This is a genomic window from Bradyrhizobium sp. Y36, assembly GCF_002531575.1.
Classification (GTDB): Bacteria; Pseudomonadota; Alphaproteobacteria; order Rhizobiales; family Xanthobacteraceae; genus Bradyrhizobium.
In genome coordinates, this window is sequence record NZ_NWTI01000021.1 from 1 (window position 1) to 54,866 (window position 54,866).

At 65.0% G+C, this 54,866-nt stretch carries 54 protein-coding genes and 1 tRNA gene (1 of these 55 running past the window's edge); 31 read left to right on the plus strand and 24 right to left on the minus strand.

What is annotated here, in order from left to right:
* Positions 1-165 precede the first annotated feature (165 nt).
* The gene (locus tag CO669_RS27895; protein WP_245444540.1) at positions 166-1,386 is read right to left on the minus strand and encodes an acyltransferase family protein; all 1,221 of its coding nucleotides are present in this window, start codon (positions 1,384-1,386) and stop codon (positions 166-168) included.
* A gap of 347 nt (positions 1,387-1,733) precedes the next feature.
* Here CO669_RS27895 and CO669_RS27900 point away from each other — a divergent pair, with 347 nt between their 5' ends.
* Complete coding sequence (locus CO669_RS27900) at positions 1,734-2,294, plus strand: cytochrome P460 family protein (RefSeq protein WP_097663163.1); 561 nt, start codon at positions 1,734-1,736, stop codon at positions 2,292-2,294.
* 162 nt (positions 2,295-2,456) lie between these two features.
* Here CO669_RS27900 and CO669_RS27905 read toward each other — a convergent pair whose 3' ends face one another.
* From CO669_RS27905 to CO669_RS27915, 3 genes are all read right to left on the minus strand, one after another.
* A complete protein-coding gene (locus CO669_RS27905; protein ID WP_198964299.1) occupies positions 2,457-3,011 on the minus strand; it encodes a hypothetical protein in 555 nt (184 codons plus the stop codon).
* A 386-nt stretch (positions 3,012-3,397) separates the two neighbouring features.
* Entirely contained in the window at positions 3,398-3,565 is a 168-nt protein-coding gene (gene rpmG, locus CO669_RS27910) for a 50S ribosomal protein L33 (protein ID WP_007603295.1), read from the minus strand.
* A gap of 124 nt (positions 3,566-3,689) precedes the next feature.
* Entirely contained in the window at positions 3,690-5,015 is a 1,326-nt protein-coding gene (locus tag CO669_RS27915; RefSeq protein WP_097663164.1) for an LLM class flavin-dependent oxidoreductase, read from the minus strand.
* A gap of 167 nt (positions 5,016-5,182) precedes the next feature.
* Between CO669_RS27915 and CO669_RS36565 the strand changes: the two genes are divergently transcribed.
* The gene (locus CO669_RS36565) at positions 5,183-5,314 is read left to right on the plus strand and encodes a hypothetical protein (protein ID WP_283806825.1); all 132 of its coding nucleotides are present in this window, start codon (positions 5,183-5,185) and stop codon (positions 5,312-5,314) included.
* Here the strand turns inward: CO669_RS36565 and CO669_RS27920 are convergent, their stop codons facing one another.
* Genes CO669_RS27920 through topA form a run of 4 tightly spaced genes read right to left on the minus strand, consistent with a single transcriptional unit; the run spans position 5,315 to position 11,639 of the window.
* Positions 5,315-6,064 carry an NUDIX hydrolase gene (locus tag CO669_RS27920; RefSeq protein ID WP_097663165.1) on the minus strand — a complete coding sequence of 250 codons (750 nt, stop codon included), beginning with the start codon at positions 6,062-6,064 and terminating at the stop codon, positions 5,315-5,317.
* 30 nt (positions 6,065-6,094) lie between these two features.
* A complete protein-coding gene (locus CO669_RS27925) occupies positions 6,095-6,535 on the minus strand; it encodes a DUF983 domain-containing protein (RefSeq protein ID WP_097663166.1) in 441 nt (146 codons plus the stop codon).
* The gene (rnr, locus tag CO669_RS27930) at positions 6,529-8,880 is read right to left on the minus strand and encodes a ribonuclease R (RefSeq protein WP_097663167.1); all 2,352 of its coding nucleotides are present in this window, start codon (positions 8,878-8,880) and stop codon (positions 6,529-6,531) included. The genes CO669_RS27925 and rnr overlap by 7 nt, the downstream gene beginning before the upstream one ends.
* Before the next feature lie 20 nt (positions 8,881-8,900).
* Positions 8,901-11,639, minus strand: coding sequence for a type I DNA topoisomerase (gene topA / locus CO669_RS27935; RefSeq protein WP_097663168.1), 2,739 nt, complete (start codon positions 11,637-11,639; stop codon positions 8,901-8,903).
* Between the two features lie 226 nt (positions 11,640-11,865).
* Between topA and CO669_RS27940 the strand changes: the two genes are divergently transcribed.
* Positions 11,866-12,105, plus strand: a complete 240-nt coding sequence (locus tag CO669_RS27940) for a hypothetical protein (RefSeq protein ID WP_097663169.1) — start codon at positions 11,866-11,868, stop codon at positions 12,103-12,105.
* A gap of 69 nt (positions 12,106-12,174) precedes the next feature.
* Here CO669_RS27940 and CO669_RS27945 read toward each other — a convergent pair whose 3' ends face one another.
* Together CO669_RS27945 and CO669_RS27950 are read right to left on the minus strand one after the other, a co-directional pair.
* A complete protein-coding gene (locus CO669_RS27945; protein WP_097663170.1) occupies positions 12,175-12,723 on the minus strand; it encodes a flavodoxin family protein in 549 nt (182 codons plus the stop codon).
* A gap of 105 nt (positions 12,724-12,828) precedes the next feature.
* Positions 12,829-13,296: a winged helix-turn-helix transcriptional regulator gene (locus tag CO669_RS27950; RefSeq protein ID WP_097663285.1), complete on the minus strand. Its 468-nt coding sequence runs from the start codon at positions 13,294-13,296 to the stop codon at positions 12,829-12,831.
* Between the two features lie 123 nt (positions 13,297-13,419).
* On the opposite strand from CO669_RS27950, the gene CO669_RS27955 reads away from it, so the two are divergent.
* Both CO669_RS27955 and CO669_RS27960 read left to right on the plus strand, forming a co-directional pair.
* Positions 13,420-14,193 (plus strand): SDR family oxidoreductase, encoded by a 774-nt coding sequence (locus tag CO669_RS27955; protein ID WP_198964300.1) that lies wholly within the window; start codon positions 13,420-13,422, stop codon positions 14,191-14,193.
* A 175-nt stretch (positions 14,194-14,368) separates the two neighbouring features.
* A complete protein-coding gene (locus CO669_RS27960) occupies positions 14,369-14,551 on the plus strand; it encodes a hypothetical protein (protein WP_097663172.1) in 183 nt (60 codons plus the stop codon).
* 58 nt (positions 14,552-14,609) lie between these two features.
* Here the strand turns inward: CO669_RS27960 and CO669_RS27965 are convergent, their stop codons facing one another.
* The gene (locus CO669_RS27965) at positions 14,610-15,218 is read right to left on the minus strand and encodes an FMN-dependent NADH-azoreductase (protein WP_097663173.1); all 609 of its coding nucleotides are present in this window, start codon (positions 15,216-15,218) and stop codon (positions 14,610-14,612) included.
* A gap of 83 nt (positions 15,219-15,301) precedes the next feature.
* Between CO669_RS27965 and CO669_RS27970 the strand changes: the two genes are divergently transcribed.
* A complete protein-coding gene (locus tag CO669_RS27970) occupies positions 15,302-15,736 on the plus strand; it encodes a winged helix-turn-helix transcriptional regulator (RefSeq protein ID WP_097663174.1) in 435 nt (144 codons plus the stop codon).
* Here the strand turns inward: CO669_RS27970 and dprA are convergent.
* Positions 15,733-16,875 carry a DNA-processing protein DprA gene (dprA, locus tag CO669_RS27975; RefSeq protein ID WP_097663175.1) on the minus strand — a complete coding sequence of 381 codons (1,143 nt, stop codon included), beginning with the start codon at positions 16,873-16,875 and terminating at the stop codon, positions 15,733-15,735. The two genes, CO669_RS27970 and dprA, sit on opposite strands and share 4 nt — an antisense overlap.
* Positions 16,876-16,966: 91 nt before the next feature.
* On the opposite strand from dprA, the gene CO669_RS27980 reads away from it, so the two are divergent.
* Positions 16,967-18,211 carry an amidase gene (locus CO669_RS27980; RefSeq protein ID WP_097663176.1) on the plus strand — a complete coding sequence of 415 codons (1,245 nt, stop codon included), beginning with the start codon at positions 16,967-16,969 and terminating at the stop codon, positions 18,209-18,211.
* On the opposite strand, the gene CO669_RS27985 is transcribed toward CO669_RS27980, so the two are convergent.
* The 4 genes from CO669_RS27985 to CO669_RS28000 form a co-directional block, all read right to left on the minus strand.
* Positions 18,203-19,390, minus strand: coding sequence for a patatin-like phospholipase family protein (locus CO669_RS27985; RefSeq protein WP_198964301.1), 1,188 nt, complete (start codon positions 19,388-19,390; stop codon positions 18,203-18,205). The genes CO669_RS27980 and CO669_RS27985 overlap by 9 nt on opposite strands.
* Positions 19,391-19,573: 183 nt before the next feature.
* Positions 19,574-20,170 (minus strand): glycerol-3-phosphate 1-O-acyltransferase PlsY, encoded by a 597-nt coding sequence (gene plsY / locus CO669_RS27990; RefSeq protein ID WP_097663178.1) that lies wholly within the window; start codon positions 20,168-20,170, stop codon positions 19,574-19,576.
* 29 nt (positions 20,171-20,199) lie between these two features.
* Positions 20,200-21,501, minus strand: coding sequence for a dihydroorotase (locus CO669_RS27995; RefSeq protein WP_198964308.1), 1,302 nt, complete (start codon positions 21,499-21,501; stop codon positions 20,200-20,202).
* A 5-nt stretch (positions 21,502-21,506) separates the two neighbouring features.
* Entirely contained in the window at positions 21,507-22,454 is a 948-nt protein-coding gene (locus CO669_RS28000) for an aspartate carbamoyltransferase catalytic subunit (protein WP_097663180.1), read from the minus strand.
* 188 nt (positions 22,455-22,642) lie between these two features.
* Between CO669_RS28000 and CO669_RS28005 the strand changes: the two genes are divergently transcribed.
* The 3 genes from CO669_RS28005 (at position 22,643) to CO669_RS28015 (ending at position 26,006) form a co-directional block, all read left to right on the plus strand.
* Entirely contained in the window at positions 22,643-23,392 is a 750-nt protein-coding gene (locus CO669_RS28005) for a M15 family metallopeptidase (RefSeq protein ID WP_502694523.1), read from the plus strand.
* 20 nt (positions 23,393-23,412) lie between these two features.
* Positions 23,413-25,056: an isovaleryl-CoA dehydrogenase gene (locus CO669_RS28010; protein WP_097663181.1), complete on the plus strand. Its 1,644-nt coding sequence runs from the start codon at positions 23,413-23,415 to the stop codon at positions 25,054-25,056.
* 185 nt (positions 25,057-25,241) lie between these two features.
* On the plus strand, positions 25,242-26,006 hold the full coding sequence (locus CO669_RS28015; protein ID WP_097663182.1) for a CPBP family intramembrane glutamic endopeptidase: 765 nt from the start codon (positions 25,242-25,244) through the stop codon (positions 26,004-26,006).
* Here CO669_RS28015 and CO669_RS28020 read toward each other — a convergent pair.
* Together CO669_RS28020 and ruvX are read right to left on the minus strand one after the other, a co-directional pair.
* Complete coding sequence (locus CO669_RS28020) at positions 26,003-26,926, minus strand: AEC family transporter (RefSeq protein ID WP_097663183.1); 924 nt, start codon at positions 26,924-26,926, stop codon at positions 26,003-26,005. The genes CO669_RS28015 and CO669_RS28020 overlap by 4 nt on opposite strands.
* Before the next feature lie 3 nt (positions 26,927-26,929).
* Positions 26,930-27,415: a Holliday junction resolvase RuvX gene (ruvX, locus tag CO669_RS28025; RefSeq protein ID WP_097663184.1), complete on the minus strand. Its 486-nt coding sequence runs from the start codon at positions 27,413-27,415 to the stop codon at positions 26,930-26,932.
* A 46-nt stretch (positions 27,416-27,461) separates the two neighbouring features.
* Between ruvX and CO669_RS28030 the strand changes: the two genes are divergently transcribed.
* Positions 27,462-27,674: a hypothetical protein gene (locus tag CO669_RS28030; protein WP_097663185.1), complete on the plus strand. Its 213-nt coding sequence runs from the start codon at positions 27,462-27,464 to the stop codon at positions 27,672-27,674.
* 391 nt (positions 27,675-28,065) lie between these two features.
* On the plus strand, positions 28,066-30,183 hold the full coding sequence (locus tag CO669_RS28035; protein WP_158228803.1) for a DNA/RNA non-specific endonuclease: 2,118 nt from the start codon (positions 28,066-28,068) through the stop codon (positions 30,181-30,183).
* Between the two features lie 35 nt (positions 30,184-30,218).
* Here the strand turns inward: CO669_RS28035 and CO669_RS28040 are convergent, their stop codons facing one another.
* The gene (locus CO669_RS28040) at positions 30,219-31,109 is read right to left on the minus strand and encodes a LysR family transcriptional regulator (protein WP_097663187.1); all 891 of its coding nucleotides are present in this window, start codon (positions 31,107-31,109) and stop codon (positions 30,219-30,221) included.
* A 95-nt stretch (positions 31,110-31,204) separates the two neighbouring features.
* On the opposite strand from CO669_RS28040, the gene CO669_RS28045 reads away from it, so the two are divergent.
* The 8 genes from CO669_RS28045 to CO669_RS28085 all read left to right on the plus strand — a co-directional run bounded on the left by CO669_RS28045 (position 31,205) and on the right by CO669_RS28085 (position 38,963).
* Positions 31,205-32,182, plus strand: coding sequence for an NAD(P)H-dependent flavin oxidoreductase (locus CO669_RS28045; RefSeq protein ID WP_097663188.1), 978 nt, complete (start codon positions 31,205-31,207; stop codon positions 32,180-32,182).
* Positions 32,183-32,199: 17 nt separating this feature from the next.
* Positions 32,200-33,276: an NAD(P)H-dependent flavin oxidoreductase gene (locus tag CO669_RS28050; protein WP_097663189.1), complete on the plus strand. Its 1,077-nt coding sequence runs from the start codon at positions 32,200-32,202 to the stop codon at positions 33,274-33,276.
* A 77-nt stretch (positions 33,277-33,353) separates the two neighbouring features.
* A complete protein-coding gene (gene gatC, locus CO669_RS28055; protein WP_097663190.1) occupies positions 33,354-33,641 on the plus strand; it encodes an Asp-tRNA(Asn)/Glu-tRNA(Gln) amidotransferase subunit GatC in 288 nt (95 codons plus the stop codon).
* A gap of 18 nt (positions 33,642-33,659) precedes the next feature.
* Positions 33,660-33,872 carry a hypothetical protein gene (locus CO669_RS28060; RefSeq protein WP_018321091.1) on the plus strand — a complete coding sequence of 71 codons (213 nt, stop codon included), beginning with the start codon at positions 33,660-33,662 and terminating at the stop codon, positions 33,870-33,872.
* Positions 33,869-35,344, plus strand: coding sequence for an Asp-tRNA(Asn)/Glu-tRNA(Gln) amidotransferase subunit GatA (gene gatA / locus CO669_RS28065; protein ID WP_097663191.1), 1,476 nt, complete (start codon positions 33,869-33,871; stop codon positions 35,342-35,344). Before CO669_RS28060 ends, gatA begins: the two co-directional genes overlap by 4 nt.
* Positions 35,335-35,637: a hypothetical protein gene (locus CO669_RS28070; protein ID WP_097663192.1), complete on the plus strand. Its 303-nt coding sequence runs from the start codon at positions 35,335-35,337 to the stop codon at positions 35,635-35,637. Before gatA ends, CO669_RS28070 begins: the two co-directional genes overlap by 10 nt.
* On the plus strand, positions 35,634-37,112 hold the full coding sequence (gene gatB, locus CO669_RS28075; protein WP_097663193.1) for an Asp-tRNA(Asn)/Glu-tRNA(Gln) amidotransferase subunit GatB: 1,479 nt from the start codon (positions 35,634-35,636) through the stop codon (positions 37,110-37,112). The genes CO669_RS28070 and gatB overlap by 4 nt, the downstream gene beginning before the upstream one ends.
* A gap of 1,584 nt (positions 37,113-38,696) precedes the next feature.
* Entirely contained in the window at positions 38,697-38,963 is a 267-nt protein-coding gene (locus CO669_RS28085) for a hypothetical protein (protein ID WP_097663195.1), read from the plus strand.
* Between the two features lie 435 nt (positions 38,964-39,398).
* Here the strand turns inward: CO669_RS28085 and CO669_RS28095 are convergent.
* Positions 39,399-39,491 (minus strand) — tRNA-Ser (locus CO669_RS28095).
* A 654-nt stretch (positions 39,492-40,145) separates the two neighbouring features.
* Between CO669_RS28095 and CO669_RS28105 the strand changes: the two genes are divergently transcribed.
* On the plus strand, positions 40,146-41,717 hold the full coding sequence (locus tag CO669_RS28105) for a porin (RefSeq protein ID WP_097663197.1): 1,572 nt from the start codon (positions 40,146-40,148) through the stop codon (positions 41,715-41,717).
* Positions 41,718-41,886: 169 nt separating this feature from the next.
* Here CO669_RS28105 and CO669_RS28110 read toward each other — a convergent pair whose 3' ends face one another.
* On the minus strand, positions 41,887-42,153 hold the full coding sequence (locus CO669_RS28110; RefSeq protein WP_143278752.1) for a hypothetical protein: 267 nt from the start codon (positions 42,151-42,153) through the stop codon (positions 41,887-41,889).
* Between the two features lie 191 nt (positions 42,154-42,344).
* Entirely contained in the window at positions 42,345-44,765 is a 2,421-nt protein-coding gene (locus CO669_RS28115) for a lytic transglycosylase domain-containing protein (RefSeq protein WP_198964309.1), read from the minus strand.
* A gap of 278 nt (positions 44,766-45,043) precedes the next feature.
* Between CO669_RS28115 and dapA the strand changes: the two genes are divergently transcribed.
* The 4 genes from dapA to CO669_RS28135 are packed head-to-tail and all read left to right on the plus strand — an operon-like array spanning position 45,044 to position 47,517.
* Positions 45,044-45,934 carry a 4-hydroxy-tetrahydrodipicolinate synthase gene (dapA, locus tag CO669_RS28120; protein WP_097663200.1) on the plus strand — a complete coding sequence of 297 codons (891 nt, stop codon included), beginning with the start codon at positions 45,044-45,046 and terminating at the stop codon, positions 45,932-45,934.
* A 50-nt stretch (positions 45,935-45,984) separates the two neighbouring features.
* A complete protein-coding gene (mscL, locus tag CO669_RS28125; RefSeq protein WP_198964310.1) occupies positions 45,985-46,398 on the plus strand; it encodes a large conductance mechanosensitive channel protein MscL in 414 nt (137 codons plus the stop codon).
* Between the two features lie 59 nt (positions 46,399-46,457).
* Positions 46,458-46,931: an SsrA-binding protein SmpB gene (gene smpB, locus CO669_RS28130; protein WP_018644570.1), complete on the plus strand. Its 474-nt coding sequence runs from the start codon at positions 46,458-46,460 to the stop codon at positions 46,929-46,931.
* A gap of 4 nt (positions 46,932-46,935) precedes the next feature.
* Positions 46,936-47,517: a peroxiredoxin gene (locus CO669_RS28135; RefSeq protein WP_097663202.1), complete on the plus strand. Its 582-nt coding sequence runs from the start codon at positions 46,936-46,938 to the stop codon at positions 47,515-47,517.
* Here CO669_RS28135 and CO669_RS28140 read toward each other — a convergent pair.
* Both CO669_RS28140 and CO669_RS28145 read right to left on the minus strand, forming a co-directional pair.
* A complete protein-coding gene (locus CO669_RS28140) occupies positions 47,514-48,188 on the minus strand; it encodes a uracil-DNA glycosylase (RefSeq protein ID WP_097663203.1) in 675 nt (224 codons plus the stop codon). The two genes, CO669_RS28135 and CO669_RS28140, sit on opposite strands and share 4 nt — an antisense overlap.
* Positions 48,169-48,816: a LabA-like NYN domain-containing protein gene (locus CO669_RS28145; protein WP_008133019.1), complete on the minus strand. Its 648-nt coding sequence runs from the start codon at positions 48,814-48,816 to the stop codon at positions 48,169-48,171. The genes CO669_RS28140 and CO669_RS28145 overlap by 20 nt, the downstream gene beginning before the upstream one ends.
* A gap of 329 nt (positions 48,817-49,145) precedes the next feature.
* On the opposite strand from CO669_RS28145, the gene rpoZ reads away from it, so the two are divergent.
* The 6 genes from rpoZ to rnc all read left to right on the plus strand — a co-directional run.
* On the plus strand, positions 49,146-49,538 hold the full coding sequence (gene rpoZ, locus CO669_RS28150; RefSeq protein WP_008133017.1) for a DNA-directed RNA polymerase subunit omega: 393 nt from the start codon (positions 49,146-49,148) through the stop codon (positions 49,536-49,538).
* 206 nt (positions 49,539-49,744) lie between these two features.
* The gene (locus tag CO669_RS28155) at positions 49,745-52,030 is read left to right on the plus strand and encodes a RelA/SpoT family protein (RefSeq protein ID WP_097663204.1); all 2,286 of its coding nucleotides are present in this window, start codon (positions 49,745-49,747) and stop codon (positions 52,028-52,030) included.
* A gap of 45 nt (positions 52,031-52,075) precedes the next feature.
* Positions 52,076-52,828 carry a pyridoxine 5'-phosphate synthase gene (locus CO669_RS28160; RefSeq protein WP_097663205.1) on the plus strand — a complete coding sequence of 251 codons (753 nt, stop codon included), beginning with the start codon at positions 52,076-52,078 and terminating at the stop codon, positions 52,826-52,828.
* Positions 52,825-53,244, plus strand: coding sequence for a holo-ACP synthase (gene acpS, locus CO669_RS28165; protein ID WP_080137036.1), 420 nt, complete (start codon positions 52,825-52,827; stop codon positions 53,242-53,244). Before CO669_RS28160 ends, acpS begins: the two co-directional genes overlap by 4 nt.
* Before the next feature lie 250 nt (positions 53,245-53,494).
* Entirely contained in the window at positions 53,495-54,259 is a 765-nt protein-coding gene (lepB, locus tag CO669_RS28170; RefSeq protein WP_097663206.1) for a signal peptidase I, read from the plus strand.
* Positions 54,256-54,866, plus strand: partial view of a ribonuclease III gene (rnc, locus tag CO669_RS28175; RefSeq protein ID WP_097663207.1) — the 5' portion only. 205 nt of this gene lie beyond the right edge of the window; only the first 611 of its 816 coding nucleotides appear in the window; the start codon lies at positions 54,256-54,258; its stop codon lies off the right edge, out of view. The genes lepB and rnc overlap by 4 nt, the downstream gene beginning before the upstream one ends.

Here is a 54,866-nt window from a genome sequence, read left to right on the forward strand (position 1 = left end):
AACTTCCTCGCAGCCGTTCTGCTCGCCGCCACCCGTCTATGGGCTAGGTTTGAGTCCACTACCTAGAGCATTTACGGTTCTGATTGAATCAGAACCGTAGCTCTAGATTCTTGTTTTGACGCGTTTTCTTCACGCGAACCGGTGTCCACTTCGCTCGAAAACGCTCTAGGACGCCGCGGCGGTCAGCTTGACAGGGACGGGCCGCGGAAGGCGCAGCCCGCGGGCCAGCACTGAGCGGCGCGGTGCCGGCAGCCTCTTCGGCAGCTTGCCGAAATGCGCGAGCGCTCGCGTCAGCGCGGACCTGACGGCCGGCTCGATCCTGGCGCAGATGAACCAGCAGACCAGCACCAGCAGGACCAGCGCGATCCAGAGGGCCGAGGTGGCATCGAACCCGGCCTCGACCAGCGCACGAATGATTGCCGCGCCAATGACGTTGTGGGTGAGATAGAGTGGATAGGTGATGAGCCCCAGGATTCTCAGATAAGCGGGCGCTTCGGGAGAGGCGGTCCCCGCAGCGTGCCTGTTTCGCCTCGCGGCGAGGGCGATCAGCAGCACCGCGGCCGCCCAGACCATGATCGGCACGAAAGCCGATTGATCCGCGATGGCGGGGATCGAGGTCAGGAAGAACGACGCGAAGAAGTAGATCTCCGCCGCGCCCGAGATGCCGGCGACGGCCAAGGCGATCTTCTCGCGCGCCGTCAACTCCCTGTTCGCGGAGATGAACAGCCAGATCCCCAGCGCGAAGAAGCAGCCATGGCTGAGCAGGAAGGCCGCGCACGGCACCCGGAACATCAGGACGACGAGATAGGGCAGGTCGGACGACGTCGTGCACGACAGCACCAGCAGGGCGATCGCGTTGAAGATGGTGCTGTAGATGGTGAGGCCAAACGCCAGCTGCCGCAGGGTGATCCTCCGCGTCAGCATCGCGCAAAACACGAGGCCATAAAACGCCGTCTCGGCGGCCAGCGTCCAGTAGACCTCGTCAAGCCACTGACCCGTGACGCCCTTGGGCACCATCAGCATGGCGTGAATGTAAGGCAAGATGAGCTCGGAGGCCGGGCCGCTGCCGAACAGCAGCAGGACGAGCAAGGTCGCGGTGGCGCAGACCCAGACCGCCGGATAGAGCCTGAGCGCGCGGCCGAGGAGAAACGCGCCCGGCGAAGAAGTGCTCGCCGAATTGGCGATGACGAAACCGGAGATGACGAAGAAGATCTCGACCCCGACCCAGCCGAACCAGGTGAAGGGCGCGGCGGAGGGGTAGAGAACATCGGCGGCGACGGTGCGCTCGAAGCCCGGGACGCCGATCGAGGTCCAGGCCCAGGACCAGAACATTTGATGAAAGATCGCAACGCCAAGCGCGGCGGCGAAGCGCAACGGATCCAGCAACGGCAAATGGCTCTTCACGGCAATGGACCAGATTCATGCAACGATCCCGCTGGAGATAGCGAAGCCGTTCACGGCGCTCTGCGATGTCGGTCACACTCGCGTTGCTGAAGCCGAAGTGCGCCGGTCCCAGCGTGGGTTAGCCGTAGCGCAATGAGCGCGGCCCCGGCAGGTCTCGGCGGAGAGCGTGCATCGCAAACGCGGGCGCGGTCAGCGAGATGGGGCCAGCCAGCCCACGATTGTCGGCGAATTGATTCGATATTCGTGCCTCATGCGCGCATCCTGCCGTCTCGTGCATTTTCGACATGCTCCGACAAGCGGCTCTTCATTGAATGGCGCAGGGGTGATCCATGAAGAAAATCCGGATGATGGCTGTTGCGTTCGCTGTGATCGTTCTCACCGTCCTGGGCGGTCTGGCCGTCGCGCAGCAGGACAGATACGCGCTGAAGGTGCCCGGCGGGCTCGCATTCTCGGAGTTCAGGGGTTACGAAGGCTGGCAGGTGGTCGCCACCAGCCAGAGCCCGGCGTTGAAGCTCGTCGCTGTGATCCTCGCCAATCCCGAAATGATTGAGGCTTACAAGGCGGGCATTCCCGACAACGGCAAGCCGTTCCCCGACGGGGCCAAGATGGCAAAGATCCATTGGACGCCGAAGATGAACCCGCACTTCACCGATACGACGGTGCCGGGCACACTCCACGACGTCGACTTCATGGTGAAGGACAGCAAGAGGTTCGCAGACAGCGGCGGATGGGGATGGGCCGTGTTCAAGTACGACGCCGCGTCCGACACATTCGCGCCGGGGACCGAGGCGGACAAGCCGCCGCAGGCGCATGACGCGAAATGCGGGTTCTCATGTCACACGGTGGTGAAGGCGAAGGACTACGTCTTCACCGAATATGGGAAGCGATGACGCCAAGCGACGTGTTGCTGCGCGCGCCGATGATACGACCACCCATAATTTCTCGTGTGCGGGGCGTAGCGCCACGGCGTGTCGAGACGCGCGTGAACGCGCTTGTGGCGCTACACCGCGTCCGCGACACGACGGGACTTGAGCTCAACCCAGCAGAAGGAATTAACGCGGACGTCCCGACCGCTTGAGATCGGCGACCTTGAACCGGTTGCCGGCAGCCAGGCTGCTGCAGAACCAGTGGGCGCGGTTTCGATTCTCGCCCAGAAACACCTTCGTCTCGACGCAATTGTCGTAGGACGCATGGGTGATGGTGTCCCGGCACGTCGGCGAGAAGGGTCCGTAGTTCAGACCGCCACCCGACTCGCTGCATCCAATCCACGGCTCGTTGCCGTGCCGGAAGCTCGACGCACAGCCGCCGTTGCAGCTGCTGGCGACCTTCTCCAGGCTGGCAAGCCGCGCCATGGGCGAGCCCGGCGCATAGGACGGCGTGCGCGCGGTTACCGTTCGATTGGTTGGCGCGGTCCGGCGCGGCGCCGTTGTGTTTGCGCCACGCTCCGACACCTGCGGTTTTGTCACCTGCTTGGGCGCATCGACCGTGACAGGCGGAATCGTGGAGGCTGCACCAGTCGGGATCTGCGACGCGGCCGGGGCGCACAGCAAGACAATCGACAGGGCAGCGACGGTTGAAGGCACGACAAGGCTTGATGACAATCTCATGACCATGTCCTTCCAATGCCGGACGGCAATTCCGCACCGGTCATTGCACGGTAACATACAATCCCGAACGGGCAACTGAAGGTTGAGGAGGCGTGTGCCCAATGATTGGCCACGTCATGACGGTCAAGAGAAAGCAGAGTGCGTCACTGTCAGTCTCGCGCGCGGCGCGGCGCAGCGGCACTTTGACGATGTGCTCGAGAGCCGGCCCATGTCTCGGTAGGGTGCCGTGTTGCGTTTTGCATTCCGGCTCTGCGGCGCATCGCCATTGCGTGTCGAAGACGCGCATGAACGCGCTCATGGCGCTGCACCGCGTCCCGGATACGTGGGAGGCAAAACAAAACGGGGCCCGAAAGGGCCCCGTAAAAACTCAGTCGCTTGTCCGCGTCTTACTTGATCTTGGCTTCGCGGAATTCGACGTGCTTGCGCGCCACGGGATCGTACTTCTTCTTGACCAGCTTGTCGGTCATGGTGCGCGAATTCTTCTTGGCGACGTAGTAGAAGCCGGTGTCGGCCGAGGACACGAGCTTGACCTTGATGGTGACCGCTTTGGCCATGTTCAGAACCTCAGGAATGAAGGGAATCTGGAGCCGGCCAAACGGCCCGCGTTGGCCGGCAACCTAGCCAGAAACGGCTGGAAGTCAAGGATTTCGGCCCGGAAAACCACCCAAATCGGGCCAATTAGGCCTCGAAGAAGCGGTTTTTGGGCCGCGGCAGGCCCAGATTCTCCCTCAAAGTGGGCCCTTCATACTCTTTGCGGAAAATCCCGCGCCGCTGCAGTTCCGGGACGACCTTGTCGACGAAATCGTCGAGGCCGGCGGGCAGGAACGGGAACATGATGTTGAAGCCGTCGGAGCCGCGCCCGACCAGCCATTCCTCCATCTGGTCGGCAATGGTCTTCGCCGTGCCGACGAAGGAGAGCCCGCCATAGCCGCCGACGCGCTGGGCGAGCTGGCGCACGGTGAGCTTGTCGCGGGCGGCGAGATCGACCATGCGCTGGCGGCCGCTCTTGCTGGCATTGGTCTCGGGAATGTCGGGGAGGGGGCCATCGGGATCGAAGCCGGAGGCATCGGTGCCGAGGATGACCGAGAGCGAGGCGATGGCACTGTCGTAGTGCACGCGGCTGTCGAGCAACGCGCGCTTCTCCTTGGCCTCATCGACGCTGTCGCCGACCACGACGAAGGCGCCGGGCAGGATCTTGAGGTGCGCGGGATCGCGTCCAACCTTCTCCATGCGGCCCTTGATGTCGGCATAGAGCTTTTGCCCGTCGGCAAGACTGCCGCCGCCGGTGAACACGGCTTCGGCCGTCTCGGCGGCAAGCTGCTTGCCGTCTTCCGAGGCGCCGGCCTGCACGATGACCGGCCAGCCCTGCACGGGCCGGGCGATGTTGAGGGGGCCGCGGACCTTCAGATATTTGCCGTTGTGGTCGAGCGTGTGCATCTTGGCGGGATCGACAAACAGGCCGCTCTCGACATCGCGCACGAAGGCGTCGTCAGCGAAGGAATCCCACAGGCCGGTGACGACGTCGTAGAACTCGCGTGCGCGCTTGTAGCGCTCGGCATGCTCCATGTGGTCGTCGAGGCCGAAATTCAGTGCCGCGTCCGGGTTCGATGTAGTGACGATATTCCAGCCGGCACGGCCGCCGCTGAGATGATCGAGCGAGGCGAAGCGGCGCGCGACGTGATAGGGCTCGTCGAACGTGGTCGAGCCGGTCGCGATCAGGCCGATGCGCTCGGTGACCGCCGAGAGCGCCGACAGCAGCGTAAACGGCTCGAACGACGTCACCGTGTGGCTGCGCTTCAGGGCGTTGATCGGCATGTTCAGCACGGCGAGGTGATCGGCCATGAAGAAGGCGTCGAACTTGCCGGCCTCGAGCTTTTGGATCAGCTGCTTGATGTGACCGAAATTGAAATTGGCGTCGGGCCAGGCCCCGGGATAGCGCCAGGCGCCGGTATGGATGCTGATCGGGCGCATGAACGCGCCGAGCTTGAGTTGCCGTTGTGCCATCGCCCCGTATCCGTTCTGGGTGTCGTTCGCAAACACATAGGCACGCCTGGGAGCTGCGCCATTGGGGGAGGCGGGAACATTTTTCCGTTTTTTGAGGCTCCCTCAGCACGTTTCCGTCATTCCGGGGCTCGCCGCTCCGCGGCGCCATCGACGAGGACGAGGGGACGGTGTTTCACGTCAGTCTTTGCGGCCATGGAGACACCGAGGCGCTTGCGCAGTCCAGCTTCTCCAGCCGCGACAACGCCAACAGTTCTGCGCAGGAGCTCGGCCGCGTCCTCAAGCTGCCGGCAAGATGCTGATTAGCTCAAGACATCCTTCTGCATCTTGCCGCCGTAGAAATGGAAGAACGGCACCGGCGCGTCGTGGCGGAGCGGGCCGGTGGCAAGGCGTGTATCGAGCTCGTTGAGCACGTTGCGCGTCATCGGATGCAGATCGGCCAGCGGCTTTGAGCCGAGCTCGACCCAGATCAGCTCGACCAGCTCGGCATCGGCATGGATCACACCATCGACGCGATGGGTGATCGCGGAGGCATCCGCGGTGAAGAAGCGCGTGTCGAACCGCTTGACGCGGCCGGGCGGGGTGATCGCACGGGCGATCAGGAACAGGCTTGAGGGATCGGGCAGCAGGCCTGCATCCGCGAACGGCTTCCAGGGACCCTCAAGCTTCGCCTTGCCCTCGATCTTGCGGCCGAGACAGAGGCCGGTTTCCTCGCAGGCTTCCCGGATCGCGGCAATGGCCAGCGACTTCGCGCGTGACGCAGGCGTCTTCGGACTTCCCTTGGCGAGATTGGCCTCCAGCTCGGCGGTGATGGGCGCAGCACAGGGCACGCGATAGTCGGCCTTGTCGACACGTCCGCCCGGGAAGACGAACTTGCCGGGCATGAACACCACCTTGTCGTGGCGCTTGCCGACCAGCACTTTCGGAACGGCACTGCTGCGATCGACCAGAATCAGGGTCGCCGCATCCCTCGGGCGGAAGTAGGGATGATGATCGGCTTCCTTCTCCTCGTGAACCCGGGCCTTCTCCACTGCCTGCGCCGTATCCGTCATATCCTCACCCAAACCGCTTTTGCTTCTTGCTTACACAGGCGGAATACCATCCGGAGGGCTCTCGTCAAACCCGTGCATGCGCAGAGCCCATTGCAAGCCGACCACAGCTCCCTTCACCGGCTGCAGCAGCGCGAGCGAGGCGACGAAGGTGAAGGGCAGGTAGGCCGCAAAGCTGAGCCAGACCGGCGTCGAGTAATTGGTCTCGATCCAGAGGATCGCCGGCACCACGATATGGCCGACGATGACGATGACGAGATAGGCGGGAAGGTCATCGGCGCGGTGCGGCGTGAAATCGAGCCCGCATTTGGCGCAATTGTCTGATGTCTTCAGGAAGGCGCGGAACAGCTTTCCCTCGCCGCAACGCGGGCAGCGGCCGCGAAAGCCGCGCCTCATGGCGGCAAAGACGTCGCGCTTCTCGACGAGGCCGTCCTCGCGCGTCCAGATTTTTGGAGCCGTGCTCATCGTCACCATGCCTTGCCCTTCTTGCCCTTACCCTTGCTCTTTCCTTTGGCCTTTTTTCCCTTGCCGGATTTTTGCGTCGCCGGCTTGCGTTTTTTATCCGGGCTGCGGCCGGGATGGGCCTTGAACGAGGGGCGGCGCTGCGGGTTGGGACGCCCGCGGTCGCGCGGCGCGGTCTCGCTCGCCGACCCCAGCAGCTCGAAGCGCAGCGCGCCGGCGATGGGAGCGGCTTCGATCAGGCGGACGTCGACGACGTCGCCGAGCTGATACATCGTGCGGCTGCGCGTGCCGACGAGGGCGTGCCGGCCCTCGTCATAGTTGAAATATTCCGTGCCGAGGGATCGGATCGGGATCAGGCCGTCGGCGCCGGTCTCGGAGAGCTTGACGAACAGGCCGGCACGGGTGACGCCGGAGACGCGGCCCTGGAAGCTCGCGCCGATGCGATCGGCGAGGTGATGGGCGATCAGCCGGTCCACGGTCTCGCGTTCCGCCTTCATCGCGCGCCGCTCGGTCAGCGAGATGTGCGCGGCGACTTCGCTCAGGGTTTCCGGCGTCTCACTGTCGGGCAGGGCGCCTTCGCCGAGCCCGAGCGCGCGGACCAGCGCGCGGTGCACGACGAGGTCGGCATAGCGGCGGATCGGCGAGGTGAAATGGGCGTAGCGGCGCAGGTTCAGGCCGAAGTGCCCGTAGTTCTCGGCAGAATATTCCGCCTGCGCCTGGGCGCGCAGCACCACCTCGGACACCAGCGGGTAATAGTCATGGCCTTCGAGCTGGGCCAGCACGCGATTGAACAGCGTCGGGCGCAGCGCGCCGGATTTGGCGAAGGGAACGTCGAGCGTTTCCAGGAACTCGGAGAGCGCATGGACCTTTTCCAGCGTCGGCTCGTCATGTACGCGGTAGATCAGCGGGAGCGACTTCTTCTCCAGCATCTCGGCTGCCGCGACATTGGCGAGGATCATGAATTCCTCGATCAGCTTGTGCGCGTCGAGTCTTTCAGGGACCACGACACGATCGACCGTGCCGTCGCTCTTCAGGAGGATCTTGCGCTCCGGCAGATCGAGATTGAGCGGATCGCGCTCGTCGCGCGCGCGCTTGGCGCAGGCATAGGCGGCGTAGAGGGGTTTGAGGATTGGATCGAGCAGGGGACCGGTGGTGTCATCGGGCCGTCCGTCGATCGCGGCCTGCGCCTGCGCGTAGCTCAATTTTGCGGCCGAGCGCATCAGGATGCGGTGGAACGTGTGCGAGCGCTTGCGGCCGTCGGGGCCGAGCACCATGCGCACCGCGAGTGCGCCGCGCGGCTCGCCAGGCACCAGCGAGCAGAGATTGTTGGAGATGCGCTCGGGCAGCATCGGCACGACGCGGTCGGGGAAGTAGACCGAGTTGCCACGATCGAGCGCGTCGCGGTCGAGCGCGGTGCCCGGTCGCACGTAGAAGCTGACGTCGGCAATGGCGACGTTGACGATGAAGCCGCCCTTGTTGTTCGGATCATCGTCCGCTTGCGCGTGCACCGCGTCGTCATGATCCTTGGCGTCGGGCGGATCGATGGTGAGAAGGGGCACGTCGCGCCAGTCCTCGCGGCCCTTCAGGTTCGCAGGCTCGGCGGCTTCCGCCTCGCGCTCGGCGGCGGGGGAGAATTGCAGCGGAATCTCGTGGGCGTAGATCGCGATCAGGCTGATCGCCTTTTCGCTCTTGACCGAGCCGAGCTTCTCCTTCACGCGGCCTGAGGCGAGGCCAAAGCTGCGCGTGCGGACGATGTCGACGCTGACGAGATCGCCATCCTGCGCGCCCTTGGTGTCGGCAGCGGCGATGTTGAGCTCGCGGTCCGCCATCTTCTTGTCGACGGGCACGAGACGTCCGCCGCCTTCGGGAAGCTCGCGGAATACGCCGAGGATGCGGCTCTTGGCCTTGTCGAACACCTTGATGACGCGGCCGCGATATTGCGGCCCTTCGGCCTCGTTGGTCGGCTCGAGGCGCAACAGCGCGCGGTCGCCGACGCCGGCAGCGGTGCCGGGCTTGGGCCGGCGCGGCATCTCGATGATGATCTTGGGCGGCTCGCCGTTCTCGACCTCGTCCCATTCGGTGGGGGAGGCGATCAGCTCGCCGTCGCGGTCACGGCCGGTGATGTCGGCGACCAGGGTCGGCGGCAGCGCGTCCGGCTCGGAGACCTTGTGGCGCTTCTTCTTGATGGTGCCGTCGTCGGCGAGCTCGCGCAGCATGCGCTTGAGCTCGATGCGATCGGCGTTCTTCAGGCCGAACTCGCGCGCAATTTCGCGGGTCCCGACCTTTCCGGGATTTGCCTTGATGAAGGCGACGATGGCTTGCCGGTCGGGAAAGCCACGGTCATTCTTGCGTTTCACTTAACCTCTAATTCTTGATCTCAAGTCTTGCCGGCACTCTTCTTGGCCGGAGCCTTGGTGGCGGCGGACTTGGTCGGCGACGTCTTCGCCGTCGATGCCACGCCGGCGCGCGCCTTGCTGGTGGATTCGGATTTGGTTTTGGCCGCGGCTTTCTTCGCGGCCGGTTTCTTCGGCTTCGGCGCGGCGTCATCGCCGTCCGCAACCTTCTTCGTCTTGGCGGGTTTGGCCGCCTTCTTCGCCTTGGTCTTGCCGCCGCCCTTGGCCGCGCGCTCGTCGATCAGCGCGATCGCCTGCGCGAGCGTCACCGTGTCCTTTTCGAACTCGGCTGGAATCGTCGCGTTGACGCCGCCCGCGGTGACATAGGCGCCGTAGCGGCCGCTCTTCACGGTGACGGTGCCGAGCGTGGGATGATCGCCGATCGCCTTGCCGGGATCGGCGCCGAAGCGGCGGCTCGGGCCCTTGGCGACCTTTTCCGCGATCAGCGTGACTGCGCGATTGAGGCCGATGTCGAACACTTCGTCGCCGGTCTCTAGGCTGGCATAGGTCTTCTCGTGCTTCACGAACGGCCCGAAGCGGCCGAGGCCCGCGGTGATGGGCTGGCCGGTTTCCGGATGCTTGCCGATCTCGCGCGGCAGCGACAGCAGCTTCAGCGCAAGCTCGAGCTCGACATCGCCGGGCGAGGTGCCCTTCGGGATGCCTGCGCGCTTCGGCTTCTCGCCTTCCTCGTAATCCTTCTGCTCGCCGAGCTGGATATAGGGCCCGAAGCGGCCCGCCTTGACCCAGACATCGCGGCCCGTCTCAGGGTCCTGGCCGAGCGAACGATCAGCGGTCGCCTCGCTGTCGGCGGCGAGCTGGCGGGTATAGCGGCACTCCGGATAGTTCGAGCAGCCGACGAAGGCACCGAACTTGCCGGCCTTCAGGTTGAGCCGGCCGTTGCCGCAGCTGGGGCACTGCCTGATGTCGCCGCCGTCCGCGCGCGGCGGATAGATGTGCTGGCCCAGCATGTCGTCGAGCACGTCCAGCACCTGCGCGACGCGCAGATCCTTGATGTCGTCGACGGCGCCGATGAAGCCGGTCCAGAAATCCTTGAGCACCTGCTGCCAGGAGATCTCGTTGTTCGAGATGCGGTCGAGCTGCTCTTCGAGGCTCGCCGTGAAATCGTATTCGACGTAGCGGGCAAAGAAGCTTTCGAGGAAGGCGACCACGACGCGGCCCTTGTCCTCGCCGTGCAGACGCTTCTTCTCCAGCTTGACGTAGCCGCGGTCCTTCAGCACCTGGAGGATCGAGGCATAGGTCGACGGACGGCCGATGCCGAGCTCTTCCATGCGCTTGACCAGCGAAGCCTCGGAGAAGCGCGGCGGCGGCTCGGTGAAATGCTGCGTGACCGACAGCGACTGCCGCTTGAGCGCGTCGTTCGGGCTCATCGCGGGCAGGCGGCGGGAGTCTTCGTCCTCCTCGTCGTCGCGGCCTTCCTGATAGAGCGCGAGGAAGCCGTCGAACTTGACGACCTGGCCGGTGGCGCGCAGCTCCAGCGTGCGACCGCCCGCTTTCGCGGTGATGTCGACGGTGGTGCGCTCCAGTTCGGCGGATTCCATCTGGCTCGCGATGGTGCGCTTCCAGATCAGCTCATAAAGTCGCGCCTGATCGGTATCGAGCTTGCGGCTCATGCTGTCGGGGCGGCGGGACATGTCGGTCGGGCGGATCGCTTCGTGCGCTTCCTGGGCGTTCTTGGCCTTGGCCTGGTACTGGCGCGGCGCTTCCGGCACATAGGCGTTGCCGTAATCCTCGCCGATCACCTTGCGCGCCTGGGTGATCGCCTCCGGGGCGATCTGCACGCCGTCGGTCCGCATATAAGTAATGAGTCCGGTGGTCTCGCCGCCGATGTCGATGCCTTCATAGAGGCGCTGGGCGATTCGCATGGTGTGCGCCGGTGCAAAGCCGTATTTGCGGCTGGCTTCCTGCTGCAGCGTCGAGGTGGTGAAGGGGGCTTGCGGATTGCGCCGGGCCGGTTTTGCGTCCACCGCGGTGACCGCATAGGCGGCCACTTCCAGCGCCTTCTTGAAGTCTTCGGCTTCCGCGCCGGTTCCAATATCGAGGCGCTGGATCTTCTTGCCGTCGGCGCCGACGAGGCGGGCCTCGAACGCATCGCCGCGCGGGGTCAGCAGGGTCGCGATCAGCGACCAATATTCCCGCGGCACGAATTTCTCGATCTCGAGCTCGCGGTCGCAGACGAGGCGCAGTGCCACCGACTGCACGCGACCGGCCGAGCGGGCGCCCGGCAGCTTGCGCCACAGCACGGGGGAGAGGGTGAAGCCGACGAGATAGTCCAGCGCGCGGCGCGCCATATAGGCGTCGACCAGCGCGCCGTCGATCTCGCGCGGATGCTTCATCGCGTCCGTGACGGCCTGCTTGGTGATGGCGTTGAACACCACGCGCTCGATCTTCTGATCCTTCAGCGCGCGCTTCTCCTTCATCACCTCCAGCACGTGCCAGGAGATGGCCTCGCCCTCGCGATCAGGGTCGGTCGCCAGAATCAGGCGGTCGGCACCCTTCAGGGACTTGGCGATATCGTTGAGCCGACTGGCCGCTTTGGGGTCGACCTCCCAGATCATCTTGAAATTGGCGTCGGGATCGACGGAGCCGTTCTTCGCCGGGAGGTCGCGGACATGGCCGAACGAGGCCAGAACCTCATAGGACGAGCCCAAATACTTGTTGATCGTCTTGGCTTTCGCCGGCGACTCCACAATGACGATATTCATGTAGTTCCAGTAACTTACGGGAAAATTTGGGGCCGAAAACGAAAGGACTCGGGTCGGCCGTTTCGCCCCGAACATGGGTGGTGAGGCCTCCGCTGTCAAATCGAGGGCTGTTGAAAGCCCTTTGAATGGGAAAAGTTTCATATCGAGAAAGTTGCAAAATACCACCTTGGAGTTGCGATCGCGATGGGCGTAATGTTTCTGCGGGGCATGGATTCGGGGTGGGCTGGTGACTAAGCCAGGAAAGAAACGGGCGCGCGCCACATCAGGCGCGCCAGGAGGCTCGCGTCACGAGGAACCGGGGGAGGGTGGCGTAGACGAGGCCGTCGCCTTCATCGCCGAGCAGGTCGGTGCGTTGCGCAAGCTGGCCGAGCGTCACAAGCTCGATGTCCTGCATTATCTCCTGGGCATGACCAAGCTGGAGGCCGACGAACATTTGAGGCTGCGCAGCAAGCGCAAGCTGTCGTGAGGGGCGTGATGCAGCGGAGCCGTCAACCTTCGAGGCTCGCCGAAGAGGCGAGCGCCTCGGGGACTGAGGCTAGCGGCCTGCCATTCTGGCCAATCGCTGGCCGAGATATTCGGCCGTGCTGAGGTCGCTCTGTGGCAATGCGCCGTTCACCAAATGTGTTGCGAGGCCAAGCTGGCTGCCCAACCGATTGCGGCCGCCCGGATCCTCGCCTCCTGGAATGTCGAGCCCGCACCAGAGCATGCCGTGCTGTGCAGCCAGGATCGTAAAGTAGGTCAGCGTGTGGAGTTGATCGCCGCTGGCGCAGGCGCCGGTGGTGAATCCGGCTGCGATCTTGTTGGCCCATTGCTGCCGGGTCCACCGGTCGCTTGAGGCATCCGCGAAGGCTTTGAATTGCGCCGCGGGGCCGCCCATATAGGTCGGGCTGCCGAATGCAACCGCGTCGGCGCGGTCGATCGCTTCCAATATGCTCTCATTCCGGAATCGGCCCGACACGATATCGTCGCCTGTGATGCGACAAAGGGCAACGTGCGCTGTGCCGTCAGCTCCGCGCGCTACCGCATGCGCCAGCGTCTCAGTGGCGCCGGAGATGGAAAAATAGATGATGGCGAGCAGGGGCATGGTGATGCCGCTTTGAGAGACTTACCATCTTTGACGCCGTCTCTATTTTGCACAAGTCCCCCAGCGCGTCCTTGCGAGCACAGCGGGGGAGGCGGTGCGCGGCAATCACGCCGAGCGCCGCCGCGGCGCCGGCCGCGGCTTCACCATCGTCTCCGCCGGCGTGAGCAGCCGTCCGTCTGCGGCGCGCAGTTCGAGCTTCTTCACCGGACGGCCTTTTTCGCGATCCACCAAAACGGTCGCGATCTCCTCCGGGCGATCGTCGAACTCCTCGCTCCATTGCCGCAGCGCCACCAGGATCGGGAAAGTGCCGCGGCCCTTCGGCGTCAGCACATATTCCTGATAGGCGCTGCCGTCGGAGGCGGGCGCGGTTGCCAGAATGCCGTGATCGACCAGCGCGCGCAGTCGCACTGCCAAGATGTTCCTGGCCATGCCGAGCTTGTTCTGAAACTCGCCGAAGCGGCGCAGTCCAAACAGCGCCTCGCGGATGATCAGCAGCGACCACCAGTCGCCGAGCGCGTCCAGCGACCTTGCGATCGGGCAGGCATCGCCCTCGAAGCTCGTTCGTTTCACCATCGTCGTCTGTCCCATTCGCGTTCGCACGATTGCCGGGCCGATCACGCGCTTGTGTGGTTGCATCATAAAACCGAATGCCCTAGATGGCAATCTAGTTTCATAATGCAACTACTGGAGGCGAGCGTGAGACTGACAGACAAGACGGCCCTGATCACCGGCGGCAACAGCGGCATCGGGCTTGCGACGGCAAAGCTCTTCGTGGCGGAAGGCGCCAGGGTGGTGATCACCGGGCGCAACAAGGAGACGCTGGCGGCGGCCGCACAGGAGCTGGGGCCGAATGCGCTCGCATTGCCTGCCGATGCGACCGACATCGCGGCGACGGAAGCTGCGATCAGGCAGGGCGCGGAAAAATTCGGCAAGTTCGACATCGTGTTCGCCAATGCCGGCATCGCCGGCGGCACGCCGCTCGGCTCGGCCGCGCTCGAGGTCTTCGAGAAGGTCATCAGCACCAACCTGACGGGCGTGTTCTTCACGGTGCAATCGGCGCTGCCTTATCTCAACGACAATGCCTCGATCATCCTCAACGGCTCGGTGATCTCGGTGCTCGGCATTCCCGGTTATTCCGCCTACGGTGCCGCGAAGGCCGGCGTGCGGGCGATGGCGCGGATCATGGCCTCGGAGCTGTCGCCGCGCGGCATCCGCGTCAACGTCGTTGCGCCCGGTGCGATCCGCACGCCGATCTGGGGACCTGCGACCGCAACGCCGGAAGCGGAGAAGGCCTTCGAGAAGCGGATCGCGCTGTCGACGCCGCTGGGGCGGATCGGCGAAACCGACCACGTTGCGAAGACGGTGCTGTTCCTTGCCTCCGATGATTCCGCACATGTGCAGGGCCAGGAGATCTTCGTCGACGGCGGCGCGGTGGCCTCGCCGAGCGGCGCGCCGATCTATCGCGGTTGATGAAATGACCTGAAAATTGAATCTGTCGGCGCGGCGAGGTTGGTTGCGCCGGCGGGTTCCCTCAGCTCCGGAGATGTATTTCCTGAACCTTTGCGTGAGGCGTTGAACCTTCGCTTGCGCTGCAAAGACATTTTTACGGGCAGGGGTCACAAGACTCATTTTCAGGGAGCCCGTGATGCCAAAGGCAGCTCGCATTTTTCCGTCGATTTCAGCACCGCGTATTTACAGCGAACGTTCCGCCATTCCCGCCAAACGCTCCGACATGTCCGAGTTCATCGGGGTGGCGCTTTTCGCCGGCATCGGCCTGTTCATTTCGCTGGTCGCCGTCATCCTCGGCATTCAGGGCGCCTGGTTTTAGCCAGATCGACCTGCCAGCCGCGGCCGGAATCCGGCTGCGGCTGTTGTCAGCGTGAGGCTCAGGCCGCGCGCAGGCTGGTGGCCGACTGAAGCGCACCTGCGATCGCCTTTTCGCGGTGCTCGGGCCCGACCTGGATGCCGTCTGCGGAGATGAATTCGGGATTGGTGATGCCGATGAAGCCGAACACCCAGCGCAGATAGGTTTCGAGATGCTCGCCGGCCGCGTATGGCGACTCCGCGCCGTAATAGCCGCCACGCGAGATCGCCACGATCACACGCTTGCCGCCGGCGAGCCCCTCGGGCCCGGTCGCGCCGTATTTGAAAGTCTTCCCCGCCACCAGGATGCGGTCGATCCAGGCCTTGAGCTGGCTCGGGATGGTGAAATTATACATGGGCGCGCCGATGACGACGGCGTCGGCATCGAGAAACTCGGTCAGCACGGCCGCGCTCGCGGCAAGGTCAGGTCCGAGCTCCGCGGGCGCGGGCGTGCCTTGGGCGGCGGCGAGGTGCGAGCCCGAGAGGTGCGCGAGCGGCGTCTGGGTCAGATCGCGGTAGACGATTTCGAGCGAGGGGGTCGCCTGGCGGAGCCGGTCGACGATGGCGGCGGAGACCTGCCGGGAGACGGAGTGGGGGCCGAGCACGCTGGAGTCGATATGGAGGAGTTTCATTTGGGGTTACCCTGGTATAAGTTTGTAACCAGAGCTACATGAGTGACCATCGAAATCCCCGCAAGAACGCACTTTTTTGAGCCATGGGCACATTGTTGAAACCTGAGAACACCGGTTTGCCTGCGCCGCCGATGCGAACCCAGAGGCCGGATCCCATGCCGGATCCCAGTCATTCCGACTGCCGTGGCGTCGCTTCCGTGCTGTCGCGCGTCGGCGACAAGTGGAGCGTGTTCGTGATCATGATGCTCAGCGACGGGCCGAAGCGCTTCAACGAGCTGAAGCGCATGATCAACGGCATCTCGCAGCGGATGCTGACCTTGACGCTGCGCGGGCTCGAGCGTGACGGGCTCGTCACGCGCACGATCTTTCCGACCATTCCGCCGCGCGTGGATTACGAGCTGACGGATCTCGGCCGCGGGCTGCAACAACCGGTGAAAGCACTCGGGCAGTGGGCGATCGACCATCTGGCGCAGATCGAGGGGGCGCGCACGAAGTTCGACCAGCGTAACGACGGCTAGAGCAGCGACACCAGACCGCCGCCGTGACGTTCGAGCTTCCCGGCGAGCTCGAGCTCCAGCAGCACGGTGCGTACGATCGCGGGTGAGGCGCCGGACATCCGCACGAGATCGTCGATCGAGATTGGCACGGGGCCGAGCAGGCCTGTGATCTGGTCGCGGTCGTGGCCTTGCGGATCGCTCTCGAACGGCTCGCTGTCGGGCTCGCTCGCAGGGATCATCAGCGGCCGCTCCATGATCGGCTGCACCGCGTTGATGATGTCGGCAGCTTCGGTGACGAGCGTTGCGCCCTGCTTGATCAGGTCGTTGGCGCCGGCAGCGCGCGGATCGAGCGGCGAGCCGGGCACCGCGAACACCTCGCGGCCCTGTTCGGCCGCCATGCGCGCGGTGATCAGCGAGCCCGAGCGGTGCGCCGCCTCCACGATGACCACGCCCAGCGCGGCGCCGGAGATCAGGCGGTTGCGGCGCGGAAAGTCGCGGGCGCGCGGCTCGTGGCCGAGCGGCATCTCGGAGATCGCGGCGCCTTCGTGATCGAGGATCGCTGCGAGCAGATCGCCATGCTCGGGCGGATAGATGCAATCGTGGCCGCCGGCGAGCACTGCGATCGTGCCGGTCTCGACACTGCTGCGATGCGCGGCCTGGTCGACGCCGCGCGCGAGCCCGGAGATGACGACGAAGCCGGCCTCGCCAAGCTCGCGGGCGAGCAGTCCGGCGAATTTCAGCCCGGCGCCGGAGGCGTTGCGCGAGCCGACGATCGCGATCATCGGCCGCATCAAGGTCTTGGTGTCGCCCCGCAGGGCGAGCAGCGGCGGCGCATCGTCGATCATCGCCAGCCGCGCCGGATAGCCGTCCTCGCCGGGCGCGCGCCAGGCAATGCCGAACTTGCGGCTCGCGGCGAGCTCGGCCTTGGCCTCCTCGGCGCTACAGATGCGCCCGGATCGCTGTGCGCCGCCGCGGCGTGCCAGATCCGGCAACCGTTCCAGCGCCGCGCGCGCAGTGCCGAAATGATCGACCAGCGAGCGGAAGGTGCGCGGGCCCACATTGTCGGAGCGGATCAGCCGCAGCCGGTCGATCCGCTCTAGCTCGGTCAGCTCCACGGTGGGATTGATGGCGTCCACGGCGTCTCCTTGTGGGCGCAGCATGGAACAACCTGAGGGCGTTGCGCAACAGCGACGTGCGCTTGCGCGACATCGCCCCGATGCTAAAAGCGAGGACAATAAGAAGGGTTTTGCCATGATCTCACTCGCCGACCTCCAGCGCCGCATCGAAGCCGGCGAGTTGTCGCCTGATGCTGCCATCGCCCAGTCGCATGCGGCGATCGAGGCCAAAGAGCAGGACGTCCGCGCCTTCGTGCGTCACGACAAGTCCGCGAAGGCCCGAGCGTCCGGCCCCCTGCGCGGCATCGCGGTCGGGATCAAGGACATCATCGACACCGCTGACATGCCGACCGAGATGGGCTCGGAGATCTATCGCGGCTGGCAGCCGCGCGCCGATGCGCCCGTGGTGATGATGCTGAAGCGGGCAGGTGCGACCATCATCGGCAAGACCACCACGACCGCGTTCGCCTCGCGTGATCCGACGCCGACGCTCAATCCGCACAATACAGGCCATACTCCGGGCGGCTCATCCTCGGGCTCGGCGGCCGCCGTCGGCGCCGGCATGATCCCGCTGGCGCTGGGCACCCAGACCGGCGGTTCGGTGATCCGGCCCGCGGCCTATTGCGGGACCGCCGCGATCAAGCCGTCGTTCCGGATGCTGCCGACGGTCGGCGTGAAATGCTATTCATGGGCGCTCGACACGGTCGGCCTGTTCGGCGCGCGCGCGGAGGATCTCGCGCGTGGGCTGCTGGCGATGACGGGCCGCACTGAATTCTCCGGCATCGTTCCGGCGAAGGCGCCGCGGATCGGTGTGGTCAGGCAGGAGTTCGCAGGCAGCGTCGAGCCGGCCGCGGAAGAGGGTCTGCTGGCCGCGATCAAGGCGGCCGAGCGCGCCGGTGCCAGCGTGCAGACGATCGACCTGCCCGAGGCGGTGCAGGAGGCCTGGCGCATCCATCCCATCGTCCAGGATTTCGAGGCGCATCGCGCGCTGGCCTGGGAGTTTTCCGAGCGTCATGACGAGATCGCGCCGATGCTGCGGGCAAGTCTCGATGCGACCGCCCATCTGACGCCGAAGGAATATGACGAGGCCCGCCGGATCAGCCGCCGTGGCCGCCGCGAGCTCGGCGAAGTGTTCGAGGGCGTCGACGTGCTCCTGACCTATTCGGCGCCCGGCACGCCGCCGGCCAAGGCGCTCGCGACGACAGGCGATCCCCGCTACAACCGGCTGTGGACCCTGATGGGCAACCCTTGCGTCAACGTTCCCGTGCTGAAGGTGGGTGGCCTGCCTGTTGGCGTGCAGGCGATCGCACGCTTCGGCAACGACGCAGGCGCGCTCGCGACCGCGTGGTTCCTGGAGAACGCGCTGGCGAATTCAGGCTAGGGCGGGTTCGAAGGCGACAGCGGCGGGCGCGGCGAGCGTCGCGTCTGGCTTTGCATCTTGCCCGAGCCAGCGCCCGGCGGCGGCGCGGCCGCTTCGGTGCAGCAGGCGAATGAAGCCGCGGCCGAGATCGGCCGATGAGCGCTGCGCAAGTCCATCAACGGAGTCTTCCGCGGCGATCCTGGAGAGCCGCAGCGAAGGAGCTGCGTGCGACTGCGCCCATGCGATCGCCGCGACCTCGGCATTGAGCGCGGCGTTGGCGGCGATCTGGTCGAGCCGGCGGTCGATCGCGGCGAGCGTGATCGGCACATAGCTGTCGCGCGCCGGCGTGACCTGGACGAGCAGGACGTCGGACGTCGTCGTCTCCTGCGCAAGCCGCAGCAGAGGCGGATTGCCGCCGAAGCCGCCGTCCCAATAGGCTTCGCCCTCGATCTCGACGGCGCAATGAGCCAGCGGCGGACAGGTCGAGGCCAGCGCGACGTCGGCCGTGATGGCGTCATTGCCAAAGATCTGCTGCTGCCCGTCGCGGATTCGCGTCGCCGCAATCAGCAATCTTGGCGCCTTCGGATCGCTCAGCGCCGCGAAATTGATGTCGCGCGACAGCGCCTGCCTGAGCGGATCGAGATCAACCGGATCGAATTGGCCGGAGCGCAGCGTCGGGCCGAATGCGACCGAGCTTCCCGCCGGCGAGAACCCACCGACCAGCATCAGCGAGCGGAACGAGGCTTCGTGCAGCAGGCGGAGCCAGAACCGGCTCAGCCGGCTGCGCGCAGCCTCGCGGCCGCCTTCGGCAAGACCGGAGGCGAGCAGCAGCGCATTGATCGCGCCGGCGCTGGCGCCGCTGATCGCGTCGATCTCGATCGGCTCTTCCAGCAGCCGCTCCAGCACGCCCCAAGTGAAGGCGGCAAAGGTGCCGCCACCCTGCAGCGCCAGCGAGAGTCTGCGCGGGGGCCATTGCTCGGCGCATGCCGGCGCTTGTGCGACCGGCGCAGCCTTTGTCTCGATCGCGATCGTCGCGGGCGCTCGTTCAACAGGCGCGGCTATTGGCGGCAGAACAGGAACGGGAGGCGGCGAGGGCGCACCGGACCAGATGTCGGTGGTCGAGAGCAGCCGGCTGGCCGCGGTGCGGACAGCACCGTGCGAACCAACCCCGTCATGCGCGCCGACAATCTTCTCGCTCATTCTGAGCAACCGCATAACGCCATCTCGACTGTCAGGATGACAGGCATGGAACCGCTTCGCTACTGCCGGCCGCGAGCCGGCCGCCAGTTGCGAACAGGATTTGACATATAATGCAGAGAAGGGCTTCGGTATCCGTAGATGCCCTGGCTTTAGACGCTGACCGCGACAAGTTTCGTAACGCGACTACGCCTTCTCGCCGATCCGGCTTTCCCTGCCGGCTTGCAGTCGCTTGATGTTCTCGCGATGCGCGTAGAACAACAGCAGCGTCAGCACTGCGAACAGTGCTGCGAGCGCGAGGTGGCCGAACCACCACAGGAACATCGGCGTGATGAAGGCCGCCACCAGCGCCGAGAGCGATGAGTAGCGGGTGGTGAAGGCGGTCGCGAGCCAGAGCAGGCAGAACACCACCATGCCGGGCCAGAACAGGCCGAGCAGGATGCCGATATAGACGGCGACGCCCTTGCCACCCCTGAACTTCAGCCAGACCGGGAAGAGATGGCCGAGGAACGCGCCGAGCCCGGCCACCATGGCGGCGTTGGGACCTGCAATGTAGCCGGCGATCACCACGGCCGCCGTGCCCTTGAGCGCGTCGAACAGCAGGGTGCCCGCGGCAAGGCTCTTGCTCCCGGTACGCAGCACATTGGTGGCGCCGATGCTGCCGGAGCCGATCGAGCGGATATCCTGCGTGCCGGCGAGCCTGGTCAGGATCAGGCCAAACGGAATCGAGCCGAACAGGTAGCCGATGATGAAGGCCACCGGCAGAAAAGCTTCAAGCCCCATGGCGGCAGCTCCAAAGGCTGGATTTCGCGTCAGACATGCTCGTACACCGTGCGGCCGCCGACAATGGTGCGGACCACGCGGCCTGTAAAGCGGGCCTCGTCGAACGGGGTGTTCTTGCAGGGCGATTTGAGCTCGGCCGGATCGACGACCCAGGGGACATCGGGGTCGATCACGATGACATCGGCGGGGCTGCCCGCGCGCAGGGTTCCGCCAGGCAGGCCGAGCAGCTCGGCAGGCCGGGTCGACATCGCCCGGATCAGCGTCTTCAGTTCCATCTCGCCATTGTGCACGAGGCGGAGGCCGGCGGGCAGCATGGTCTCCAGACCGACGGCGCCGGGCGCGGCTTCCGCGAACGGCAGGCGCTTGCCCTCGACGTCCTGCGGATTGTGGTCGGACATGACGACGTCGAGCAGGCCGGAGGCCACCGCCGCCACCAGCGCGCGGCGATCGTCCTCGGTGCGCAGCGGCGGCGAAAGCTTCAGGAACGTGCGGTAGGGACCGATATCGTTCTCGTTCAGCGCCAGATGGTTGATCGAGACCGAGGCGCTGACGGCGAGCCCGGCATCGCGGGCGCGCTGGAGGATCTCCAGCGAGTCGATGCAGGTCAGCGAGGCCGCGTGATAGCGGCCGCCGGTCAGCGCCACGAGGCGCATGTCGCGTTCGAGGATCACCGCCTCGGCGGCGTTCGGGATACCCATGAGGCCGAGCCGCGAGGCGAACTCGCCCTCGTTCATCACACCTTCGCCGACGAGATCGGGGTCCTCGGTGTAATGCACGATCAGGGCGTCGAAATCGCGCGCGTAGGTCAGTGCGCGGCGCATCACCTGGGCATTGGTCACGCTTCTGGCGTTATCGCTGAAGGCGACGGCGCCGGCGGCCTTGAGCAGGCCGAACTCGGTCATCTCCTGGCCGTGCATGCCCTTGGTGAGAGCGGCCATCGGCTGAATGTTGACGATCGCGGTGTCGCGGGCGCGCCGCATCACGAAGTCGACGGTCGCCGAATTGTCGATCACCGGCGAGGTGTCGGGCTGGCAGATGATGGTGGTGATGCCGCCGGTCGCGGCCGCCTGGCTGGCGGTGGCAAAGGTCTCGCGATGGCTAAAGCCGGGCTCGCCGACGAAGGCGCGCATGTCGATCAGGCCGGGCGCGACGATCTTGCCGGAGCAGTTGACGATGTCGGTGCCTTCAGGGACGCCGGCCGCGCCAATGCCGCGGCGGGTCTCGCGGATGGCGCCATCGGCGATGAGGACGTCTCCGACGGCGTCGAAATCCCTGGAGGGATCGACGACGCGGGCATTGGCGAGCAGGATGGGGCGGCGGTCGGTCAGCATGGGCATCACGCGTTCGGCAGGTTGCGGGCGAGCGCTTCCAGCACCGCCATGCGCACGGCCACGCCCATCTCCACCTGTTCGCGGATCAGGGATTGCGCGCCGTCGGCGACCGCCGTGTCGATTTCGACGCCGCGGTTCATGGGGCCGGGATGCATCACGAGTGCGTCCGGCTTGGCGTAAGCGAGCTTCTTCTGGTCGAGCCCGAAATAGTTGAAGTACTCGCTGGACGACGGCACGAAGGAGCCGTTCATGCGCTCGCGCTGCAACCGCAGCATCATGACGATGTCGGCACCGTTCAATCCCTCGCGCATGTCGCGCGCGACCTCGACGCCCATCCGCTCGATGCCGGGCGGCAGCAGCGTGGAGGGGCCGACGACGCGGACGCGGGCGCCCATGGTGTTGAGAAGAATGATGTTGGAGCGGGCGACACGCGAATGCAGCACGTCGCCGCAGATCGCGACCACGAGGCCCTCGATGCGGCCCTTGTTGCGGCGGATGGTCAGCGCATCGAGCAGCGCCTGGGTCGGATGCTCGTGGGCGCCGTCGCCGGCATTGATCACGGAACCGTCAACCTTGCGCGCCAGCAGTTCCACCGCGCCGGAGGCGTGATGCCGCATCACGAGGATGTCGGGGTGCATGGCGTTGAGCGTCATCGCGGTGTCGATCAGCGTCTCGCCCTTCTTGATGGACGAGGACGCCACCGACATGTTCATGACGTCGGCGCCCAGGCGCTTGCCGGCGAGCTCGAACGAGGATTGGGTCCGGGTGGAGGCCTCGAAGAAGAGGTTCACTTGCGTCCGTCCCCGCAGGACGGTGCGCTTCTTGTCAACCTGGCGGTTGAGCTCGACATATTCTTCGGACAGGTCGAGGAGGCCGGTGATGTCGGCCGCGGAAAGGCCCTCGATGCCCAGCAAATGCCGGTGGCCGAGGACGAAGGTCGATTTCGATGTCATTAAAACGAGAGCTATAGGCGCGGATGGATGAGGGGGCAAGGGCCAAAGCCGGGGCGGTGAGTTATCCCCTGATCTGTCGCCCACTCGGTCATTCCGGGATGGCGCGCAAGCGCCAGACCCGGAATCTCGAGATTCCGGGTTCGATGCTGCGCATCGCCCCGGAATGACGCCCGAGGACGGGAGGCATCGTGAAGACAATTCTTGCAGCTTTTATATCAATCGTCGTTATCTCGCCCGCCCACGCCCAATCGCTCCCCGGCGGCTTCGTCTATCTGCGCGAGATCGATCCAACCATCATCCAGGACATCCGCTACGCCACGTCGAACAATTTCGTCGGCCGTCCGCTTGCCGGGTACAATGCAGGCGAATGCGTGGTGAAGCAGGAGGTGGGGCTGCGGCTGAAGGCGGTCCAGCAGGACCTCGCCGCGCAAAATCTCTCGCTCAAGATGTTCGACTGCTACCGGCCGGCACGAGCCTCGCTCGACATGGTGAAATGGTCGCAGAACGGTCGCGAGACCGCTGCCGAGCGGCGCTACAATCCCAAAATTCCCAAGACCGAGCTGTTCCGCCTCGGCTACATCGCGAGCCGCTCGCAACATTCGACGGGCGCGGCGCTCGATCTCACGTTGGTCGATCTGAAGGCCGATAATTCCGGCAAGTATGACCCATCAAGAAGCTATGCCGATTGCACCGCGCCGGTCGAAGCGCGCGCTCCCGAAGGCAGCATCGACATGGGCACCGGTTATGACTGCACCGACACAAAAGGCCATACCGCGGCACCGTCGATCACGGCGGAGCAGCGCGCCTGGCGCAAGCGGTTGGTGACTGCGATGGCCCGGCAAGGCTTTGTGAACTATTCGAAGGAGTGGTGGCATTTTTCCCTGCCGGGGGCGGGCGGGGCCGCCTATGATTTCCCGATCCAGCCGCGCCGGAACTGATTCCGCGCCGAGGAAACCTGATGACGCAGCCGAGTTTCGCGACCCACGAGGTCTTCAACCAGTCGCCGCCGTTCGAGGATATCGATCTCTTTACCGTGGACCAGCCGCTGGTCGATGCGGTGAAGGCCAATGGCGGCGCGGCGGCGGAACGCGAGCTGTCCGCGTTCGGCAAGCAATGGGGCTCGGCCGCGATGGCGGATCGCGGGCGGCTCTCGAACGAGAACACGCCGAAGCTGCGCACCTTCGACGCCAAGGGCAATCGCCGCGACCAGGTCGAGTTTCACCCCGCCTATCACGAGCTGATGGCGCACAGCGCTGAGGCCGGCGTGCACAATTCGACCTGGACCGTGAACGGCAAACCTGCGGGCGATGCCGCCGAGGTCATTCGTGCGGCCAAATTCTACATGGCAGCCCAGGTCGAGACCGGTCATCTCTGCCCGATCACGATGACGCGCGCCTCCGTCGGTGCGCTGGCGGTGCAGCCGGATCTGCTCGCGCGCGTGATGCCGGTGCTGTCGACCAAGAGCTACGATTCCAGCTTCGCGCCGTGGTGGCAGAAGCGCGGCATGACGGTCGGCATGGGTATGACCGAGAAGCAGGGCGGCACCGACGTGCGCTCCAACATGACGCGCGCCGTGCGCGACGGCGAGGCCTATCGCATCACCGGCCATAAATGGTTCATGTCGGCGCCGATGTGTGATGCGTTTCTGGTGCTGGCGCAGGCCGAGCAGGGGCTGACCTGTTTCTTCATGCCGCGCTTCGCGCCGGATGGCTCCGTGAATGCGATCCAATTCCAGCGGTTGAAGGACAAGCTCGGCAACCGTTCCAACGCCTCGTCCGAGGTCGAGTTCGCCGGCGCCTATGGCGAACGGGTCGGCGAGGAGGGCAAGGGCATCCGCACCATCATCCAGATGGTGCAATTGACGCGGCAGGATTGCGCGATCGCTTCCGTCGGCCTGATGCGCTCGGGGCTGGCGCATGCGCTGCATCACGCCCGTCACCGCAGCGTGTTCCAGAAACATCTGGCGGACCAGCCCCTGATGCAGGCCGTGCTCTCGGACATGGCGCTGCATGTCGAGGCGAGCACGGCCCTGGTGATGCGGCTCTGCCGCGCCTTCGACCGTACGCCGCACGATGCGGCCGAGGCCGCCTATATGCGGCTGCTGACGCCCGCGATCAAATACTGGACCTGCAAGAGCGCGCCGCCGTTCCTCTATGAGGCCATGGAATGCCTCGGCGGCAATGGCTATGTCGAGGACGGCATTCTGGCGCGGCACTATCGGGAGGCGCCGGTCAACGCGATCTGGGAAGGTTCGGGCAATGTGATGTGCCTCGATGTGCTCCGCGCGCTCTCGCGCGAGCCTGAAGCAGCGGCGGCCGTGCTGCAATCGCTTGCGGCCGAGACCAAGGGCTTGCCTGGAGCGGGCGAGACGATCGCGTTCATCGGCAAGACGTTCCGCCGCGCCGACGGCGAGCGCGTCGCGCGCCTCGCGGTCGAGAAGCTGGCGCTGCTTGCCGCCGCTGCGGCGCTCAACGGCGTCTCCCCGCGCCAGGCCGAACTGTTCGCGAGCACGCGGCTCGCCGCCAGCCACGCCAGCATGTACGGCGCCGTGGAGCTGGAGAGCGGCGACGCGCGCGCGCTGCTGGATCGAGCGCTGCCGTGAGTGGGCGCGGTCTCTCCACAGCGTCATGGCCGGGCCTGCCCCGGCCAGCCACGTCTTGCTGCTCGGCACGAAGAGCGCGGATGCCCGGGCCTTCGCCTCGCCGAAGCGGCTTCGGCCGCGCAGGCGGGACAAGCCCGGGCATGACGACCTCTCGATAGCTTGCACTTCCCAACGAAGGCCTCCTGATGGACTCCCTCAATCCCGACCATCCGCCGCTGACCGTGACGCCGGCGACGCCCCGCGTCTGGATGTTCTGGGGCACCGCGCTGTGGGGCCTTTTCATCTTCGTCGCGATGTTCATCGGGCAGATCGGCGCGATCGTTCTGCTGGCGGCCTTGCGCGGCCTGCCGATGGACCTCGCCTCGATCCAGGCGGTCGGCCACGAGCCTCAGGCGCTGGCGCTGTCGGTCATCATGGGCCTGCCGGCGACGCTCTTGTCGGTGTGGCTCGCTATTGCCATCAAGAGGGCGTCCTTCGTCGACTACCTCGCACTGCATTGGCCGTCCTGGAAGCAGCTCCTGTTTGGTGCAGTCGGCCTCATCCTGATCGTGCTGGTCTGGGAGACGATGTCGCGCGCGCTCGGCCGCGAGGCGACGCCGGGCTTCATGACCGATCTGTTGAAATCGGGCCGCGACAAGGGCGCAGCGCTCATGCTGCTGGTTGCGTTCGCGGTGGCGGCGCCGATGTCGGAAGAGGTGTTGGCGCGCGGCTTCCTCTATCGCGGCTGGTCGGCGAGCTTCCTGCGCATGCCCGGCGCGATCCTGCTGTCGTCGCTGGTCTGGACGGTCGTCCACCTGCAATACGACATGTACTTCCTCGCCGAGGTCTTCACCATCGGCCTGTGGTTCGGCTACATGCGCTATCGCGCGGGTTCGCTCTGGCTCACCATCATCCTGCACGCGCTGAACAATCTCACCGCAGTGGTGCTGACGATGTGGCTGGGGAGCTAGGCCACCAGCGCGATCGCGATTGGCATCGTGATCGCCGCCAAGATCGTCTGCAGCGTGATGATCTGCGCCAGCAGCGGCGCGTCGCCGCCCATCTGGCGTGCCAGGACGTAGGCGCTCGACGAGGTCGGCACCGCGGAGCAGATCGCCACGATCGCCAGGCTCTCGCCCGAGAGCCCGAACCAGACGGCGAGAGCGAGGGCAATCGCCGGCATCAGCACCAGCTTGAAGACGACGCCGATCGCAGCACCAGCGCTCGGACGCAGCAGGCCTTCGAGATGCAGGCCGGCGCCGGTGACGAGCAGGCCGATCGCGAGCGAGGAGCGGCCGAGCGCGTCCGCCACCTCGTGCCAGAGCTTTGGCAGCGGCAGGTGGGTGACATTGACGAAGAGTCCGATCGCGCAAGCCCAGATCAGGGGATTGCGGATCACGGTCATGACGATGGTGCGCGCCGACTGCTTCTCGGGCGCGGCGTAATGGGCGAGCACCGCGACGCTGAATACGTTGACGAGCGGAATGATGGCAACCATCGCCACCGAGGCGAGCGCCAGCCCGACATCGCCGAACATGTTGGCGCAGACCGACAGGGCCACGAAGGTCTGCCAGCGCGTCGCGCCCTGGAAGATCGAGCTGAAGGCGGGGCCGTCGATGCCGAGCCGCGCCAGGGCAGGCCGGAGCGCGAGGCACAGCAGCGACATCGCCAGCGCCGACAGCAGCAGCGCGCCGCCGACGCCGGCCACCGGCACCTTGGAGAGGTCGGCCTTCACCAGCGTCTGGATCAGCAGCATCGGGAACAGCACGAAATAGGTCAGCCGTTCCAGCCCGTGCCATTGCGTGTCGAGCCGCATCAGGCTGCGCTTCAGGACGACGCCGAGCACGATGAGGATGAAGACCGGCAGCAGTGCCGCGATCACGACGGCCATCGGTCAGGCGGTCCCTGGATCGAGATTGGCGAGACGATCCAGCGCGCCTTGCAGGATAAAGATGGCGGCATGCTCGTCGATCACCTCGGCGCGCTTGGCGCGGCTGACGTCCATCCCGATCAGCTCGCGCTCGACCGCCGCGGTCGACAGGCGTTCGTCCCACAGGCCGATGGGGAGGGCGGTCAGCCCGGCAAGATTGCGGGCGAAGGCACGGGTGGATTGTGCGCGCGGACCTTCGCTGCCGTCCATGTTGATGGGCAGGCCAAGCACGAAGCCGACCACTTTTCGCTCGGCGGCGAGCGCGAGCAGCCGCGCCGCGTCCTGCTTGAACGCCTTGCGCTGGATCGTCTCGACGCCGGTCGCGAGCCGGCGGTCCGGATTGGACACGGCAACGCCGATCGTTTTGGTGCCGAGGTCGAGACCGATCAGCCCACCGCGCGCGGGCCAGTGGGTTGCAGCATCGATGAGGGGCAGGATAAGAGCCGGCATGGCCTAGCGCATATCACGCGTCGCGCCGCGGAGTGAACCCGGAACCATGGATGCGTTGACATTATTCGGCCTGTTCGCCGTCACGGCGATGCTGGTCACCTATGCGTTGGAAGACCGCAGCCATTGGTTTGTCCTGCTGTTCGCCGCGTCCTGCGCGCTCGGCTCGGCCTACGGCTTTCTCCAGGGCGCCTGGCCGTTCGGCCTGGTCGAAGCGATCTGGGCCGTCGTGGCGCTGCGGCGGTGGCAGCGGAAGCCGTAGACCGTCCGGCGGCGGATGGCTTCGTGCGCGAAATGATGACGCACACCTGCATCGATCAATTGTGGGAAATCTCACATGGGTGAAGGCGCAAGCATGACATGATGCCGGCGATTGACGCTCTGGTTGCAGCGCGGCAAATTTATAAGTCTAAAGTAGTGCGGGGCGCGTGCCCTCAATTTCCAGAGCGTTTGGCGGCCGGCAATCCAGCCCGTGCCGAAACCTTGGCGCAGTTTTTCAGGCGCCGATCACGTCCAATATTCGTCCAGTCCATTTTTGAGAGGTCATGATGCTCATCAAGCCAAGCCTGATCGCGGGCTCAGAAAGGCGATTCAAGCAAGCCGAGTTCTCACCCGATGCCTTGAACCGGAAACTGGGCGACGGTCCGATCGAGATGACCGTCGATAAGATGCGCCTGCGCCAGCGCCAGCTGCTGGCCGAGACGCAGGACGTGGAGAAGGCCGAAATCGGCCTGGAGCGGATCATTCAGGGCAATGATCTCGACAGCATCAATTACCTCGCCAAGGGGACGGCCGCTTCGCGCTCGGTGTGCCGCATCCAGCTCAGGGATCCCAAGTCGAACCTGCTCGGCTATGGCTCGGGCTTTCTGATCGGACCGAACCTGCTCATGACCAACCATCATGTGTTCGGCAAGCCGGCCGAGGCCGCCAATTCGATCGCCGATTTCAACTACGAGCTCGACATCTCCGGGCAGGAGCGCGTGCCCGTGCGGTTCGGCTTTGAGCCGGGCAAGTTCTTCTACACCAACGACAGGCTGGATTTTTCCATCGTCGCGGTGGCGCCGACTTCGCTATCGGGCGGGGAGGATCTCGAGGACTTCGGATGGCTGCCGCTCAGCGGCGCGCCCGGCAAGGCGGACCCCGGCGAATATCTCACCATCATCCAGCATCCCAGCGGGCAGATGAAGCAGGTCTGCGTCCGCGAGAACAAGCTGCTCAAATATGTCGGCGACTTCCTCTGGTACAACACCGACACGACGGCGGGATCGTCGGGCTCGCCGGCGTTCAACAGGTTCTGGCAGGTCGTCGCGCTGCATCACAGCGGCGTTCCCCACAAGGACGCGCAGGGCCGCACTTTGACCAAGGACGGCAAGGTGTGGAAGCCGTCGATGGATGAGGCCCTGATCGACTGGATCGCCAATGAAGGCATCCGGATCAGCGCCATCGTCGCCGACCTCAAGGTTGCCGTCGGCTCGCATCCCATGATCAAGCCGGTACTTGATGAGGAGGAGCCGCCGACCCGGCACGAGATCGAGAAGGTCCGCGCGCCGGCGACGGCGCCGATGTTCGGAGCCAATATCTGGGTCGAGCAGTCGCTGGACGGCACCTCGCTGGTGGTCCCGATCCGCGTGCCGCTGCCGATGCTCAGGAAGGACATTCCATTCGCTCCGCTGCCGCCCGTGCCGGGCCCGGCAGGAGGCAACGGCGGGGCGCCGAATGGCGGCATACCCAGCGGCGGCACGCCGCTGATCCCGCCGCCGGCCGGCCTGCTGCCGCACATCAGCGTCAACAACGGCCTGCCCATGGAGGCCGTGCACATCGATCAGAGCACGCTGAAATCGCGTCCCGGTTACAAGGCGAATTTCCTCGGCACCGGCAAGTTCTCGGTGCCGCTGCCGAAGATTCCGGCCGCTCAGAAGTCCCTGATCGCGACGCTCAAGGGCAGCTCCAAGCAATCCGAGCTGAAATATTTCAACTACAGCGTCGTGATGAACAAGGAGCGCCGGCTCGCCTTCTTCAGCTGTGTCAACATCGACGGTGGACAGCAGCAGGACGTCGGCAAGCGCGAAGGCGATTCCTGGCTGCGCGATCCGCGCATCGACGACGATGCCCAGATCGGTGACGAGTTCTACCGCAAGCAAGCCACCCTCGAGGCGGACCGCAGCAAGAATCCGTTCGACCGCGGTCATCTGGTGCGCCGGCTCGATGCGACCTGGGGCGACACCGTCGCCGCCGCCAAGCAGCATGGTGACGATTCCTTCCACTTCACCAACTGCTCGCCGCAGTTCTTCTCGTTCAACCAGGGCAAGCAGCTCTGGGCAGGCCTGGAGGACTACACGCGTGACGTCCTGCTCGAAGGCGAGGAGAAGGGCATCGTCATGAACGGTCCGGTGTTCGACGGGCCGGACGCCGATGGCTCCGATCTGCCCAATCCGGCTGGCCGGCCGCACAAGGATCCGAGCTTCGGCGGCGTCCAGATCCCGAAATATTTCTGGAAGATCCTGATCCAGCGCAACGAGGATGACGACGCGCTCAAGGCGGCGGCCTTCCTGATGAGCCAGCGGAAGCTGATCATGGACATCGATCGCATCCAGGAGGTGGATCTGCGCGAGAAGATGTCGGAGGAGGACGTCAGCGTCTTCCAGGTCTCGATCGCGGACCTTGCGAAATTGACCAAGCTCGATTTCGGCAATCTGGGCGAATCGGATTCGCACGAGGCGACTTCGGTCGGCCCGCGGCGGATCGAGTCCTACGAGGACATCCGGCTGTAGATCACGCTGAGACCGATCGAGAGGACGTCACCGCGTCAGGCCGCGATGACGTCCTCCTCGGGCTTGAGGCAAGCGGCAAAGCCGCTCAGCGCGCTGGTTTGATGGCCGGCGCGACGCTGGATGAAGAGCGTCTCGACGCGCGCATGCGCAGCGCTCAGCGTGTGGATCGAGACGCTGCCGTTCATCGCGCTGCGTTCGACGACCGCGCGCGGCAGCAACGTCACGCCCATGTCGGCGGCGACGCAGCCGATCATGCCGTCGAGCGTGCCGAGCTCGAAGCGCGCGGCGGAAGGCCAGCCGAAATCGACGAAGACCTGTTCGAGCCGTTGGCGGTAGGTGCAGCCGGTGCGGAACACCAGCGCGGTCGGGCCGGATTCCGGCGTGCCTGCGCGCAGCTCGGCGAGCGAGGCCCAGCGCCGCGCGCTGACCAGGACCAGCTCCTCGCGGAAGGCGCTCGTCGCCATGAGATCGACATGCGCGATCGGACCCGCGACGAAGGCGCCGTCGAGCGCGCCGTCGAGCACGGCGGCGACGAGGTCGGCCGTAGTGGCGGTGCGCAAGGAGAGCCGCACGGCGGGAAAGCGGCGATGGAAGTCGGCGAGCAGCGGCGGCAGCCGCACCGCCGCGGTCGTTTCCATCGAGCCGATCGCGAGCGGTCCCTTCGGCTCGCCATCGTCGCGCGCTGCCAGCACGGCTTCGCGCGAGAGCGCGGCCATCCGTTGCGCGTAAGGCAACAGGCGCTTGCCGGCACCTGTCAGCGTCATGCCGCGGCTATGGCGCTCGAACAGCGGCGTGCCGATCTCCGCCTCCAGCGTCTTCACGCGCTGGGTGACGTTGGACTGCACGGTATTCAGCTCCTCCGCGGCGCGGGTGATGCCGCCGGTGCGAGCAACGGCGGCAAAGGTCTGGAGATCGCTGAGTTCCATGGCCCGTTTCTCTTTTGAGATGGCAGCGTTCTGTAGAATTCAATTTTGAAGAATGTTATTCGCGCCTAATCTTCCTGTCCAGAGTGGGGGGATTCATGCCGATTGCCACGCCGCTGACGGAGTTGCTCGGGATCAGGCATCCGATCTTGTCGGCTCCTATGGACACGATTGCGGGCAGCCGGCTGACGCGCGCTGTCAGCGAGGCCGGCGGATTCGGCATCCTGGGTGGCGGATACGGTGACCGCGACCGGCTTGCGACGGAGGCCGCGGAGCTGAAAGGCTTTGTGCCGTTCGGCATAGGCTTCATTACCTGGAGCCTGGCACGACAACCCGAGCTGCTCGACATCGCGCTCGACGCCCGCCCACACGCCATCATGCTGTCATTCGGCGATCCCGCGCCATTCGCGCCGCGCATCAAGGCGGCTGGCGTGCGACTGATCTGCCAGGTGCAGAGCGAGGACATGGCGAGGCAGGCGCTCGATGCCGGCGCGGAGATCCTGATCGCGCAGGGCACCGAAGCCGGCGGCCACGGCGCATCGCGCACCACGGTCGACATCGTGCCTGCGATCGTCGATCTCGCGGCCGGACGTGTGCCGGTGGTCGCGGCCGGCGGGATTGCCGACGGCCGGGGCCTCGCCGCAATGATGATGCTGGGCGCATCCGGCGTGCTGATCGGCACCCGCTTCTATGCGAGCGTGGAGGCCAACGGCGCGCGCGAGGCCAAGGAGCGCATTCGCGCGGCCGACGGCAATGACACGGTGCGCGGCGTCATCTTCGACTGGTCGCGCAGCCTGTTCTGGCCGGCGCCCTTCACCGCGCGTTCGCTGGTCAACGACCACATCAGGCGCTGGACCGGCCGTGAGATCGAGCTCATGCAGCGCGCGAGCGAGGTCGCCGTCGATTATGCTGCGGCGAAGGCCGCGGGCAATTTCGAGGTCGCTGCGGTCTTTGCCGGCGAGGCGGTCGGCCTGATTCATGATATTCCGCCCGCAGCCGAGATCGTCGAGCGGATTGCGGTTGAAGCCGAGCAGCTTCTTGCCGGGCGGCGCAACTCCATTGCGTCCGTCGCCTGAACCTAGAGAGAACAACCATGTGGCCTGACCGTCGACTGATGAACCTCTTCAAGACCGAATTCCCGATCGTGCTGGCGCCGATGGCCGGTGTGATGGATGCGGAGCTGGTGATTGCGGCGGCGCAGGGCGGGGCGCTCGGCTCGCTGCCTTGCGCGATGATCTCGGCGGACAAGGCGCGCGAGCAGGTCGGCCTGATCCGCCAGCACGTGAAGGCGCCGGTCAACCTGAACTTCTTCTGCCACACTCCGGTCGATCTGACGGCCGAGGCCGACGCGCGCTGGAAGCAGCGGCTTGCGGGCTATTACACCGAGCATGGTCTCGATCCCTCGGCGCCGATCGCGGCCGCGAACCGCGCGCCGTTCGATGCGGCCTTCTGCGAGGTCGTCGAGGAGCTGAAGCCGGAAGTCGTCAGCTTCCATTTCGGCCTGCCCGAGCAGGCGCTGCTCAAGCGGGTAAAGGCAGCCGGTTGCCTCGTGATCTCGTCGGCGACGACGGTGAAGGAGGCGGTCTGGCTCGAACAGCGCGGCGTCGATGCCGTGATCGCGCAAGGCGCGGAGGCGGGCGGCCACCGCGGCATGTTCCTGACCGACAAAATCTCGGAGCAGCCCGGCACCTTCGCGCTGGTGCCGCAGGTCGTCGATGCGGTGAAGGTGCCGGTGATCGCCTGCGGCGGAATTGCCGACGGACGCGGCATTGCCGCGGCCTTTGCTCTCGGCGCCTCCGGCGTGCAGATCGGCAGCGCCTATCTGCGCTGTCCGGAGTCCAAGGTCAGCGCGGGCGGCCGCAAGGCGCTTGCCGAGGCGGGTGACGATTCCACCGTCATCACCAATGTCATGACCGGCCGTCCCGCGCGCGGGGTCCAGAACCGCCTGATGCGCGAGGCCGGCCCGGTCTCGCCGGATGCGCCGCCCTTTCCCCATGCTGCGACGGCGCTGGGACCGCTGAAGGCGGCCGCCGAGAAGCAGGGCAGGGTGGATTTCACCAATCTCTGGGCTGGACAGGCCATCGCGCTGGGCCGTGAGGTCCCCGCGGCCGAATTGACCCGGGATCTCGCCAAATCGGCGCTGGCCCGCATGAAAGCGCTGGCCGGATAGGCCAGCTACGCCGGTTGCGGCGCAAAACCGGGCTCTGCTATACGGCACATAGGTTTTGCCGTGAGAGGCCTTATATAATGTCCGTCGACGCCGCTACCGTCCGCCGCATCGCGCATCTGGCGCGCATCGCGGTTTCCGAGGGCGAGGTTCCGCATCTGCAGGGCGAGCTCAACGCCATGCTCGCCTTCGTCGAGCAGCTTTCGGAGGTCAATGTCGCGGGCGTGGAGCCCATGACCTCGGTCACCCCGATGCAGATGAAGAAGCGGCAGGATGTGGTCGACGACGGCGAGATCGCCGACGATATCGTTGCCAACGCGCCCGCGACCGAAGGGCACTTCTTCCTGGTGCCGAAGGTCGTGGAATAATTTTTAGGACGTGGTCCGATGTGTCTGCTTTGCGACGACGAGAAGGCCTATCAGGCCTACATGAATTACCTCGACAAGATGGAGCGGCAGGGCAAGGCTGCCGACCCCAATGTCGCCGTCAATGCCGTGCTCGACGAGATCGAGGCCGCCGCGAATGCGGCCGCCAAGAAAGACGACCCGGCCAACGACAAGACCCTGTCTCCGTTCTTCTGCAGCCCGATCAATAAATGACCGATTTGACATCGCTGACGCTCGCCGAGGCCCGCAAGGGTCTCGCCGACAAGACTTTCACGTCCCTCGAGCTGACCGACGCGCATCTGTCCGCGATCGAAGCCGCGCGCGTGCTCAATGCCTTCGTGATGGAGACGCCGGACCAGGCGCGCGCCATGGCGCGCGAGGCCGACGCCAAGATCGCCAAGGGCGAGGTGGGGCCGCTCGCCGGCATCCCGCTCGGCATCAAGGACCTGTTCGCGACCAAGGGCGTGCGCACCACGGCGTGCTCGAAGATCCTCGGCAATTTCGTGCCGACCTACGAGTCCACCGTGACCTCGCAGCTGTGGCGCGACGGCGCGGTGATGCTCGGCAAGCTCAACAATGACGAGTTCGCGATGGGCTCGGCCAACGAGACATCGTGCTTCGGTCCCGTCGGCAATCCCTGGCGGCGCGAGGGCAGCAACACCACGCTGGTGCCGGGCGGCTCGTCCGGCGGCTCGGCCTCGGCCGTCGCGGCACTGCTGTGCATGGGCGCGACCGCGACCGACACCGGCGGCTCGATCCGCCAGCCGGCGGCGTTCACCGCGACCGTCGGCATCAAGCCGACCTATGGCCGCTGCTCGCGCTGGGGCATCGTCGCCTTTGCCTCCTCGCTCGATCAGGCAGGGCCGATCGCGCGCACCACGCGCGATGCCGCCATGCTGCTGCGCTCGATGGCCGGCCATGATCCGAAGGACACCACCTCGGTCGACATTCCCGTTCCGGATTACGAAGCCGCCATCGGCAAGTCCGTGAAGGGCATGAAGATCGGCATCCCCAAGGAGTATCGTCTCGACGGCATGCCGGCCGAGATCGAGAAACTGTGGAGTGAGGGCGCGGCGTGGCTGAAGGCGGCCGGTGCCGAGCTCGTCGAAGTGTCGCTGCCGCACACCAAGTACGCGTTGCCGGCCTATTACATCGTGGCGCCGGCGGAGGCCTCGTCGAACCTCGCGCGCTATGACGGCGTGCGCTACGGCCTGCGCGAGCAGGGCAAGAACATCAACGAGCTCTACGAGAATACCCGCGCCGAAGGGTTTGGCGCGGAGGTGCGCCGCCGCGTCATGATCGGCACCTATGTGCTCTCGGCCGGCTATTACGACGCCTATTATCTGCGCGCGCAGAAAGTGCGCACGCTGATCAAGAAGGATTTTGAGGATTGCTTCGCGAAGGGCATCGACGCGATCCTCACGCCGGCGACACCGTCGGCGGCCTTCGGCATCGGCGAGAAGGGCGGCGCCGATCCCGTCGAGATGTATCTCAACGATATCTTCACGGTGACCGTGAACATGGCGGGCCTGCCGGGCATCGCGGTGCCTGCCGGCAAGGACGCGCAAGGTCTGCCGCTCGGCCTGCAACTGATCGGCCGTCCCTTCGACGAGGAGACGCTGTTCTCGCTCGGCGAGGTGATCGAGCAGGCGGCCGGCCGCTTCACGCCCGCGAGGTGGTGGTGAATGTCGCCGATTTCATCGCCAGCCTCGACGGCGCTGCGCCTGCGCCGGACCTGAACGCGCCGCTCGCCGGCCTCTGGTGGGCCGCGAAAGGCGACTGGGACCAGGCGCACAGGATCGTTCAGGACGATAGCAGCCACGACGCCGCCTGGGTGCATGCCTATCTGCACCGCGTCGAAGGCGATCTCGGCAACGCCGGCTACTGGTACCGCCAGGCCGGCCAACCGGCTGCAAAGGATTCATTGGAAGCAGAGTGGCGGCGGATCGCTGCCACGATGCTCGGGAGCAAGACATGAGCACGGCCACGCACAAGCTTCTCAAGGGCGCCACCGGTGAGTGGGAGATGGTCATCGGCATGGAGATCCATGCTCAGGTGACGTCGAAGTCGAAACTGTTCTCCGGCGCGTCCACGGCGTTCGGCGGCGAGCCGAACAGCCAGGTCTCCCTCGTCGACGCGGCGATGCCCGGCATGCTGCCCGTCATCAACGAGGAATGCGTCAGACAGGCTGTCCGGACGGGGCTCGGTCTCAACGCGCAGATCAACCTGCGCTCGGTGTTCGACCGGAAGAACTATTTCTATCCGGATCTGCCGCAGGGCTACCAGATCAGCCAGTACAAATCGCCTGTCGTGGGTGAGGGCGAGGTGATCGTCGATCTCGACGGCGGCAAGACGGTCACCATCGGTATCGAGCGGCTGCATCTGGAGCAGGATCCCGGCAAGATGCTGCACGACCGGTCTCCGTCGCTGTCCTACATCGATTTCAACCGCTGTGGCGTGGCGCTGATGGAGATTGTCTCGAAACCGGACATCCGCGACGCCGAGCAGGCCAAGGCCTACGTGACCAAGCTGCGCTCGATCATGCGCTACCTCGGCACCTGTGACGGTGACATGGAGAAGGGATCCTTGCGCGCCGACGTCAACGTGTCCGTGCGCAGGCCCGGGGCGCCGCTCGGCACCCGCTGCGAGATCAAGAACATGAACTCGATCACCTTCATCGGCCAGGCGATCGAGTATGAAGCACGGCGCCAGATCGAGATACTGGAGGATGGTGGCCAGATCGAGCAGGAGACCCGTCGGTTCGATCCCAACAAGGGCGAGACGCGCTCGATGCGGTCCAAGGAAGAGGCGCATGACTACCGCTACTTCCCCGATCCCGACCTCTTGCCGCTCGAGTTCAGCCAGGCGTTCGTCGACGAGCTGAAGGCGAAGCTGCCGGAGCTGCCGGACCAGAAGAAGACGCGCTTCGTCGCCGATCTCGGCCTGTCGGCCTATGATGCGAGCGTGCTCGTCGCCGAGCGCGAGAGCGCGGTGTTCTACGAGACCGTGCTCGACCGGCTCGACAACCGCGCGCGCGACGGCAAGATGGCGGCGAACTGGGTGATCAACGAGCTGTTCGGCCGTCTCAACAAGGAGGGCCGGGATATTACGGGCTCTCCGGTGAGCGCCGAGCAGCTCTCCGGCATCGTCGACCTGATCGGCGAGGGCACGATCTCGGGCAAGATCGCCAAGGACCTGTTCGAAATCGTCTGGCAGGAGGGCGGCGACCCCCGCGCGCTGGTCGAAAGCCGCGGCATGAAGCAGGTGACGGATCTTTCGGCGATCGAAAAGGTTGTCGACGACATCATCGCAGCCAATCCCGACAAGGCTGCGCAGGTGAAGGACAAGCCGCAGTCGCTCGGCTGGTTCGTCGGCCAGGTGATGAAGGCATCCGGCGGCAAGGCGAACCCTCAGAGCGTCAACGACCTGCTCAAGTCCAAGCTCGGCGTCTGACATCACGCGCTCGAACGAGGTGACGGACGCGCTTCGTCACCTCGTCTCGGTTCTCGACGCGACGTTCGCGCGCATCGTCGGCGACAAACTTCATCCCGCTGAGGTCACCACGAGCGAGCGAATCGCAGTGGTGCGATTCGCTCGAAACGGCGACTTGCACGCGCTCCGACGAGCGCTTCCGCCGTTAAGCATGAAAATAATTTCGTTGCCAAAACTCGCGACTCAGAGTCCGCGACTCGCCTTCGTGCGGCGGTCGAACACTGTGCATCGTGCTTCATCGCACCGACCATGCGTAATGCATGCGCGCAGAATAACACTTGCTGCATAGAGTTTTTTGAAATCGCCGCGCTCGCCGACGTCGCTGCCGCGAGAAGCAAATGCAATCGCAGACGCGTGTCTCCGCGCGTCCGCAAATCAAGCGCGGCTGGCGCACGCGCACTGCGTCGTCAACACTTCCTTAAGTGAGAAGATGTTTTTTTCGTCGTGTTGGTGTATTCGGGATTGGTGTGCAATCGATCCGCGACTGCATGCAGCGATTAAAGCCATCTCACACATCGGAGGGCAACATGGCCAAGAAAGCGAAGAAGGCGAAGAAGGCGAAGAGCGCAGTGAAGAAGACTGCGAAGAAGACCCGCAAGGTCGCGAAGAAGAAGAAGTAACTTCGACTTCTGAAGTTGCCGGCTCCTAGCAGCCGGCACGTCATCAGCGTCTCCTTGAGGTTCTGATCGACGATAGAGGGTGTCGGCGAGACATCAGGTCAACGGTCGGATCGTTCTCTTGACGGTCCGGCAGAAGAAACGAGTTTTCTTCGTTCGGTGCGGTTCTCCTTGCGGGGCTCCGCAATTTCACAAGCGGCCCTCGGGCCACCGTGGAATCTGGTCCTGACGTGTTCGCCGACGCCCTCGTTCTCTTGAGGCCGGGGTATTGCCGGCATTCCCTTTCCCGACATTGCTGATCTGACGCGCGACGCAGTTTGTGCTGCTTTGCTCGAACTGCCTTGGGCAGGTTGGGGCTGTGGCTTGATTGCGTGCTGTGCGCGCGCCGCTTCCCCATTCCCGGTGTCATCGCCCGGCTCCGACCGGGCGATCCAGTAATCCGAGACGGCAGTGATTGAATCGATAAGCTGCGGCGTACTGGATTTCCCGCCGGAGCCTGTCATCGGGCTCGCCAAAGGCGAGACCCGGTGGCGGGGAATGACAGGATGGGCGCAGCCACGACCTCGATCCGCCCCACACAACGTAACCACATGACACGCGCCACCGCGCGCGATGGTTATCGTTCTCCCAAAATCCTGCGGTAAACAGAATCTGACGAACTGAGGAAGTACCTGCAAATCAGGGATTTTTTGAAATCCGGGCGCAGGCTGCGCGCAGGTGCGTTTACGTCTGCTTCATCGCGATACTTAAACTGCCATTCAAATTTGCCCGCCATCATCGCCTCCAACAAGCCGGCAAACGGCAATGGGCACGAAGCCCTGGGGATGAGTTGAACAGTGCGCGATCCGGGGAAGGGTCATGCACATCAGAATTGGACGGGAGCCGCGCTCGGGGGAACGAGGCGGCAAAAGAAAAAAGGGGATGCGTTATGTTTCAGGGTACTTTCGATCTGGAGACCGCAACGCCGATCGACGCGAGCGCGCTGTCGGACGTGCTGTTCGAGCGCGGCATCTATTGGGCGAGCGGCCGCTCCGGCCTCGTCGATCTCGTCGCCGCGCATAAGTGGTTCAACCTCGCCGCGCTGAAGGGCCGCAAGGACGCCGTGGCGCTGCGTCAGGAAGTGGCCTGCCAGATGTCGGATGCCGAGATCTCGGTCGCGCAGCGCGAGGCGAGGGCGTGGGTTTCCACTCATTGACCCCCGAAGCGCATCCACACCCGTGTTCGCACGGGTGGGCCTGGTTGCGCTGAATCAAGTTTCTTTGTCGTGCCGCCACTTAGACCCGAGCGGCATGAGCGCCCCCGACACGAATGGACGATGGCTGCCGATTCAGATCGCTCCTGACGAGTGCGATTTGGAACTCGGGCGTCTCCACAAGACGGGGATTCTGCCGTGGTCCTTTCCGTGCCGGCGCAGGTCCGGCGTCTGGTTCAACGTCTGGGCCGACGAGGCCGTGCTGATCTCGCCCTCGCATTGGCGGGTCTGGCGGTTCCACCGCTGAGACGCACACATATATAAGGACGGGCGCGAATCGCACGCGCCGCGCCGATCCTTGCGCCAGGCTTTCGCAACAGCCGCGCCGTAGCTTTCAGGGGAAAGAACCCGCAGATCTCGATTGATTCTGCTGCTGGGTGGCGGAGAGGGAGGGATTCGAACCCTCGATACAGCTTGAGACCGTATGACGCTTTAGCAAAGCGTTGCCTTCAGCCACTCGGCCACCTCTCCGGTGCGAGCCTTATGCATCTAATTGCTTGGACCGGTCAATTTGGAAGCGCGTGTTTTCGCTCGAATATTCCCAGCGATTTTCGAAATCGGAACGGTTTGCTCCCGGGCGCCGTCCCAATAGAGCCTTTCATATAGAGTCGTCGTCGCCTGGTGCGGTCGGAAGGCAGGGCCTCCGATAGGCAGTCGAGCGGCCGGCCCGCCAGTGTTGGCGTTTCGCCCTCCGAGTCCCGGCCTGATTCTACGATTCGAACCTCCTCAGCGTCGCAACTGCGGGACGCGAGGTCGGGCCCGCCTCAGGTGAGGAGTTTTGGCGGCAAATGGAACCGTCGGAAAAACGATAACAAAAACAATATGTTGTAAGGGCGTTGCGATCACATCTGCGTGTTATTTGTGCAACACCCGTTGGAAAACAAGCTTCATCGGCCCGTTTCGGAGCGTTCTGTTGTTGTGTGTGCAAGGACGTTCGGTAATTGTGACTGAGCGACGGAGGGGGGCATCCCGAGGTCGTCCCGTTTAGGTCATTCGCTTAAGTCCCTCGCGTTCATGCGGGTGTGTCCGAAGGCGCGAAGGGGGCCAAGGCGGTGATTTAGAGGGGGTTGGGGAATTGGCCGTCCGGTCAGTGACCTTCCCTGAAGAGCAACTTGGAGGTTTAACATGAAGTTGGTTAAGAGCCTTTTGCTCGGCTCAGCGGCGGGTCTGATCGCCGTGGGCGGAGCTCAAGCAGCCGATCTGCCCGTGAAGGCCAAGGCGGTCGAATACGTCAAGATCTGCTCGCTGTACGGCGCGGGTTTCTACTACATCCCGGGCACCGACACCTGCATCAAGCTGGGTGGTTATCTGCGCGCTGAAGTCGCGCTGAACACCAACTCGGACTTCAGCGGCCAGCTCACGTCGAACAACGGCGCGCGCAACCGTCTGACGAACTACTACACCATGCGCGCTCGTGAAGATCTCAACATCGACACGCGCACCGCGACCGAGTACGGCGTCGTCCGTACCTTCTTCGACGGCGTGTTCTCCTGGACCACCGGCAACTACGCCGGCACGGGCAGCGCGACCGGCACCACTGCCTACAGCAGCACGCTGGCGCTCAACACCTCCGGCACACCGGCTCTGGTTGGTTCGGCGGTCAACGGCACCGACGGCGCGACCTCGGGCGGCTCGCTCGGCGTGTACTACGCCTTCATCCAGTTCGCTGGCTTCACGATGGGTAAGGCCGTGTCGCAGTTCGACGCGCCCTGGACCAACTATCCCGGCAACAACTTCGACAGCCTCGTCGGTGGTTCGGGCACGGTCACTGGTGTCAACCAGTTCACCTACACCGCTGACTTCGGTCAGGGCGTGACGGCGTCGTTCTCGGCTGAAGACGCGACGGCCTACTACCAGGCCGGCAACCTGAACATGACCGGCGCGACTGCGGCCGGCATGATCGGCGGCTCCTATGGCTCCAACGCCATCGGTGGCTCGCGTTCGCCGAACCTCGTCGGTATGGTTCGTGTCGACCAGGCTTGGGGTCTCTTCCAGGCGTCGGTCGCTGCGCATGACAACCACGTTGCCTACTACGGCGCCACCGAGCCGACCGGTCATCCGGACGACAAGTGGGGCTGGGCTGTTCAGCTCGCTCTGTCGATCAAGAACATCCCGACCGGCGCGGGTGACGTGATCAACATCCAGGGCGTCTACACCGACGGCGCGTCCCGCTACAACTTCCAGAACCTGTCGGGCGGCAGCTACTCGATGTTCGGCAGCGCGAGCAACGGGTCGTATCAGAGCGTCGGCTTCGCCATCGCTCCGGACACCGTGTTCACCACGGGCAGCCAGCAGGAGACTGTGAAGACCTGGGGCTTCCGTGGTGCTTACACGCACAACTGGGATCCCTACTGGAACACTGCGATCTACGGTGCCTACGCTCAGGCGCAGTTCGGTTCGCAGGCCAAGACCGCGCTCTGCGGCGCGACCGGTACTGGCGGCGTGTTCGGCGGCCTCGCCGGTGTCACGGCTTGTAACCCTGACTTCGCGATCGCCCAGCTCGGTCTGATCACCCGTTGGACCCCGGTCAAGAACCTGACCTTCTCGGCCGACGTCAACTGGACCCACCTCGACCAGAAGTACTCGGGCGACGTTGCCTACGTTGGTGCCGGCACGACGGCCAAGCCGGCCGCTGTGTACCAGCTGAAGGATCAGGACACCATCACCCTGCTCCTCCGCGCTCAGCGCAACTGGTAAGCTCGGTCTAACGACCTGATCTAGAGAGCCCCGGCGAGAAATCGCCGGGGTTTTTCTTTTGGTCGCGAGGCGGGTGGTCCTGACCAAGGGGAGGGAGAGGGCTCGCGCCCTTCGCTACGAAAAAGGCCGCCCATCGGGGCGGCCTTTCGCGTCGTGAATTGAACCGCCCTTATTTCAGGTCCAGGGCCCGGCAGTAATAGGAGCTCTCGACGCTGGTCCAGCCGCGCTCCATCCTGTTGCTTTGGCACTCGAAGAAGCTCTTGAAACCGAGGACGTTTCGGCAGTTCTGGACTGCGGCACCGGACAGGGAGCATCCGACCCACGGACCGCTGCCTGAACCGCTGCCTGTCTGGGCCGCGACTTTGATCGGGGCGGCGTTCAACGGAACGATCGACATGGAGACGAGAGCAAGCACCGACATCGTCAACGTCTTCATCGCTATCCTCCTTTTCTTGTTGTCCGGGTGGGCAAAGGCGACCCGGACGGAGGATAGCAGCACGCGTGACGAACGTCTCGTTCAATCCAGAGATGTGTCGTCGGAATTGCGCGCGCTCGGCCCAAGGACGGCCCAAGGACAGTCCAAGGCCGGCTCAAGATCGGCCTGAGATGGCCCAGGCGAAGAGGGCGCTATTCCACGCTGCCGGCGCCGCGGCGCAAATCGGCTTCGATCTGCAAGCGGGTGCCGCCGCCGAAGCGGGCGCGATAGACCTGCAGGTTCTCCATGATCCGCTGCACGTAATTGCGCGTCTCCGAGAACGGAATCAGCTCGACCCAATCGACCGCGTCGACCTTGGGATCGCGCGGATCGCCGTAGCGCTCGATCCACTTCTTCACGCTACCGCGACCGGCATTGTAAGCGGCAAAGGTCATGATGTAGGAGCCGCGGTAATCCTCGAGCAGTCCGCCGAGCTCGGCCGAGCCGAGCGTGGCGTTGTAGACCGAATCGTTCTTCAATCGGCCGAGGTCGTAGGTCGCGCCGTGCCGCTTGCAAACATAGCGCGCGGCGTCCGGCGTCACCTGCATCAGACCGTAAGCCTGTGCCGGCGAGACCACCGCCGGGTTGAACGCGCTTTCCTGCCGGGCGATCGCGTAGACGATGCTGCGCTCGACCTCGGGGCCGATCGGCGTGAACTGCGGAATGCCGTTGACGGGATAGGCGTAGAAGTCGAAGGGCAAGCCGCGGTTGAGCGCGGCCTTGCCGAGCAGCAGCATGCCGCGCGCGTCGTTGTAGCGCTGGGTAAGCTCGCCGAGGCCGGCAAGCGCCTCGGGATCGCCGTTCTCGCCCATGTCGGCCAGCAGCGGGATCGCCATCTCGCGTTCGTCGAGCTCGTAGAGCAGATGCGCGGCACGCACGATCTCGAGCCGTTCGGCGCCGCGGCCGCGCGGCTGGCTGTTGAGCTCGATCTGCGGCAGGCCGAGTTTGGCGCGCGCCAGCTGGCCGTAATAGCTGGTCGATTGCTCGGCGGCGCGCGCATAGGCGTTACGCGCTTCCTGCTGGCGGCCCATGGCTTCCGCGGCGCGGCCCTGCCAATAGCCGGCGCGCGCCAGCGCGGTCGGATTGACGCTGCCGACGCCGATGCGGGCAAAATGCTGGCTGGCGGCCGCGGGATCGTTGAGGAAGCGCAGCGCGATCCAACCGGCGGTGAACTCCTGCTCGGTCTTGTAGATGTCGCGCGAGGGCAGCGCGGCGTCGCGCGCGATCAGATAGGCGCTGCGGAATTCCTCGGTGTCGATCATCTTGCGCGCCAGCAGGCGCCGCTCGATCCACCATTCGTCGAGATTATGGAGGCGGCCCGGATCCTTCGGCGCGGACAGCATCAGCTGCGCCGCTTCCGCGAACTTCTCCTCGCGGCGCAGCAGCTGGATCTTGCTGAAGATGAAGCCGGGATCGCTGTGCAGCTCGCGCGGCACGGCATCCAGCAGCGCGCGCGCGTTGGGCGCCTTCTTGACGGCGGCGATGCGGGCCTTGGCCAGCGCGACGTAGCCGGCGCCGAGGCGCTTCGCGGCGCGCATCGCGGCCTCGTTCTCGCTGCCGTAGAGCAGGGTGTCCATCCGCGCCTTCTGGTCGCCGGCCGTCAGCAGCGCGCCGAACTGGTCGAGCGCGTTGTTCTCGGTGTCCTCCGACATCGGATCGCTGCGCCAGGCCTCGCGCACCAGCCGCTCGGCGTTGGCGCGATCGCCGCGCGCCAGCATCGCCCTGGCGAGCGTGAAGCGGCCCTTGGCGGAGATCGGCGACTCGCTCTCGAACCACGACCACGCCACGGACTCGTCGCGCCTGTCGTCCCACATCGCAGCTTCGAGGCGCCGGCGCAGGAAGGTCTGCGACGGCCAGCTCGGATTGGCGGACAGGAAGGCGCGGTAGCGCTCCACGGTCGCGCCATTGTCCTCGCTGCGCAGGATGATCCATTCCGCGAGTTTTCGCGCAACCGGATCGGAGATGCCGGCCGCGGCATTGGTGGCGTCAGCCCCCTTGCGCTTGCGTACCAGCTCGATGACGCTCTCCAGGGTCTCCTTGTCGCCCTGCGGCGTCGATGACGTCGCTGCCACCGCGGCCGGGACGACCGGCTTGCGCGGCGCGGCATGCTGGCGGGTTGCCGGCGCCAGCACGGGGGCCGCGACAGCGCGCGGGGCAGGGGCGGAAGGTCTGACGGTCGCCGTCGCGGCCGGCGCGGGGGCCGATTTTGGTGGCGAACTGCTGGCCGTCGGGTGTGATTTCGGCGCAGGCGCCGCCGCGGCAGGCTTGGGCTTGTCATTCGCGGCGTCTTTGCCGGCGCTCTTGCCCGCATCCTTACCGGTATCCTTGCCGCTATCCTTGGCCGGCTTCTTCGCGGCGTCCTTGGCGGGGGCTGCCGTTGTGCCCTTGCTCGCGCCCTTGGTTGCGTCCTTGGTTGCGTCCTTGGAGGTTCCCTTGCTGGCTCCCGTGCCGGCTCCCTTGGACGAACCTTTCGCTGCGTCCTTGGCGCTGGGCTTCGCCGTGTCCTTGGCGGTCTCCGCGGTCGTCTCATTGGACTTGGCCAGAACGGCGCTGCCAACCGACAGCCCTGCCATCAGGGACAGGACGAGGCCAGTGGATCGCCAGGCGGCACGAGGGAATGAGGTCACGGGTTTCGTCGCCCCGAATCAGTCAAGTGGCTCAAGATCTAGCTGTATTTGATTGAATATGCGGACAAAATACCAACAGCCGCTTACCTCGGGCCGATTTGCACCACCACCGCGGCAAAATCGCGGCCTAAACGGTGCGTCACCGGGCTGCGGGCCTTTTACCGGCGGGGTAGACCCGATATGAAAGGGGCTTGCTCGAGAGATGCCGCGTACGGAGGAAGTCCATGGCAGCCAAGACGAAATTCCGGGGGTCGTTCACCGCCTTGGTCACCCCGTTCAAGAACGGCTCGCTGGATGAAGCGGCGTTCCGCTCCCTGGTCAATTGGCAGATATCCGAAGGCACCAACGGCCTCGTCCCGGTCGGCACGACAGGCGAGAGCCCGACGCTCAGCCATGACGAGCACAAGAAGGTGGTCGAGTGGTGCATCGAGGAGGCCAAGGGCCGCGTCCCCGTCGTTGCCGGCGCCGGCTCCAACTCGACCAAGGAGGCGATCGAGCTCGCCCAGCACGCCGAGAAGGCGGGCGCGAATGCCGTGCTGGTGGTGACGCCGTACTACAACAAGCCGACCCAGGAAGGCATGTACCAGCACTTCAAGGCGATCAACGACGCCATCGGTATTCCGATCATCATCTACAACATCCCGCCGCGCTCGGTGATCGACATGTCGGTCGACACCATGACGCGGCTATGGGAGCTGAAGAACATCGCCGGCGTCAAGGACGCCACCGCGAGCATGGTCCGCGTGTCGCAGCAGCGTGCCGCGATGGGCGAGGACTTCAACCAGCTCTCGGGCGAGGACGCCACCATCATCGGCTACATGGCCCATGGCGGCCACGGCTGCATCTCGGTGACCTCGAACGTCGCGCCGCGCCTGTGCTCGGAATTCCACGCCGCCTGGCAGAAGGGCGACACCAAGGCAGCCCTCGCGATCCACGACAAGCTGATGCCGCTGCACAACAACCTCTTCATCGAGAGCAATCCGGCTCCGATCAAGTACGCGATGTCGCTGCTCGGCAAGCTGGACGAGACGCTGCGCCTGCCGATGGTGCCGGTCACCGAGTCGACGCGCGTTGCCGTGCGCAGCGCCATGGTTCATGCTGGGCTGATCAACTGATCTAGCCAGTTCGGGAGCCGTTCATGAGCGTCGACGAGAAGGGTAGGAAGATGCTCACGGAGTTCCGCGAGTTCGCCATGAAGGGCAATGTCGTCGATCTCGCGGTCGGCGTCATCATCGGCGCGGCCTTCGGCGCCATCGTCACGTCGCTGGTCGGTGACATCATCATGCCGCTCATCGGCGCCGCGACCGGTGGGCTCGACTTCTCGAACTACTTCGTCCCCTTGTCGAAGGCGGTGACCGCCACCAACTTGGCGGATGCGAAAAAGCAAGGCGCCGTACTTGCTTACGGCAGCTTCCTGACGCTCACGATCAACTTCATCATCGTCGCTTTCGTGTTGTTCCTGGTGATCCGCGCCATGAACACGCTGAAGCGGAAGGAAGAGACGAAGCCCGCGGAGCCGCCGAAGCCGTCGGCCGAGGTCGTGCTGCTGACCGAGATCCGCGATCTCCTCAAGAAGTGACGCGCGCGCTTCAACCAGACTGCTAGCTTACGCCTGCATCTTCCTCAGGTTTGTCCACCATGGCCGATAAAAACGAACGTCCAATCAAGGTCATGGCGGAAAATCGCAAGGCCCGCTTCAACTATGCGATCGAGGATACGATCGAGGCGGGCATTGCGCTGACCGGAACCGAGGTCAAGTCGATCCGCAACGGCAAGAGCACGATCGCGGAATCCTACGCCGATTCCAAGGACGGCGAGATCTGGCTGATCAACGCCACCATTCCCGAATATTTGCAGGGCAATCGCTTCAATCACGAGCCCAAGCGACCGCGGAAACTGCTGCTGCATCGCCGGCAGATCAACAAACTGATGGGCGCCGTCGACCGCGAGGGCATGACGCTGATTCCGCTCAAGCTCTATTTCAACGAGCGTGGTCGCGCCAAATTGCAGCTCGCGGTTGCAAAGGGCAAGAAGCTCCACGACAAGCGCGAGAGCGAGAAGAAGCGGGACTGGAGCCGGGAGAAGGGGCGCCTGCTGCGGGCGAGGGGATAGCGCGATGAATCAGCGGAACCTGCTCGAGGTCGATTGGACCCAGATTCCCGCGCCAGCCGACGATGGTGCGGCCGCGCATCTGACCGGCATGGTGGTGCCGCCGATCGGCCTGCGCGCGACCAACGACACCTCGGTGACCCTGTCCGCCCTGCGCGGCCGAACCGTGGTGTTCGCCTATCCGCGCACGGGCGAGCCCGGCAAGATCGCGCTGGTGGACGATTGGGACATGATTCCGGGGGCGCGCGGTTGCACGCCGCAGACCTGCGCGTTTCGCGATCTGTTCGCCGAGCTGAGGGCTGCCGGCGCCGCCCATGTGTTCGGTCTGTCGACCCAGAGCAACGACTACCAGACCGAGATGGCCTCACGGCTGCATCTGCCGTTCCCCGTGCTGTCGGACGAAAAGCTCGCGCTCACGCACGCCTTGAAGCTGCCGACCATGGAGGTCGCGGGCCTGACGCTGATCAAGCGTCTTGCGCTTGTAATCGACGACGGCAGGATCACGCACGTGTTCTATCCGGTGTTTCCACCGGACCGGAATGCCGGCGACGTCCTGGACTGGCTGAAGGCCAACCCGGTTCGCGCCTAATCCAGGTCCGCCTTCACCTTCGCGAACACCGAGCGGAACATGTCGGGCGTCAGCACGCCGGTGTTCGTGTTGTAGCGCGAGCAGTGATAGCTGTCGTAGAGCTTGAACGCGCCGGCCTGATGCACCGCGCCATGGCCGAAGGGGGCCTGGGAGGCCTTCAGCTTCAGCGGCTTGAGCACGCTGTCGTGCGCAATCCGCCCGAGCGCGACGATCGCGCGCAGCTTCGGCATCGTCTCGAGATTGGCGACCAGAAACTGCCGGCAGGTATTGATCTCGACCGGCAGTGGCTTGTTCTGCGGCGGAACGCAATGCACGGCATTGGCGATCCGGCAGTCCACCAGCTTCAGGCCGTCATCGGGGCGCGCCTGATAGCTGCCCTTGGCAAAGCCGTATTCGAGCAGCGTGGCATAGAGCAGGTCGCCGGCATAATCGCCGGTGAAGGGGCGGCCGGTGCGGTTGGCACCCTGCATCCCCGGCGCGAGGCCGACGATCAGGAGGCGCGCCTTGATGTCGCCGAAGGGCGCAACCGGCGCATTGTGCCATGACGGCTCGCGCGCACGATTGGCCGCGCGAAAGGCAACCAGGCGCGGACAGAGCGGACAATCACGGTCGGGAACGACGGTGGGAGGCTGGCGGCTGGAGCGTGCCGCCTCACTCCTCGAAGTCGTCATCGCCCCTCGGCGCCATCGTGGTTGCGCGCTGGAGGAATTGCGGGGCGTGGTGGCGGCCTTCGCCACGCTCGCCGCGGTCGCGCGGGGCGGGACGTTCGGACGGATCGCGACCGAGCTTGGACTGCAGCTCGACCAGATCGGTGAAGACGTCGGCCTGGCGGCGCAGCTCGTCGGCGATCATCGGCGGCTGGCTGGCGATGGTGGAGATCACCGTGACCCGCACGCCGCGGCGCTGCACGGCCTCGACCAGGGAGCGGAAGTCGCCGTCACCGGAGAACAGCACCATCTGGTCGATGTGCTCGGCGAGCTCCATGGCGTCCACGGCGAGCTCGATATCCATGTTGCCCTTGACCTTGCGGCGGCCGGAAGCGTCGATGAATTCCTTGGTCGCCTTGGTGACGACGGTGTAGCCGTTGTAGTCCAGCCAGTCGATCAGCGGGCGGATCGAGGAGTATTCCTGATCCTCGATGATCGCGGTGTAGTAGAACGCCCGAAGCAGCGTCCCGCGGCTCTGAAACTCCTTCAGCAGGCGCTTGTAATCGATGTCGAAGCCCAGAGTCTTGGCCGTCGCGTAGAGATTGGCCCCATCGATGAAGAGCGCGATCTTGTTGGTCGGAGAAGGTGACATTCAGTTTGCTCGCGTAGTGTTCGTGATTGATCGTTTTATTGTTGGCGCGGCGACAGCAGGCCGCGCATTTCTAAAGTGCCGCTAAGACCCTCGAAACTGCAAATCCGGAGAAGTCGGGGCAATCAAGGTATAGTTATGGCGGACTTGCATAGACCCGGCGCTGCCCTCGATGGCAGCCCGGGAAACTACCCATCCCAGCCCCAATGTGGGGGTAGCAGAGCCGTTTGGCGAGGCCAAATCACAAATTGGCCTTGCGAAACCGGCCTGACCCCTATAACTACCCCCAATCATCCACATATTTCGTCCCACCCACAACGGAGCGACAGTCCATGGCTCGCGTCACCGTAGAAGATTGTATCGACAAGGTCGACAACCGGTTTGACTTGGTCCTGCTGGCCGCCCACCGTGCCCGCATGATTTCATCCGGTTCACAACTAACGGTTGACCGCGATAACGACAAGAACCCTGTTGTGTCTTTGCGCGAAATTGCCGACACGACCATCTCGCCGGAGGACCTCCGCGAGGAGCTGGTCCACTCGCTCCAGAAGTTCGTCGAGGTCGACGAGCCCGAGCCGGACACGGTGCCGCTGATCGGTTCCGCTGGCGCCAGCGTCGATGCGGACGATACCGAAGTTGCCGTCGAGCGGATGACCGAGGAAGAGCTCCTGAAGGGTCTCGAAGGCCTCGCCCCGCCCGAGGAGCAGCCCGAGGAAGACGAGTAAATCGTCCGTCGCGATCGTCGACTTCTTGTGATTTTATCAAAGGCCCGAACCATTGTTCGGGCCTTTGCTTTTGTTGACGTTTTCGTGGTTACCATAGCGTGGTCGATTGGCGATGCGCCCTGTCACTGAATTGATCGGACACAAACGCGATCGGAGCTAAGATGTATACAACGGGCAGGCCCAGGCCCGTTTGAAGGCAGGACGGCATGGTATATCGGCGTCGCAGACCCTCGCAGATGCAGGCCGCAACCGAATCGGTTGCCGTGGCCCCGACTGCGCCGGTCGCGCGTCCGGCCAAGCCCCGCGCGCGGATGATGCGTCAATATGACCTCGTCGAGCGCGTTCGGTCCTACAACCCCAACACCAACGAGGACCTGCTGAACCGCGCCTACGTCTACGCCATGAAGGCGCATGGCTCTCAGACCCGCGCCTCGGGCGATCCGTATTTCTCGCACCCGCTCGAAGTGGCGGCGATTCTCACCGACCTCAAGCTCGACGACGCCACCATCGTGGCCGCGCTGCTGCACGACACGATCGAGGACACCGAAGCGACGCGGGCCGAGATCGACCAGATCTTCGGGCCGGAGATCGGCGCGCTGGTCGAGGGCCTGACCAAGCTGAAGCGGTTGGAGCTGGTGTCGCGGGAGGCCAAGCAGGCCGAGAATCTGCGCAAATTGTTGCTGGCCATTGCCGACGATGTCCGCGTGCTCCTGGTCAAGCTCGCCGACCGTCTGCACAACATGCGCACGCTGGACTTCGTGCCGACCGAATCGCGCCGGCGCATCGCCGAGGAGACGCTCGACATCTATGCGCCGCTCGCGGGGCGCATGGGCATGCAGGAAATGCGCGAGGAGCTGGAGGATCTATCCTTCCGCACCCTCGATCCCGAAGCCTATTCGGTCGTAATGCAGCGCCTCGACGCGCTCGCCGACCGCAACCGCAATCTGATCGGCGAGATCGAGGACCAGCTCTCCAACAACCTGCGCCACCGGGGCCTGGGCGCGCGGGTGTATGGCCGTCGCAAGAAGCCGTTCTCGATCTGGACCAAGATGGAGCGCAAGTCGGTCGGCTTCGAGCAATTGTCCGACATCTTCGGCTTCCGCCTCGTCGTCAACGACATCGAGGCCTGCTATCGCGCGCTCGGCATCGTGCACACCACCTGGCCGGTCGTGCCGGGGCGCTTCAAGGACTACATCTCGACCCCGAAGCAGAATGACTACCGCTCGATCCACACCACGGTGATCGGTCCCGGCAACCAGCGCGTCGAGCTGCAGATCCGCACCGAGGCGATGGACCAGATCGCCGAGCGCGGCATCGCCGCGCATGTGTTCTACAAGGAGGGGGTGGGCTCGCCGAACGAATTCCTCAAGCGCGAATCCAACGCCTTCGCCTGGCTGCGCCACACCATCGGCATCCTCTCGGAGAGCGCCAATCCGGAGGAATTCCTCGAGCACACCAAGCTCGAGCTGTTCCACGACCAGGTGTTCTGCTTCACCCCGAAGGGCAAGCTGATCGCGCTGCCGCGCCACGCCAACGTGATCGACTTCGCCTATGCCGTGCATACCGACGTCGGCAACAGCGCGGTCGGCTGCAAGATCAACGGCCAGTTCGCGCCGCTGTCCTCGGAGCTGCAGAACGGCGACGAGGTCGAGGTGCTGACCTCGGAAGCGCAATCGGCGCCGCCCTCGGCCTGGGAAACCCTTGCGGTCACCGGCAAGGCGCGCGCCGCGATCCGCCGCGCCACCCGGACCGCGGTGCGCGATCAATATGCCGGTCTCGGCCGGCGCATCGTCGAGCGCCTGTTCGAGCGCGCCAAGATCGAATACGCCGACGACAAGCTCAAGGGCGCGCTGCCGCGGCTCGCGCGCACCTCGATCGAGGACGTGATGGCGGCCGTGGGGCGCGGCGAAATCAAGGCCTCCCACGTCGCGCGTGCGATGTATCCCGACTACAAGGAAGAACGCATCGCGCGCTACGGCGCGAAAAAGGGGCTCGCCGCCAAGCTCAAGGAGAAATCGTCGGAGCCGCCGCGCAGCCCGGTCGCGATTCCGATTCGCGGCATCAATTCCGATCTGCCGATCAAGTTCGCGCCGAACGGCGGCGCCGTGCCCGGAGACCGTATCGTCGGCATCGTCACGCCGGGCGAGGGCATCACGATCTACCCGATCCAGGCGCCGGCGTTGAAGGATTTCGAGGAGGAGCCGGAGCGCTGGCTCGACGTCCGCTGGGACATCGAGGACTCCGCGCCGCAGCGCTTCCCGGCCCGCATCAAGGTCGAGAACGTCAACGAGCCCGGCGCGCTGGCGCAGATCGCGACCGTGATCGCCGAGCACGACGGCAACATCGACAACATCAGCATGCAGCGCCGCTCGCCCGACTTCACGGAGACGACGATCGATCTCGAAGTCTACGATCTAAAGCATCTGAGCGCGATCCTGGCCCAGCTGCGGGCGAAGGCGGTCGTCGCCAAAGTCGAACGTGTTAATGGATAGGCGCATCTCGCATGCGCCGGTTCCTCTGATTTCGCGAGTCCTGAAATGCCTGCTTCTCCACTTCGCCTCGGCGTCAACATCGATCACGTCGCAACGGTGCGTAACGCACGCGGTGGCCGCCATCCCGATCCGGTGCGCGCCGCGCTCTTGGCGATCGAGGCCGGCGCCGACGGCATCACCGCGCATCTGCGCGAGGATCGCCGGCACATCCGCGACGAGGACATGGCCCGGCTGAAGGCCGAGATCACCAAGCCCCTCAATTTCGAGATGGCGGCGACCGACGACATGATGCGCATCTCGCTCGCCACCAGGCCGCACGCCGTGTGCCTGGTGCCGGAGCGCCGCCAGGAGGTCACCACCGAAGGCGGGCTGGACGTCGTCGGCCAGCACAATGCGCTCGCGCCCTATATCGCGCGCCTGAACGATGCCGGTATCCGCGTCTCCCTCTTCATCGCCGCCGATCCCGCCCAGATCGAGATGGCGGCGCGTCTGCGCGCGCCCGTGATCGAGATCCACACCGGCGCCTGGTGCGACGCTGTCACCGACGGCCACATCGAGAAAGCCGAGGCCGAGTGGAAGCGGATCGTGGCAGGCGTGAAGCTGGCCAAGGCTGCCGGGCTGGAGGTCCATGCCGGCCACGGGCTCGACTATGCGACTGCGGAGACGATCGCGGCGCTGCCTGAGATCATGGAGCTCAACATCGGCTATTACATGATCGGCGAGGCGCTGTTCGTGGGGTTGGCCGAGACGGTGCGCAGCATGCGCGCGGCGATGGACCGTGGCCGGAGCCGGGCATGATCATCGGCATCGGCTCCGATCTGATCGACATCACCCGCGTCGCCAAGGTGATCGAGCGTCACGGCGAGCGCTTCCTCGACCGCATCTTCACCGCGGCCGAGCGGGCCAAGGCGGAGCGCCGCGCCAAGAACGAGAAAATGGTGGTCGCGACCTACGCCAAGCGCTTCGCCGCCAAGGAGGCCTGCTCCAAGGCGCTCGGCACCGGCATCCGGCGCGGGGTCTGGTGGCGCGATATGGGGGTGGTCAACCTGCCGGGCGGACGGCCGACCATGCAGCTGACCGGCGGGGCGCTGGCCCGGCTTCAGGCCCTGACGCCGGAAGGGTTCGAGCCCCGGATCGACCTGTCGATCACCGACGACTGGCCGCTGGCGCAGGCCTTCGTCATCATTTCCGCCGTCCCGCTGGCCAAGCCCTGATCCTGATTGTCGCCATGTTATAATTCTTATTGAAATTCAATGTCTTAGGAAGTTTTGGTGCGATCTTTCATTGCGTGGCCTCCGACAACCGTCTAAAAGTCCGCGGACGCAAATCAGCTTGGGTAAATTCGGCTTTACGCCGGAATTGGCCCTCACTATCAGAATCAGGACAATCTCCTTGCGCCGCGAACCGGTGGGCCGTTCGCGGGAGGAGGGCGCTCTGTGATCGCCGGCCGGAATTGAGAGAGCAATGAGCGTGACTTCGGGAACGAAAACTGAGAGCGGCGTCGGCGAAACGATCCGGGTCGTGATCCACGCTCTCCTGATCGCGCTGGTGATCCGTACCTTCCTGTTCCAGCCCTTCAACATCCCGTCCGGCTCGATGAAGGCGACGCTGCTGGTCGGCGACTATCTGTTCGTCTCGAAATATTCCTACGGCTACAGCCATTACTCGATTCCGTTCTCGCCGCCGCTGTTCTCCGGGCGGGTCTGGGGCTCGGACCCGCAACGCGGCGACATCGTCGTGTTTCGCCTGCCGAAGGACGATTCCACCGACTACATCAAGCGCGTGATCGGCCTTCCCGGCGACCGCATCCAGATGCGGGACGGGCTGCTCTACATCAACGACGCGCCGGTCGAGCGGCAGCGGATGAGCGAATATGTCGGCGAGGAGCCATGCGGCTCGGAGGGTGGCGGCATCTCCCGGGTGAAGCGCTGGAAGGAAACGCTGCCAAACGGCGTGTCCTATGAGACGCTCGATTGCGCCGACAACGGCTACGTGGACAACACCAACGTCTATACCGTGCCCGCTGGCCATTTCTTCATGATGGGCGACAACCGCGACAACTCCACCGACAGCCGCTTCCTCGGCCAGGTCGGCTATGTGCCGCAGGAGAATCTGATCGGCCGCGCCCAGATGATCTTCTTCTCCATCGCCGAAGGCGAGCATGCCTGGATGTTCTGGCGCTGGCCGTGGGCGGTGCGCTGGAATCGCTTCTTCAAAATCGTCCGATGAAAGACGAAGCCAAGGACATCGCGACCCAATCCATCGAGGCGCAAGCCGCTCCCGAGAGCGAAGCTGCAACCAAGACGCCTGCGAAGAAGAGGCGGGTGCGCAAGGCCAAGGCGACCGATGCGAATGCGGCGCTCGAGGCGCGCATTGGGTACAGCTTTTCGGATCCGAACCTCTTGATGCAGGCGATCACGCATGTCTCGGCGCTGAAGTCCGGGCGCAAGCGCGGCGACAGCTATCAGCGGCTGGAATTCCTCGGCGACCACGTGCTCGGGCTCGTCGTCTCCGACATGCTCTATCACGCCTTCCCGAACGCCGATGAGGGCGAGCTGTCCAAGCGTCTTGCCGAGCTCGTGCGCAAGGAAAGCTGCGCGGACGTTGCCAAGTCGCTCGGACTGCTCGACGACATCAAGCTCGGCTCGGTCGGCTCCAGCGCCGATGCCCGCCTGCGCAAATCCATTCTCGGCGACATCTGCGAGGCCGTGATCGGCGCCGTCTTCCTCGACGGCGGCTACGCGGCGGTGGCCGAGTTCGTCAAGCGCAACTGGACCGAGCGCATGCACAAGCCGCGCCGTCCCTTGCGAGACCCCAAGACCGTGCTGCAGGAATG

What these genes read in the sequence shown, in the direction of transcription:
- CO669_RS27915 (WP_097663164.1), bottom strand. Translation starts at nt 5,015, where the DNA reads ATGGCACAACGGCAACTCAAGCTCGGCGCGTTCATGCGCCCGATCAGC.
- rpoZ (WP_008133017.1), top strand. Translation starts at nt 49,146, where the DNA reads ATGGCTCGCGTCACCGTAGAAGATTGTATCGACAAGGTCGACAACCGG.
- CO669_RS27965 (WP_097663173.1), bottom strand. Translation starts at nt 15,218, where the DNA reads ATGAAACTCCTCCATATCGACTCCAGCGTGCTCGGCCCCCACTCCGTC.
- CO669_RS28050 (WP_097663189.1), top strand. Translation starts at nt 32,200, where the DNA reads ATGTGGCCTGACCGTCGACTGATGAACCTCTTCAAGACCGAATTCCCG.
- dapA (WP_097663200.1), top strand. Translation starts at nt 45,044, where the DNA reads ATGGCAGCCAAGACGAAATTCCGGGGGTCGTTCACCGCCTTGGTCACC.
- ruvX (WP_097663184.1), bottom strand. Translation starts at nt 27,415, where the DNA reads ATGCCGGCTCTTATCCTGCCCCTCATCGATGCTGCAACCCACTGGCCC.
- CO669_RS27945 (WP_097663170.1), bottom strand. Translation starts at nt 12,723, where the DNA reads ATGCCCCTGCTCGCCATCATCTATTTTTCCATCTCCGGCGCCACTGAG.
- CO669_RS28060 (WP_018321091.1), top strand. Translation starts at nt 33,660, where the DNA reads ATGTGTCTGCTTTGCGACGACGAGAAGGCCTATCAGGCCTACATGAAT.
- CO669_RS28140 (WP_097663203.1), bottom strand. Translation starts at nt 48,188, where the DNA reads ATGACGACTTCGAGGAGTGAGGCGGCACGCTCCAGCCGCCAGCCTCCC.
- plsY (WP_097663178.1), bottom strand. Translation starts at nt 20,170, where the DNA reads ATGGGGCTTGAAGCTTTTCTGCCGGTGGCCTTCATCATCGGCTACCTG.
- acpS (WP_080137036.1), top strand. Translation starts at nt 52,825, where the DNA reads ATGATCATCGGCATCGGCTCCGATCTGATCGACATCACCCGCGTCGCC.
- CO669_RS27920 (WP_097663165.1), bottom strand. Translation starts at nt 6,064, where the DNA reads ATGACGGATACGGCGCAGGCAGTGGAGAAGGCCCGGGTTCACGAGGAG.
- CO669_RS27960 (WP_097663172.1), top strand. Translation starts at nt 14,369, where the DNA reads ATGCCAAAGGCAGCTCGCATTTTTCCGTCGATTTCAGCACCGCGTATT.
- CO669_RS28160 (WP_097663205.1), top strand. Translation starts at nt 52,076, where the DNA reads ATGCCTGCTTCTCCACTTCGCCTCGGCGTCAACATCGATCACGTCGCA.
- CO669_RS28145 (WP_008133019.1), bottom strand. Translation starts at nt 48,816, where the DNA reads ATGTCACCTTCTCCGACCAACAAGATCGCGCTCTTCATCGATGGGGCC.
- CO669_RS27980 (WP_097663176.1), top strand. Translation starts at nt 16,967, where the DNA reads ATGATCTCACTCGCCGACCTCCAGCGCCGCATCGAAGCCGGCGAGTTG.
- CO669_RS28020 (WP_097663183.1), bottom strand. Translation starts at nt 26,926, where the DNA reads ATGGCCGTCGTGATCGCGGCACTGCTGCCGGTCTTCATCCTCATCGTG.
- gatC (WP_097663190.1), top strand. Translation starts at nt 33,354, where the DNA reads ATGTCCGTCGACGCCGCTACCGTCCGCCGCATCGCGCATCTGGCGCGC.
- CO669_RS28155 (WP_097663204.1), top strand. Translation starts at nt 49,745, where the DNA reads ATGGTATATCGGCGTCGCAGACCCTCGCAGATGCAGGCCGCAACCGAA.
- CO669_RS28115 (WP_198964309.1), bottom strand. Translation starts at nt 44,765, where the DNA reads ATGGCAGGGCTGTCGGTTGGCAGCGCCGTTCTGGCCAAGTCCAATGAG.
- CO669_RS28040 (WP_097663187.1), bottom strand. Translation starts at nt 31,109, where the DNA reads ATGGAACTCAGCGATCTCCAGACCTTTGCCGCCGTTGCTCGCACCGGC.
- CO669_RS28010 (WP_097663181.1), top strand. Translation starts at nt 23,413, where the DNA reads ATGACGCAGCCGAGTTTCGCGACCCACGAGGTCTTCAACCAGTCGCCG.
- CO669_RS27970 (WP_097663174.1), top strand. Translation starts at nt 15,302, where the DNA reads ATGGGCACATTGTTGAAACCTGAGAACACCGGTTTGCCTGCGCCGCCG.
- lepB (WP_097663206.1), top strand. Translation starts at nt 53,495, where the DNA reads ATGAGCGTGACTTCGGGAACGAAAACTGAGAGCGGCGTCGGCGAAACG.
- CO669_RS27900 (WP_097663163.1), top strand. Translation starts at nt 1,734, where the DNA reads ATGAAGAAAATCCGGATGATGGCTGTTGCGTTCGCTGTGATCGTTCTC.
- dprA (WP_097663175.1), bottom strand. Translation starts at nt 16,875, where the DNA reads ATGCTGCGCCCACAAGGAGACGCCGTGGACGCCATCAATCCCACCGTG.
- CO669_RS28045 (WP_097663188.1), top strand. Translation starts at nt 31,205, where the DNA reads ATGCCGATTGCCACGCCGCTGACGGAGTTGCTCGGGATCAGGCATCCG.
- CO669_RS28000 (WP_097663180.1), bottom strand. Translation starts at nt 22,454, where the DNA reads ATGACATCGAAATCGACCTTCGTCCTCGGCCACCGGCATTTGCTGGGC.
- CO669_RS28110 (WP_143278752.1), bottom strand. Translation starts at nt 42,153, where the DNA reads ATGAAGACGTTGACGATGTCGGTGCTTGCTCTCGTCTCCATGTCGATC.
- CO669_RS27995 (WP_198964308.1), bottom strand. Translation starts at nt 21,501, where the DNA reads ATGCTGACCGACCGCCGCCCCATCCTGCTCGCCAATGCCCGCGTCGTC.
- CO669_RS28030 (WP_097663185.1), top strand. Translation starts at nt 27,462, where the DNA reads ATGGATGCGTTGACATTATTCGGCCTGTTCGCCGTCACGGCGATGCTG.
- gatB (WP_097663193.1), top strand. Translation starts at nt 35,634, where the DNA reads ATGAGCACGGCCACGCACAAGCTTCTCAAGGGCGCCACCGGTGAGTGG.
- gatA (WP_097663191.1), top strand. Translation starts at nt 33,869, where the DNA reads ATGACCGATTTGACATCGCTGACGCTCGCCGAGGCCCGCAAGGGTCTC.
- rpmG (WP_007603295.1), bottom strand. Translation starts at nt 3,565, where the DNA reads ATGGCCAAAGCGGTCACCATCAAGGTCAAGCTCGTGTCCTCGGCCGAC.
- CO669_RS28085 (WP_097663195.1), top strand. Translation starts at nt 38,697, where the DNA reads ATGTTTCAGGGTACTTTCGATCTGGAGACCGCAACGCCGATCGACGCG.
- CO669_RS27950 (WP_097663285.1), bottom strand. Translation starts at nt 13,296, where the DNA reads ATGGTGAAACGAACGAGCTTCGAGGGCGATGCCTGCCCGATCGCAAGG.
- CO669_RS27925 (WP_097663166.1), bottom strand. Translation starts at nt 6,535, where the DNA reads ATGGTGACGATGAGCACGGCTCCAAAAATCTGGACGCGCGAGGACGGC.
- CO669_RS27985 (WP_198964301.1), bottom strand. Translation starts at nt 19,390, where the DNA reads ATGAGCGAGAAGATTGTCGGCGCGCATGACGGGGTTGGTTCGCACGGT.
- topA (WP_097663168.1), bottom strand. Translation starts at nt 11,639, where the DNA reads ATGAATATCGTCATTGTGGAGTCGCCGGCGAAAGCCAAGACGATCAAC.
- smpB (WP_018644570.1), top strand. Translation starts at nt 46,458, where the DNA reads ATGGCCGATAAAAACGAACGTCCAATCAAGGTCATGGCGGAAAATCGC.
- CO669_RS28015 (WP_097663182.1), top strand. Translation starts at nt 25,242, where the DNA reads ATGGACTCCCTCAATCCCGACCATCCGCCGCTGACCGTGACGCCGGCG.
- CO669_RS27905 (WP_198964299.1), bottom strand. Translation starts at nt 3,011, where the DNA reads ATGAGATTGTCATCAAGCCTTGTCGTGCCTTCAACCGTCGCTGCCCTG.
- mscL (WP_198964310.1), top strand. Translation starts at nt 45,985, where the DNA reads ATGCTCACGGAGTTCCGCGAGTTCGCCATGAAGGGCAATGTCGTCGAT.
- CO669_RS28035 (WP_158228803.1), top strand. Translation starts at nt 28,066, where the DNA reads ATGACCGTCGATAAGATGCGCCTGCGCCAGCGCCAGCTGCTGGCCGAG.
- CO669_RS28105 (WP_097663197.1), top strand. Translation starts at nt 40,146, where the DNA reads ATGAAGTTGGTTAAGAGCCTTTTGCTCGGCTCAGCGGCGGGTCTGATC.
- CO669_RS28135 (WP_097663202.1), top strand. Translation starts at nt 46,936, where the DNA reads ATGAATCAGCGGAACCTGCTCGAGGTCGATTGGACCCAGATTCCCGCG.